The following is a 56,824-nucleotide window of genomic DNA, read 5'->3' as shown; positions in this document are numbered from 1 at the left end:
AAGCTGGAGCGTGGCGAAATCCTCGCTTTTCTTGGCGAGAATGGTGCAGGCAAGACCACGCTGATGAATATCCTGTTCGGCCATTATGTGCCGGATGAAGGGCGCGTCTTCGTGAAAGGTGTTGAGATCCCGCAAGGCAAGCCGCGTGCAGCCATCGATGCGGGCGTCGGCATGGTGCACCAGCATTTCACCCTCGCGCCGAACCTCACGGTTCTGGAAAACATCATCACCGGCACCGAAAGCCTCTGGAAGCTCAAATCCGCGCATGGTGCTGCGCGCGCCAAGATCGCGCAGATTGCCGAGCGTTTCGGCCTCAAGGTCGATCCGGATGTGCGGCTTGGCGATCTTTCAGTCGGCGAACAGCAGCGCGTGGAAATTCTCAAAGCACTTTATAACGACGCGGATGTGTTGATCCTTGATGAACCGACCGCCGTTCTGACGACGCAGGAAGCGGAAGGCCTGTTTGCAACGCTGAAAGAAATGGCGCGGCAAGGCCTGTCCCTGATCTTCATTTCGCACAAGCTGCATGAGGTTATGTCGGCTGCCGACCGGGTGATCGTGCTACGCGGTGGCAAGCTTGTCGCCGAACGCAAGGGCTCCGAGACGTCCAAGGAAGAACTGGCAGAGCTGATGGTGGGGCGGCGCGTCTCGCGCCCTGCCCGCGCGGCTGCGACGCCCGGTGAGACACTGCTGGAAGCAAGCAATGTTACGGTTGTGGAAGACGGAATCGCGCGCCTTTCGGAACTGAATTTTCAGGTTCGTGCCGGTGAAACGCTCGGCATTATCGGTGTGTCCGGCAATGGGCAAGGAGCGCTAGGACGGCTCGTTTCCGGTCTGAGCCAGCCTGCAAGCGGCGCGCTTGTCATGTTCGGCCAGACCGTGACCAAATTCGATCCCCGCCGCTTTGTAGCGGAAGGCGTCGGGCGCATCCCGGAGGACCGGAATGCTGAAGGCGCGATTGGCGACCTGACCTTGTGGGAAAATGCCATTCTGGAACGCGTGCGCGATCCAAAATTCTCGAGCGGCCTTCTCGTCAATCGCACAGCGGCACGCGAATTCACTGATCGCATCATCAAGGATTTCGATGTGCGCGGCGGCACGCCGGACAGTCGTATTCGCCTGCTTTCCGGCGGCAATATGCAGAAGCTCATTCTGGGTCGTAATCTGGAGACTGCCCCGCGCATTCTCATCGCCGCGCAGCCGACACGCGGGCTGGATGAAGGTGCGGTTGCGGCAATCCACACCCGCATTCTGGAAGCGCGCGCCAAGGGTGCAGCAGTTCTCTTGATTTCCGAAGATCTCGATGAAATCATTGGCTTGGCGGATCGTGTTCAAGCGATTGTTAAAGGTCGCCTCTCCCCACCCATCGATGCAGAAGAAGCCAATGCGCAGAGACTTGGCCTTATGATGGCTGGCGAATGGCAGACACATACCACGAAGGGGCTGAACTGATGCGTATTGAACGACGCGAAACCCGGCCCATGGCATTGGTCGCGACCGCTCCGGTCGTCGCGGTTCTGGCCGCATTCGTGCTGGCAGGCCTGTTGATTGCCGCTGCCGGTGCACCGGTTCTGGAATCCTTTCGCCAGATCGCCATCGGCGCTTTCGGCAACAAGCTTTCGATCAGTGAAACGCTGACGCGCGCCACGCCGCTGATGCTGACCGGCCTTGCCGCTGCCGTCGCCTTCCGCTCCAAACTCTGGAACATCGGCGCTGAAGGGCAGTTCTATATGGGCGCACTGGCGGTTGTGGCCATGGGCACGCAATTGCAACTGCCCACTCCTCTCCTCATTCCGCTGCTGCTGATTGTCGGCGCGATTGCGGGCATGATCTTCCTGCTTATTCCGCTCGGGCTTCGCTTGCGCTTCGGCGTCGACGAAGTGGTGACGACCCTGCTTCTCAATTTCGTTGCAGTGCTGTTCGTTTCCATGATGATCGAAGGTCCGATGAAAGACCCGCTCGCCTTTGGCTGGCCGCAGTCTGAACCGGTGCCGGATGCCGCTGTGCTGCCGAAAATCATGACCGGTATGCGGCTGCATATCGGCATCCTGATTGCCATCGCGCTGGCGCTGATCATCGCCTATGTGCAAAAGCGCACCGTGTTCGGCCTTGAAACCAAGGCCGCCGGTATCAATCCGGGTGCAGCTCGCTTTGCAGGTGTTCCGCTCGGTCGCACGCTCATCAAGGTTGCCTGCATCTCCGGCGGACTGGCAGGCCTTGCGGGCGCTATTCAGGTCATGGGCGTGAAAGGCTACGTCACGACCGACCTTTCGCCCGGCTTCGGCTATTCAGGCATCATCGTTGCCATGTTGGCCAATCTGAACCCGATCGGCGCGATCTTCTCAGCGCTGTTTGCCGCCGCCATGTTCGTTGGCGCAGACGGCATGAGCCGCGCCATCGGCATTCCGAGCTTCATTGCCGATGTGACTGTGGCGCTGTCGCTCCTGACGATGCTCGTCGCCTTGTTCTTCACCCAATACAGGATCGCCCGATGAACGAGTTGATGGATATCCTGCTCTCCGCTGGCCTCTGGGTCTCGGTCCTGCGTATTGCAACACCGCTGATCTTCGGCACGCTCGGTGCGCTTTATTGCGAACGCGCAGGCGTGCTTAACCTCGGCATCGAAGGCATCATGACCTTTGGCGCGATGATCGGCTGGCTGACCGTCTTTAACGGCGCGGACCTTTGGGTGGGCGTTCTTGCGGCTGCCGCTTCCGGCGCATTGTTCGGCCTGCTGCACGCGGCGCTCACCGTCCCGCTCGGCCTGTCGCAGCACGTGGTCGGCCTCGGCATCACGCTGTTTGCTTCCAGCCTCAGCTATTTCCTGTTTCGTCTGCTGGTGCCGCTTTCTTCAACGCCGCCGACAATCACGCCGTTCCAACCAGTGAACCCGTCGTTCCTTGCCGATGTGCCTTTCCTCGGGCAGGTACTGGGCACACAGACAGCACTGACGTGGCTCGCCATCCCGTTGGCGCTGCTGCTTGGTTATGTGCTCTTCCGCACACCGCTTGGCCTTGCCATCCGCATGACGGGTGAGAACCCCCATGCTGCGGAAGCGCAGGGTATCAACCCGATCCGGGTGCGCATTTTCACCATTATGTTCGGCAGCGCATTGATGGCGGTTGGCGGAGCGTTTCTCACGCTTTCGGCGTTCAACTCTTTCTTCCCGACCATGATGCAGGGACGCGGCTGGGTCTGTATCGCGCTTGTCGTCTTCGCGTCGTGGAAGCCCGCCCGCGCATTGCTGGGCGCATTGCTGTTCGCGCTGTTCGATGCGTTTCAGCTTCGCCTGCAAACGGTTTATGGCAAGGCTGTGCCCTACCAGCTTTTCCTGATGATCCCTTACATCATGTCGATTATCGCGCTGATCGTCATGGCGCGACGCTCACGTGTCCCGCAAGCGCTGATGCAGCCTTATCGTCGCGGAGAGCGTTGACAACATAATCGGCAGCAAGGCAGGCGATAGCGAATACCGCCAGCCCGCCGAGAAAGTCGCTCAAATGGTGTCCGCCATGCAAAAGCAATGCGGGCACCATCAGCATGTTGAGCAGCAGTACGGGCAAGCGCAGCCACACGATCTGCCATGTGAAGAACACAGACATGACCGCCATTACGGTATGGAATGATGGAAAGCCGATGAGGCCGAGCACATTGGCTGGTGACAGATAGTCGACACCTTGTATCGAAAGACGAACAAGTTCTGCGGCGTAGGTAGGGCCAACGGGAAGACCAAGCTTCGCCTCGACGTTCGCGGGCAGTGTCGAGACGGCGGATGCCCCGAATGACGGGAAAAACGCCCATATCGCCATGCAGGCTAGCGCGCCAATCATCCCGGTGATGAGAAAATGCGCAAGCTTGCGGGATTGTCCGGTAAAACCGAGCAGAAGCACCACGATGACCAGTTGCGGCAGAGATGTGAAATAAACGATCTTCAGAAGCGCCGAGAAGCCGGGCCGTTCGGAAAAGAACAGGACCAGACTTGGCCAGTGATAACCGATCAGCTGATCAACACTCACCCAGAAATCGTCAATTCGCGGGAAATGGATTGGCAGCAACATATAGTTGAAGACCGAGCCAACCAGAGTGAACAATATAAAACCCGCAGTCAGAATTAGCGTTTCCGAAATACGCGCATCGCGTCTGACATGCCGATAGAACAGGCCAAGCATCATTGTGCCAAGACCGATCATGCTGAGCATCCCGTAACCTGCCCAGTCTACGCGAATACCCTTTGCTGCAATGAGTATGAGGTCGATTGCGCCCAAAACAGCAACGACCGTCAGAACAAAACGCTCATAACGCGAGAATATCATCAGCGCCCCCAATCAAACCACATGATCGGCGAAAGAGCTGAAATTCACGTTAAACGTGCAAACAAAAACGGCGCCCGAAGGCGCCGTTTTCAATTTAATATCGAAAGCAATCAGGCAACGCTTGCCTTGCCGCTTTTTTCAAAGCGCTTGCGCTCATTCGGGTCGAGATAGAGCTTGCGAAGACGGATCGACTTCGGCGTCACTTCGACCAGCTCGTCGTCCTGAATCCACGACAGAGCGCGTTCCAGCGTCATCTTGATCGGCGGGGTGAGCTTCACAGCTTCATCCTTGCCAGCGGCGCGGATGTTGGTGAGCTTCTTGCCCTTGAGAACGTTGACTTCGAGATCGTTGTCACGGCTATGGATGCCGATCAGCATGCCCTGATAAACCTTGACGCCAGCGTCGATGATCATCGGGCCGCGATCTTCCAGGTTAAACAGCGCGTAAGCAACTGCTTCACCCTGGTCGTTGGAAATCAGAACGCCGTTGTTACGGCCAGAGATTTCGCCCTTGTATGGCTGATAGTCGTGGAACAGACGGTTCATGATCGCCGTGCCGCGCGTATCAGTCAGCAGTTCCGACTGGTAGCCGATCAGGCCACGGGTCGGAGCGTAGAACACCATACGAACGCGGTTGCCGCCCGAAGGACGCAGCTCGACCATTTCGGCCTTACGTTCAGACATTTTCTGAACAACGGTGCCCGAATATTCTTCATCGACGTCGATGACGACTTCTTCAACCGGCTCAAGCTTTTCGCCGTTTTCGCCGTCTTTCATGACGACGCGCGGACGCGAAACGCCAAGCTCAAAACCTTCACGACGCATGTTTTCGATCAGAACTGCGAGCTGCAATTCACCACGACCGGAAACGAAGAACGAATCTTTTTCGTTCGATTCTTCGATCTTGAGCGCAACGTTACCTTCAGCTTCCTTGAGCAGACGGTCACGAATAACACGGCTCGTCACCTTGTCGCCTTCGGTGCCCGCATATGGGCTGTCGTTGACGATGAAGGACATGGTCACAGTCGGCGGATCGATTGGCTGAGCAGCCAGAGGCTCGCTGACCGAAGGATCGCAGAACGTGTCAGCAACAGTGCCCTTGGAGAGACCGGCAATAGCAACGATGTCGCCTGCATGTGCTTCATCAATGGCCTGACGCTCGATACCGCGGAATGCGAGGATCTTGGAGATACGTCCGGTTTCGAGCAGCGAGCCGTCCTGACCCAGAACCTTGACGGCCTGGTTCGACTTGATCGAGCCGGAATGAATACGACCGGTGATGATACGGCCAAGGAACGGATCGGCTTCGAGGATCGTACCGATCATGCGGAACGGGCCTTCAGCAACCTTCGGCGCCGGAACGTGCTTGAGCACGAGATCGAACAGCGGAGCCAGACCTTCGTCCTTCGGGCCTTCCGGGTTCAGCGCCATCCAGCCGTTACGGCCAGAGCCGTACAGGATCGGGAAGTCAAGCTGTTCGTCGGTCGCGTCGAGATTGGCGAAAAGGTCGAAGACTTCGTTGATGACTTCTTCATGGCGGCCATCCGGACGGTCGATCTTGTTGATCGCTACGATCGGACGCAGACCAACCTTCAGCGCCTTGCCCACGACGAACTTCGTCTGTGGCATCGGGCCTTCAGCGGCGTCAACGAGAACGATAGCGCCGTCCACCATCGAAAGGATACGCTCAACTTCACCGCCGAAGTCGGCGTGGCCCGGCGTGTCGACGATGTTGATACGGGTATTCTTCCAGACAACCGAGGTCGCCTTGGCGAGAATGGTGATCCCGCGTTCCTTTTCGATGTCGTTGGAATCCATCATGCGTTCTGCGACGCGCTGGTTTTCGCGGAACGAGCCAGACTGCTTCAGGAGTTCATCGACCAGTGTTGTTTTGCCATGATCGACGTGTGCGATAATAGCGATATTACGCAATTCCATATGGAGATCACTTCTATATGAGTTGGGAGCCGCGCCAACAGACCCGCGCGGAAAATCAATGCGGCGCTCTTACAGGTTTTTTTGCGTTTTAGAAAGGGGCAGCGCGACACTGCCCCTTATTTCTCGCGAAAAACCGTTGTTTAGCGGCGTTTTTACACCGTCATTCTGTCAGTTTTTTGTCAGTATCAGCGCCATGTCGGTGCTGGGCGTCACAACAAAGTGCCGGAAAGAATGACGATGGCGACACTGAAATAAATGACCAGACCCGTTACATCGACCAATGTCGCCACGAATGGCGCCGACGCGCTGGCCGGATCGAATCCAAGCCGTTTTAGCGCAAAGGGCAGCATTGAACCGGTCAAGGAACCGAACATCACGATACAGACAAGCGCCATGCCAACCGTCAGAGCGACCAGAATCCAGTGCTCGCCATAGTCATAGATGCCGATCATCTGCCAGACGGCGATGCGGACAATGCCGATGAAGCCGAGGAAACTGCCGAGAGCAAGCCCCGTAGGCAGTTCACGCAGCGCGACGCGCCACCAATCCTTGAGTTTCACTTCCTGCAACGCAAGCGCACGGATGATCAACGATGTAGCCTGCGATCCGGAATTGCCACCCGACGACATGATGAGGGGTATGAACAGCGTCAGAACGAGCGCCTTTTCCAGTTCCATTTCGAAATGCTGCATGGCGCTTGCCGTCAGCATTTCGCCCAGAAACAGAACACCCAGCCAGCCAGCGCGTTTCTTCAGCATTTCGCCAAAGCCGATGCGCATATAAGGCTTATCCAGCGCCTCCATACCACCAAAGCGATAAGCGTCTTCGCTGGCATCTTCGGTGATCGCGTCGAGCACGTCGTCAACAGTCACGATGCCGATGATATGGCGGCTTTCATCCACCACAGGCACGGCCAGAAGGTCGTGTTTGCGGAACAGACGCGCGACATCTTCACGGCTGGTGAGCGGGGAAATGGTGATCGGCTCTTCGTCGCGGACGATTGATAGAATCGGTTCTTCCGGCTGACGGATAATCAGGCGGCGCAAGCTGACCACGCCTTCCAAAGCGCGCGTTTTCGGATCGACAACATAGATCGCGTAAACGGTTTCGCGCGTGCGTTCGACCTTGCGAATGTGATCGAGCGTCTCGGCCACATTCCAGTTTGACGGCACCGCGATGAATTCGGTCGTCATGAGCGAACCGGCCGTATTTGGCGGGTAACCCATGAGCTTTTTCAGATTGGCCTTGGTTTCCGGGGCCAAAATGGCGAACAGTCGCGCACGGTCACTCTCGTCGAGTTCCTGAAACACATCCGTCGAGCGGTCGGCTGACATGCCATCCAAAAGGAGGCTCGCAAGCCCCGGCGCAAGCGCCGCTACAATTTCGGCAGTACGATGCAGTTCCGGCTGATCAAGCAGGCGGATGGCATCTTCATGGGTGAGTTGTCCGAAGACGGAGATTGCGTCATCATCTTCGAGCTCGTTCAATAGCTCAACGGCATCGCCCGTATGCATATCGGCGATACGTGCAGCAATTGCAGCCGCCGGGAGGTCGGCGACATCGAGCACTTCCGGAGAGAAGTTGTTGTCGGTCATAAGCTTGCCTTTCCGTCGATCCGCCGTCAAAGGCAGATCGTGCAAGCTGACCTCAAGCGATCAGTACACGGCTACCTTGACGGCTGACACAATCGACTGTGACTGTCGCTGGGCATAAGAGAATAAAACTCCGGTTGAAGATTGCTGCCGTAAAGAGATTGCGGACAGCCAGCGTGATGTGCGCTTGGTCGCCCCTAAAGTCAAGCCCCACACAGACGAAGTCGAAAGGTTTTTGCAGGCAAAGCGACAAACGTTGTCATCTCCCGCCTGAACCGTAAAAGCCGGTCGAACACCCTTGCCCGCCCGGCAGCGAGACCTTAAGTCTGGATGATCGAATTCATTTTGATCCGGAGTTACATGATGTCCGACAAGCCCACCTATAATCACGCGCTCACAGACTGGAACGGACCGCTGGGCCTGCCGGATTTCACCGCCTTCAAAGACGAAGATTTCGCGCCTGCTTTCGATGCGACGCTTGCTTCCGACCTTGCCGAAGTGGAAGCCATCACCCGGACGACTGGCGAAGCGACAATCGAAAACACGCTGAAAGCTTTGCAACTCACAGGCAAGGCGCTCGACCACGTGGCAGCCATTTTCTGGATGCGCGCTGGCGCCCATAGCAACGATGCAATTCAGGCGCTGGAGCGTGAAATCGCGCCGAAAATGTCGCGTCATTATTCGCGCATCATGATGGACCCGGCTTTGTTCGCCCGGATCGACGCGCTTTACGACAATCGCGATATGCTCGATCTCGACACGGAAACCAAACGCGTTCTGGAAAAGACCTGGAAGGGCTTTGTTCGGTCCGGCGCAAAGCTCGATGATGCGGGCAAGGCTGAACTGGCTGGCATCAACGAAAAGCTCGCCGGTCTTGGTGCGCGCTTCGGCCAGAATGTATTGAAAGACGAGTCGAGCTGGGCGCTGTTCATCACCGATGAAGCCGATCTCGCAGGACTGCCGGACTTTCTGAAGAACGCCATGCAGAGCGCCGCAGCTGAACGCGGTAAGCCGGATGCTTATGCGGTCACACTGTCGCGCTCCATCGTCGAGCCATTCCTCACCTTCTCGCAGAACCGCGCCTTGCGCGAACAGGCTTTTAACGCATGGGCCAAGCGCGGCGAGAACGGCAATGAGTCCGATAATCGTGAGATCGTGCGCGAGATGGTCGAGTTGCGCGAGCGCAAGGCCCATCTGCTCGGCTATGCGAATTTTGCTGCCTATAAGCTGGATGATACCATGGCCAAAACGCCAAAGGCCGTCATGGACCTGCTGGAACCGGTTTGGGACAAGGCGCGCGCAAAGGCTGCCGAAGAACAGGCCGAACTTGAGCGCCTGATCGCCGCCGATGGCAGCAATCACAAGGTCGCGCCGTGGGACTGGCGTTTCTACGCAGAAAAGCTGCGTGCCGAACGCTTTGCCTTCGATGAGGCCGAGCTGAAGCCTTATCTGCAACTGGAAAAGATCATTGAAGCAAGCTTCGATGTCGCCACCCGCCTCTTTGGCGTTCGTTTCGAAGAAAAGAAGGGCATTGCCGCATGGCATCCCGACGTGCGCGTGTTTCAGGTTTTCAACCCGGATGGCAGCGAACGCGGTCTGTTCCTTGGCGATTATTTCGCCCGGACATCGAAGCGCTCCGGCGCATGGATGAGCGCGCTGCAATCCAGCCACAAGCTCGACAACGGCCAAAAGCCAATCATCTACAATGTGATGAATTTCGCCAAGCCCAAGGCCGGTGAGCCTGCCCTGCTGTCGCTTGATGACGCCCGCACGCTGTTCCATGAATTCGGCCATGCGCTACACGGACTTCTGTCGGATGTGACATGGCCTGCCGTTTCCGGCACTGCCGTATCGCGCGACTTCGTGGAACTACCGTCCCAGCTTTACGAACACTGGCTGACCGTGCCTGCCGTTCTGGAAAAATATGCCGTGCATTACCGCACTGGTGAAGCAATGCCCAAGGCGCTTCTCGACAAGGTTCTGGCTGCGCGTTCGTTCAATGCCGGCTTCAACACAGTTGAATTCACCGCGTCCGCTCTGGTGGATATGGCGTTCCATACCGGCAATGAGAAAATCGCCGACCCGCTGTCCTTCGAGGCAAAGACGCTCGAAAAGCTTTCCATGCCCGATGCGATCATCATGCGCCACCGCACGCCGCATTTCACGCATGTGTTCTCCGGCGATGGCTATTCCGCCGGTTACTATTCCTACATGTGGTCGGAAGTGCTGGATGCGGATGCGTTCTCGGCCTTTGAAGAAACCGGCGACGCTTTCAACCCGGAACTCGCGGCCAAGCTGAAGCAGCATATTTACGCCGCTGGCGGGAGCCGCGACCCGGAAGATCTGTACAAGGCATTCCGCGGCAAGATGCCGACACCGGATGCAATGATTGAAAAGCGCGGATTGAACTAAAGAAAAAGGCCGGGAAACCGGCCTTTTAAATTACTTATGGGTAAGGATGTTGACCAGTCGCCCATAGGGATCGCGAACGAAGAAACGGCGCACGCCCCATTCCTCGTCAGCTGGACCGTATTCGATGGCAAACCCGGCTGCGACGCACCGCTCCAGCGTCGCATCCACGTCGTCCACCTCGATGGAGAGATCGGGCACCGGCGTGCCCGAGCCGCCTTCTGTCGCGAATGCGATCTGTACGCGCGCCTGCGCATCGGCTGCATAAGTAACAATCCAGCCGTGATCCATCACCACATCGAGGCCCAGAACATCACCATAGAAGCGCTTGGCGGCGGCCACGTCATCTGTGGCGATATTGGTGACGATGCGGCGGACAGCCATCAGTATTCGCCGAGCTTGATATCCGGCGTATAGTCAACGCCGTCGACTTCCTTCACGACCGGCTGGCCGCACTGCATCACGCCGGTTGCCGCGTTGAAAGCATAGGTCGGCGAGCCATAAAGCTGCCAGCCCTTGTTGAGCGCCGCCGTAACGCGGTGACAGAATGCGGAATCATCCGGTCCGGTGATGAAACGATAGAGCTTCATGGTCAGTCTTCCTTTTTAAATTAGTTCTTTGTTCTTTAGCATTTCCGAACGCAAAACCGTTTCACGCTTTTGCTGGAATTGCTTTCGCGAGCAACCTTTCGGCCATTTCCAGATGCAGGCGTTCGATCATCTGACCATCAAGTGACACAACGCCCTTATCAGCGTTTTCCGGTTGTGCGAACAGCTCTACGACGGCCCGCGCATGCGCCACTTCCTCATCCGTTGGCGAGAAGGCGCGATTGGCGGGCTCAATCTGGCCCGGATGAATCAGCGTCTTGCCGTCGAAGCCCATCGCGGCTCCCTGCAAACATTCCGCTTCAAAACCAACCTGATCGCGAAAATCGTTGAAGACGCCATCAAGAACGGTAAACCCGCCAGCGCGCGCTGCGAGAATGATCTGCATTAGCCATGGCACAAGATAAGGACGTCCGGCTTGCGGGCGAACACCGGTTTCCCGCGCAATATCATTCGGGCCAACAACGAAACAGGCGAGCCGCACTGCCGAGCGATGGCCCAGCATGGCAATCTCATCCGCGTTGAGAATGCCGCGTGGGGTTTCGATCATTGCCCAAACGCCGACAGATGGATCGGCATCCTTGCGATCAAGCCGGTTGGCGGCATCGATAATATCCTGCGGGCGCTCGACTTTCGGCAGGAGAATGGCGTCAGCCCCCATGTCGGCAGCAGCGGCTACATCATCCTTGCCCCAAGGAGTCTCGCCGGAATTGACGCGGATGATCCGCTCGAACGTTGGTTTCGGATGGGCAGCAAAATGCGCAGCCAACGCCTCGCGCGCCGATTGCTTTGCCTCTGGCGCAACGGAATCTTCCAGATCGTAGATCACGCAATCGGCTTCAAGCGTCAGCGATTTTTCCAGAGCGCGCGGATTGGCAGCCGGGACAAACAGGACGGAACGGCGAGGACGAGCGATTGTTTTCATAGCCGATTTGTGCACGGAACTGCGGCACGGTGCAACCCTCGGACACGGGTTAAACACCCCGCAAAAGCAGGGGCTTGAAATCCGGGCCCTGCCCGCCTATTTTCCAGCCTTCGGTTGAATGCGCCAGCCGCCCGCAGGTTTCAAGCCACGGTAAAGCATTCGGAGTAAACGTTCCTGTCCCGTGACGGCAGAAACGGCAATGCGGGCACCCGTTCATGAAAACGCCGCTCACAATCAGGAGCGAAAACAATGACCACAGCTATGACCGCTGGACACACCACTATTGACTTCAAGCATCAGGCTCGCCGTTTGCGGCAGGCTTTGAGCGAGGAAGGTATTACCATCAGCCACGGCAAGGCGCTCGATCTCGTGGCCCGTCAGTCGGGCACCCGTGACTGGAACACGCTTTCCGCCACTGGCAGCAAGGCCGAAGCCATGCCGGTCGCCGTTCAGGACGACACTGCGCCCTATCGTGTCGGCCAGCGCACCTCCGGCATGTTTCACACCACGCCCTTCGACGCGCGTATCATCGGCGTTGAGGAAACCATCAAGCCCGATCTGTGGCGGATTACATTGCAGTTCGAACCGGCGATTGATGTCGCTGTTTCTCCGAACATGTCGATGCGCCGCAGACGCTTTACGATTGTTGTCGGCAGCGACGGAAAATCCCGCCGCCTGACCGGCAGCGAGAGTGGCGGCGTGGTGTTGAATGTCCAATAATTGCGGATGTGGCATTTGCAGCGCATGATTCAGAAAGGTTGACGCGCTTTTCCGACAGGATTATGCGCATCATTCGACAGTCGAACCGTCCGGATCGCCTCAAAACGGTCTGGATGGTTCGATAAATCCGCCGCAGGTTGCGACCTATTGGGCAGTTTTGGCCTGAAACGTTGACTCTCGGCAATGCTGATGTAAACCAGTTCGCAACATAGCTAATACCCAACCGACAGGTTCAGGACATGGATAAGTTCACCAAGCTCACCGGCGTCGCCGCTCCCCTGCCGATCGTCAACATCGACACGGATATGATCATTCCGAAGGATTACCTGAAGACGATCAAGCGCACGGGCTTGAGCACGGGTCTGTTTGCGGAAATGCGCTTTAACGAAGACGGTTCCGAAAACCCTGATTTCGTTCTGAACAAACCGGGCTATCGCAACGCCCAGATCCTGGTCGCGGGCGATAATTTCGGCTGCGGTTCCTCGCGCGAGCATGCCCCTTGGGCTCTGCTCGATTTCGGTATCCGCTGTGTGATTTCGACCTCGTTTGCCGACATCTTCTATAATAACTGCTTCAAGAACGGCATTCTGCCGATCAAGGTCAGTCAGGAAGATCTCGACAAGCTGATGGACGACGCGTCGCGCGGCGCCAATGCCACCCTCACCGTTGATCTCGAAGCAAAGGAAATCCATGGCCCTGACGGCGGCACGATTTCCTTCGACGTCGACGACTTCAAGCGCCACTGCCTGCTCAACGGTCTGGACGATATCGGCCTGACCATGGAAAAGGCGAAGAGCATCGACACGTTCGAAGCCAAGCGCGCCGAACTGCGTCCCTGGGCCTGATGACACACAATGCGTTATACGCGGCCCGCAAGCCCGGTGGCCTGAGCAATTGAATAGGACACGATTGGCTGGAATGGCCCGAGAAGATCAAAGCGGCGACTGGGCGGGACGTTTCTCGCCCTCGCTGGACGAAGTTGAATCCATCGCGATTGAAGCTCTTGCGCATCTGCCGCAGGAGTTCCGCGCGTTGTGCGGCGACATTGTCATCCAGATCGCCGATTTTCCTGAAGACCAGATCATCGAAGATATGGGGCTGGATACGCCGTTCGACCTGCTCGGGCTTTTTGAAGGTCGAGGCATTGGCGAGCGTTTCAGCCTGCAGACGGGTGAAGGTCCGAACCGCATCACGCTCTATCGGCGCGCCATTCTCGATTACTGGTCTGAAAACGAGGAAACGCTGGGCGATATCATCACCCATGTGCTGATTCACGAGATTGGCCATCACTTCGGCCTGTCAGACGATGACATGGAAGCCATCGAAGCTCAGGCGGAATAACGCTTGTTGGATATCGATTGAAAAAGGCGCCCTCATCGGGCGCCTTTTTATTTGGGTCAGGCGACGCTCAGGCGCACGTCGATATTACCGCGCGTGGCATGCGAATATGGGCAAACGATGTGAGCGGCCTGCACCAGCTCTTCCGCTTTTGCCTTTTCGACACCCGGAAGCGCCACTTCCAGCGCAACATCGAGACCGAAGCCAGTACCGTCCTCGCGCGGACCGATACCAACAGTAGCCGTGACCGTGCTGTCGGCTGCAATGGCAACCTTTTCCTTCGAAGCCACGAACTTCAACGCGCCAAGGAAGCATGCTGCATAGCCCGATGCGAAAAGCTGCTCGGGATTGGTGCCCTCGCCGCCCTGACCGCCAAGCTCCTTTGGCGTGTCGAGCACGACGCTCAGGCGACCATCTGCGGTCTTGGCGCTGCCGGTGCGTCCGCCGGTTGCTGTCGACTGGGTGGTGTACAGAATAGGCATAGGGTTTCTCCTTCGGTTGAATTCATCTCCACACACAAGCTATCGATTATTAAATTGCGCGCAATCTAATTTTGCAAAATGATTTCTCACAATTATGTGATGCACAATGCAATTGCGCATCATTTATGCTATCAAAGCAAAGCGCGAAAATGCGTTTGAAGGGATTGGCGCATGACACAGGACTCATTTCTCAAACTTTCGAACATGGTCTGCTTTGCGATCTATTCGACCGCGAACGCTTTGACGCGCGCCTACCAGCCGATCCTGAGCAAGCTGGACCTGACCTATCCGCAGTTTCTGGTGATGCTGGTGCTGTGGGAGAAGGACGACCAGACCGTTTCCGAAATTGGCACGAAGCTCAATCTCGACTCCGGCACACTGACGCCACTCTTGAAACGGCTGGAAACGGCAGGCCGCATCACGCGCCGCCGCGACCCACAGGACGAACGGCAAGTGCGTATCACGCTTACCGACGAAGGCTTTAAATTACGGGAAGCGGCTGAGTCTGTACCGGACCAGATATTCTGCGCACTCGGCCAGCCAGTCGATGACCTGAAGGAGCTACGCACCCGCCTGCTCGACATTCGCAGCAATCTGGCCGGCAGCGTGGAACGCTAACAAAACACCTTAAAAGAAAAGCGCCGGTTTCCCGGCGCCTTTTGCATTTCACAAGATAGCAGGCCTATCAGGCTGCAAGTGCCTTCGGCTTGATCAGGCCGCGAGCCACCAGCAGTTCTGCAATCTGGATCGTGTTGAGCGCTGCACCCTTGCGCAGATTGTCTGAGACAATCCACATGGCCAGACCGTTTTCGACCGTAATGTCTTCACGGATACGGCTGATATAGGTTGCGTCTTCGCCAGCGGATTCATATGGCGTGATGTAGCCGCCGTCTTCGCGCTTATCGATAACCTGGCAACCCGGCGCTTCGCGCAGGATTTCACGAGCTTCTTCCGGCGAAAGCGGGTTTTCGAACTCGATATTCACAGATTCAGAATGACCAATGAAGACCGGAACGCGCACTGCCGTTGCCGTCAGCTTGATCTTCGGATCAAGCATCTTCTTGGTTTCGGCCACCATCTTCCATTCTTCCTTGGTGTAGCCGTCTTCCATGAAAACATCGATATGCGGGATCACGTTGAACGCGATACGCTTCGTGAACTTCTTTGCCGTGACAGGATCAGCCACGAAAACAGCGCGCGACTGTTCGAACAGCTCGTCCATACCTTCCTTGCCCGCACCGGAAACCGACTGGTAGGTCGAAACAACGACGCGCTTGATCTTGGCAGCGTCATGCAGCGGCTTCAGAGCCACAACGAGCTGAGCAGTCGAGCAGTTCGGGTTGGCAATGATGTTCTTCTTGGTGAAGCCATCGATAGCGTCCGGGTTAACTTCCGGCACGATCAGCGGCACTTCCATATCGTAACGCCAGGCCGACGAGTTATCGATGACGACGCAGCCCTGCTTGCCGATCTTCGGCGACCATTCCTTCGAAATATTGCCGCCAGCAGACATCAGGCAGATGTCCGTATCGGAGAAATCATAAGTGTCGAGCGCGCGAACCTTCAGCGTCTTGTCGCCGTAAGATACTTCGGTGCCCTGGCTGCGGCGCGATGCGAGCGCAACAACTTCATCAGCCGGGAAACCGCGTTCTTCGAGAATATTGAGCATTTCGCGCCCGACATTACCGGTGGCGCCGACAACTGCTACCTTGAAACCCATTTTTCGTCTCCTGTCCCTCTCCGCTTCCAGATCCGGAACCCCGCAGGCCACGCGGGTTATCCGTCCCCGGGCCAGACCCGGGGAGAGGGCGAGCAGGCCAAGGGAATCAGACCGTTTTCGTGGTCGTTTTAGTGATGGCCGTGAGTTTTTTGGTAATCGAAGGCATGCGTGCTGCCCCGGCAATAATGCCGGCAGCTCCATACGAAACTGACGCTACGGTAACGCGATCCACGCGATTTCTCCTTCGTTCGGGATTGCTTTTACGCGCTTTATAAATGGAGTCAATTCTCCACCGCTCCCGCCCTGTATTTTTTTACGCCACAAGTAACCACGAGCCGGCGTCAAGCTGTCGTTTTTGTCTCATACTAAAGACTACTGCCCGAATCTCCTTTTTAGGTTCATCATAATTTTGTGAGGAGTGCGCTCTCTTGTTGGGAGACAAGTTGGCGTATCGGACTGGCTTACATTTGTACGGCGAATGAAGCGCAGTCTTGCATTGCCCATAAGGGGCTCTGTTTGGGAGGACAGATTAATGGCAGTCTCGTCAAGTGCCGACGTCGGCACGCAAAAAATGACGGGCGAAGAACGCAAAGTCATCTTCGCATCGTCGCTTGGTACCGTCTTTGAATGGTACGATTTTTATCTTTACGGAACGCTCGCTTCCTTTATCGGCGCAGCCTTTTTCAACGAATATCCAGAAGCAACACGCAATATCTTCGTCCTGCTGGCTTTTGCTGCGGGCTTTCTGGTGCGTCCATTCGGTGCGCTCGTCTTCGGCCGCCTTGGCGATCTCGTCGGACGTAAATATACCTTCCTCGTGACCATCGTCATCATGGGCGCATCGACCTTTCTGGTCGGTCTTCTGCCCGGCTCGTCGACACTTGGCATTCTGGCTCCGATCATCCTGATCGCGCTGCGTATGCTGCAGGGTCTCGCGCTCGGCGGTGAATATGGTGGTGCGGCGACTTATGTCGCAGAACACGCGCCGAATAACCGTCGCGGCTTCTTCACCTCATGGATTCAGACCACTGCAACGCTCGGTCTGTTCCTGTCGCTGCTCGTGATCCTCGGCATCCAGACGGTTATGAGCAAGGAAGCCTTCGCAGCCTGGGGCTGGCGTATTCCATTCCTCGTCTCGATCCTTTTGCTCGGCATTTCCGTCTGGATTCGCATGCAGATGAGCGAGTCGCCTGCATTCAAGCGCATGAAGGAGGAAGGCAAGACCTCGAAGGCGCCGCTTTCCGAAGCTTTCGGTCAGTGGAAGAATGCCAAGATCGCGCTTATCGCACTGTTCGGCCTCACCGCCGGTCAGGCCGTGGTCTGGTATTGCGGCCAGTTCTATGCGCTGTTCTTCCTTCAGAACGTTCTGAAGGTGGAAAACCAGTCAGCCAATATCATGGTGGCCATCGCCCTTCTGCTCGGCACCGGTGGTTTCGTCTTCTTCGGCTGGCTGTCGGACAAGATCGGTCGCAAGCCGATCATTATGGCCGGTCTGCTTTTGGCGGCTGTGACCTACTTCCCGCTGTTCAAGGCGCTGACCAATGCCGCCAATCCGGCACTGGCTCAGGCTGAACAGACCATCAAGGCAACGGTCACCGCGGCACCTGGCGATTGTAACTTCCAGTTCAACGCCACAGGCACGTCGAAGTTCACCAGCTCCTGCGATGTCGCGACCAGCTTCCTCGCCAAGAGTTCGGTGCCTTATGAGGTCGTACAGACCGCTGCGGCTGGCACGCCTGCAACCGTCACCATCGGCGATGCAACGATCACGTCCTATGACGCTGTTCAGGCAGGTGCAGGTGCTGCCGCCAAGCAGGCTGAACTCGCCCATGGCCTGAATCTGGCTCTCCAGAAGGCAGGGTTCCCGCTGGTGCGTGATCCCGCAAAGGTGCCGGATAGCAAGCTTGATGCTTTCCTTGCTGCCAATCCGGAACTCCAGCTCAATGCTGATGCTGTCCGCGGTGGCGATAAGGCGATGGTTCCTGCTGCTGATCTGGTCAAGCAGAAGCTCCTGACCCAGACTGAAGCCGAAGGTCTCGGCGTCAGCGCCGATCAGGCCGTCTACACCATCCCGAATGCAGGCGCATTCAAGATGGTGGCAGACCCGGCCAAGGTGAACTGGGTCATGACGATTGCGATCCTGACCATCCTCGTCATCTATGTGACGATGGTTTACGGCCCAATCGCTGCAATCCTGGTGGAAATGTTCCCGACCCGCATCCGCTACACCGGGATGTCGCTGCCTTATCATATCGGCAACGGCTGGTTCGGCGGTCTGCTTCCGGCTGGAGTGTTCGCACTCAGCGCGGCCAAGGGCGACATCTACTATGGCCTCTGGTATCCGATTGTCATCGCTTCCATCACCTTCGTGATCGGCATGATCTTCGTGAAGGAAACCAAAGGCGTCGACCTGCACAAGCTCGACTAATCCTGTATCAACGATAATGCGAAACGCCGCCTTTAAGGGGCGGCGTTTTTGCGTCTGCGTACGGAATTTCAGCGATATTGCGCTTCGATCTCAATCAGTTTCTGTTTACGCCAGAGACCACCGCCATACCCCGTCAACGACCCATCGGCACCGATTACCCGATGACACGGGATGATAATGGCAATCTGGTTAGCGCCATTGGCCCGCGCAACGGCTCTCACAGCAAGCGGCTTGTCGATGGCTTGCGCCAACTCGCTATAGCTGCGCGTTTCCCCTGCCCCAATCGTCTGAAGTTCACGCCACACGGATTGCGTGAAGGCGCTGCCATGCAAGACCATCGGCAGATTGAAGGTCGGCGACCTGCCCTCAAAGAACGCGTTCAACTGCCGCTCGACCAGATCATGCGTGCCGAAGCGGCCAATGCCGATATCGCCGCGACAGGTTGCATAAAGTTTCTTCAACTCGGCGGAGAGCGCCTTGCGGTCGGCGAATTCCAGCAGATGCAGATTCTTCGCATCGCAAATGGCAATCATCGTACCGAGCGGCGACTTGATCCAATCGGCGCGCAACAGGCCGTCGCCACGCAGTTTTGCCGGTGGAAGACCGAGAATGCGGGCAAAGGCGCTGCGAAACGCTTCGGGCGATTCAAAACCCGCATCAATCTGCGCGTCGATGACCCGGCCCCCGTCAGCCAAGGCCTGAAAGCCATGGCGCAAACGCTCCTGTCGCGCCATTTCCAGAAATGTCATGCCGAAATGTCGCCGGAAACTGCGCCGCACCGTGGAGAGATCAAGCCCCATCCGCGCGACATCGTCTTCGCTCCAGCGCCGTTCGGGATCAGCCTCCAAAGCGTCGAGCAATCGCTTGATGAAAGGCTCCGCTTCTGCAGCGGGCTGCAACGGATGACACCTTTTGCAGGCGCGAAAACCATCTGCCATGCATTCGGCAACCGAAGCGAAAAAGCGGCAGTTTTCCCGGCGCGGTTTCCGCGCGGGGCAAGTCAGGCGGCAAAAAATGCCGGTCGAGACGACACCGACATAGGCCCTGCCCTCATAAGAGGCATCGCGGGCCAACAACGCGTCATAAAGTTTGTCTTGGTTTGGGAGCGTGAACAACATGACACGCATTCTTATCCGTCTATCCGGAAATTACAGCCTCAAATCGGGCATCTATTCTCGAAAAGAAAAGCCCGCTGGTATTATCCAGCGGGCTTTCCAAATTCGCAATTCTTCAGCTTGTGATTAAGCCGAAAGCGCCTTGAACTTGGCGAGGATTGCATCACCCATTTCGGTGGTGCCAACCTTGGTCGTGCCTTCCGACCAGATATCCGCCGTGCGGATGCCGTCGTCGAGAACACCGGCAATCGCAGCTTCCAGGCGATCAGCTTCGGCAACCAGATTGAACGAATAACGCAGGCACATGGCAAGCGAAGCGATCATGGCGATCGGGTTTGCAATGCCCTTGCCAGCGATATCCGGTGCCGAGCCATGTACCGGCTCGTAAAGCGCCTTGCGCTTACCGGTCTTGGCGTCGACTGCGCCAAGCGATGCCGACGGCAACATGCCGAGCGAACCGGTCAGCATCGCCGCGACGTCCGACAGCATGTCGCCGAACAGGTTGTCGGTCACAATAACGTCGAACTGCTTCGGCCAGCGAACGAGCTGCATGCCGCCAGCATCCGCCAGCATATGCTCCAGTTCCACGTCGGAATGCTTTTCCTTGTGACGCGCGGTGACGACCTGATTCCAGAGCACGCCCGACTTCATCACATTGCGCTTTTCCATCGAGGTGACCTTGTTGCGGCGCGTGCGTGCCAGCTCGAAAGCCACATCGGTGATGCGTTCGATCTCGTAGGTGTCATAAACCTGCGTGTCGATGCCGCGCTTCTGGCCGTTGCCGAGATCGATGATTTCCTTCGGCTCGCCGAAGTAAACACCGCCCGTCAATTCGCGCAGAATCAGAATGTCGAGGCCTTCGATCACTTCCGGCTTCAGCGAAGAGGAATGGGCGAGCGCGGGATAGCAGATAGCCGGGCGCAAGTTTGCGTAAAGCTGCATGTCCTTGCGCAGACGCAGAAGACCAGCTTCCGGGCGCACTTCATAAGGCACGCTATCCCACTTCGGGCCGCCAACAGCGCCGAACAGCGTGGCGTCGGCAGCCAGCGCCTTCTCCATATCGGCATCCGAAATCGCCTGACCATGCGCGTCATAAGCGCAACCGCCAACAAGGCCTTCCTCGGTTTCAAAGCCGAGCTTGAGGTCCGAATTGAGGTAAGCGATGATCTTGCGGACTTCCGCCATGGCCTCGGGACCGATGCCATCGCCGGGCAGGAGAAGAAGTTTTCTGGTTGCCATAATGCCAAGCCTCTGTTTTTCAATGCACAATCACGAAAAACCGGGCGTCTTCCGAAATTGTTTTTCAAAGTTCCGGGAGGGTTATAGAGCCCTGTTGCGTGGCAGGCAACAATCAGCAGGCATGAAACTTATGAAAAAGATCGAGGCCTGTGCAGAAATTAAATAACCGATGGAACGGTCAGTCCACCAGTGTGCGTGCTTCAGATGGCAGCATGATCGGAATGCCGCCGCGCACCGGATAGGCAAGCTTTGCCTTGCGCGAAATCAGCTCGCTATGCTCTGCGTCATATTCCAGCGGACCCTTGGTCAGCGGGCAGACAAGCAGCTCAAGAAGGCGCACATCAATGCTGCCCGTATCGGTCGTTTCATTCACCATTTCATATCCTCCGGATCATTGCAGGCGCGATCCGTAATCGTCGTCTTTCACTCTCGCCAGCACCATTTCCGTAATGGCGATCAACGTCGCGGCGCGTGTCTTGAGGTCTGGCGCCTCCAGCAAGGCCTGTTTTTCCGCAGGACCAAATGGCGACATGATCGACAGCGCATTGACGAGCGTTTCGTTTCCGGCGCGGGCGATGCTCTCCCAGTCGGCTTCCAGATTATGCGCCTCGAGATAATCCCGGAAGGCGCGCAGCAACGCTTCGCGGTCAATATCCGCCGTATCGCGCACTTCTTCCAGATCGGTCAGAAACGGCATGATGCGGCATTGGCGATAAGGCTGGCGGCAATTGACCTCTTCCTTCACGCGGAAGCGGCAAATGCCCTGAAGCGTGATCAGCAATCGACCGTCGCCGGTCTCCGCATAGGTCGTTATGCGGCCGAGGCAGCCAATACTGCTCAGCGGCGGGCGCAGGCTTTCATCGAGTTCATTGACGATCTCGTCGTCATCTTCCTCGTCGTCGATTTGCGGCTGGATCATACCGATGATCCGCTTGCCAGCGAGCGCGCTTTCAATCATCGCCAGATAACGCGGCTCGAATATGTTCAACGGAAGCTGGCCGCCGGGCAAAAGCAGTGCACCTTTCAGCGGAAATACCGGAACCAGATCCGGTATGTCGGAACCCGTTCTGTAACGGGCATTACCCACTTGCATTGCAACCTCCTTTGGAATGCTCCGCGCAGTTGTTGCGCGCAGCATCCCGGTAGTCCTGTTTCACGCTGCTCTGTTCGCTTATGAAAACAGCAACGAAGACAATTTCCGGCGTGCCGAAAGCGTCGCCGGGTCCGTATTGCCCCATGCTTCGAAGAACTGGAGCAGTTGCATACGCGCGCCGTCTTCGTTCCAGCTGCGATCGGCCTTCATGATGGTCAGCAGTTCATTGGCAGCATCTTCGCGACGGCCCTGCGCGTTGCGCACCTGCGCCAGATCGAAACGCGCCTGATAATCCTGTGGATCGGCCTGAAGGCGCTTTTCCAGTTCAACCGGATCACCAATCAGCTTGACCTGATCGGCAAGGGCCAGCTTGGCTTCAAGCGCGCGCACCGAGGCTGCATTCTGCTTGTCGGCCGGAATGGTGGCGAGAATTTCGCGCGCCTGTTCCGCATCGCCCGATTCCAGAACGCAGGATGCCAGACCGACAATCGCATCGACATTGTCGGGCGCGGCCTGAAGGATGGAATTGAAAATGTCGCCAGCCTGCACATAGTCGCCGGACTCAAGCAGTTCCTGCGCGGCAGTAATCGCCTCGGCAATGGCGTTTTCCTGATCGCTCGGGCCGCCGATCTTGGCGATGAATTCCTTCACCTTCGATTCCGGCAATGCGCCCATGAAACCGTCAACCGGCTGACCATTGACGAAGGCGATAACAGCCGGAATGGACTGAATGCCGAGCTGGCCCGGAATGGACGGATGATCGTCGATGTTCATCTTGACCAGCTTGACCGCACCGCCCGCTTCCTTGACCACCTTTTCGATGACCGGCGTCAGTTGCTTGCAGGGTCCGCACCAGGGGGCCCAGAAATCGACCAGAACCGGCTGCTGGCGCGATTCGGCCAGAACGTCGGTCTGGAATGCCGCAGTTGTCGTATCCTTGATCAGATCCGATCCGCCCGCTGGCGCCGGTGTCGAACCGAAAGAAACATTTGCCGTCATCTGGCCGCCCGCATTGGCGTAAGGATTGTTCTGGCTGGTCATGGAATATTCCTCATATCTTCCGGCCCGTTCATGCACCCCGCATCACAGCCGGTGTCGATCTTTCAGTTCGTGCCAATCAATTTGTATCTGTTCCGGCGGATTTCAAGACGCGTAGTCTATACCGTTGCGTCTGCCTTCGCACCTTCTGATACTGCAAGGATACGCGGTTCATGACCGGTCGATTTCAGGAAGGTGATCAGGTCTTCGCGCTGGATCGATGTGGTCGCTTCATTGGTCAGCGGATGCCCGTTGATGACATCATATTTCATCAGATCGGCATCGATAATAACCTGAACATTGTGGTCACGGTCATTGATCGCGCCAAAGACGGTCACTGATCCGGGAATGACACCCAGATATTCCAGGAGCTTCTCCGGTTTGCCGAACGAAACGCGGCTTGCCGCACCAATCACCTGATGGATCGACTTCAGATCGACCACGGCATCTTCTTCCACGGTCACGAGGAAGAAATTGTCCTTCTTGTCTTTCAGGAACAGGTTTTTCGTGTGCCCGCCGGGAATTTCACCGCGTAACCCTTGAGAATCCGCAACCGTGAACAAAGGCGGATGTTCAACGGTTGTCACCTCGATGCCGAGGTTTTGCAGGTGATCGAGAAGCTCCTTCGGCGACAAGGCCATGATTCCACCCATTTCTATTCAATATTCAAATTGTTCCGTTCAGGCTTATAGACCATGGTTTGCACGGCTGTAACCACCCGAACGGAACTTTGGACAATCTCCGAAAAACGACATTTTATTGTAATTTCCCTGTTGCATTCCGAAAAGCCTTAGTCCATATACCGCCTGCCTGACGGAAACGACTTCCTTCGGAAACGTTTTCAGGTCGAAACTGGCGCGAGCGGGTGTAGCTCAGGGGTAGAGCACAACCTTGCCAAGGTTGGGGTCGAGGGTTCGAATCCCTTCGCCCGCTCCAGTTTCCAGCAGGCACTATCAAAATCCCGGCTTTGTCCGGGATTTTTGCTTTTCTGGACCTCTTTTCAAAGCCGAGTTCAACAATTCGCCAGCAAAACTGAGCTTGCGCTCAGTTGCCGACAAATTCGAACTTGTCCACGTCGACCAGACCGCGATCGGTGATCTTCAGATGCGGAATCACCGGCAGCGCGACAAAAGCCAGTTGCAGGAACGGTTCTTCGAGAACAGAGCCCAGCTCTTCGGCTGCATGGCGCAGCTTGCGCAACTCCTCACGCACCACCTCGTAAGGCTGGTCGCTCATAAGCCCGGCAATCGGCAAAGGCAGCTCGGCCAGCACCTTGCCATCCCGCACGACAACGAAGCCCCCTTCGATTTCGCCAAGCCGGTTAGCGGCGACGGCGATATCCTCGTCCGATGCTCCGACGACACAGATATTGTGGCTGTCATGGCTGACGGTCGAAGCAATCGCTCCAGCTTTCAGCCCAAAACCATGCACAAAGCCTGTTGCGATGTTTCCGTTCTTGCCGTGACGCTCGACCACCGCGATTTTCACGACATCCTGTTCAAGATCTGGTTCAACGCCCTTCGGACCGACTTTAAGCTCGAATTCGAGGCTTTCGGTGATGATCTTGCCGGGAATGATGCCGATGGCGCGCGTCTTGCCGCTGTTTGAATGCGAACGGAAATTGGCGGCACCCACGCGCTGCGCCTTCACGCTGTTGCGCCCCACCTCGGCAATTGTCTTGCGCTGGGCAAACAGGTCTTCTGAAACCACACGTCCTGCCGAGAGGACAATCTCGGCATGGCAATCTTCCAGACTGTCGATGACGACGAGATCGGCGCGTTGCCCCGGAGCCACCAGTCCACGGTCGAACAGGCCGAAAGCGCGTGCTGCGGAAACACTGGCCGCGCGATAGATGGCCAAAGGCGACACGCCACCGGCAATAGCGGTGCGGATCAGATAATCGAGATGGCCCTGATCGGCGATATCCAAAGGATTGCGGTCGTCGGTGCAAAGCGCCAGAAACTGCGCATGACGCTCCGTGATGATCGGCATCAGCGCCTTGAGGTCCTTGGAGACCGAACCTTCGCGCACCAGAACATGCATGCCCTTGCGCATCTTCTCCAGCGCTTCTTCCGCGCTTGTCGCCTCGTGCTCGGTGCGAATGCCGACAGAGATGTAACCGTTCAGGTCCTTGCCGCGCAGCAACGGCGCGTGACCATCAACGTGCCGCCCCTGAAAAGCCTGCAGCTTCGCCATACATTCAGGGTCCTTGGCCAGAACGCCCGGAAAATTCATGAACTCGGCAAGGCCGATCACCTTCGGATGATCCGCAAAGGGGAGAAGATCACCGATCAACAGTTCCGCACCCGCCGTTTCCATATGGGTGGCGGGCACACAACTCGACAGCTGAACGCGAATGTCCATCACGGTTTCCAACGCGCTGTCGAGGAAGTATTTGATACCTTCCGCGCCCAGTACATTGGCGATTTCATGCGGGTCGCAGATCACCGTCGTCACACCTTGCGGCAACACGCAGCGATCGAATTCATGCGGCGTGATATGCGAGGATTCGATATGCAGATGCGTATCGATAAAACCCGGAACAACAATGCGTCCCGTAATGTCGATTTCCTGCTTACCGGAATAGGTGCCAAACGTGCCGACAATGCGATCCCCGCAGATCGCAATATCGCTTTCCACGAGTTCGCCGGTGACCAGATCGAAGAAGCGGCCACCCTTCAGCACGATATCGGCAGGTTCGCGGCCTGCACCCTGATCGATCATCCGTTCCAGCATCGCTTACTCCGTTCACACCTGAATCAATTCAAAAGAGGTTATCATAATGCAAGACGCGGCGGTAAGGTCGCCCTTCCGCCGCGTCTTCGCCAAACATCGCCTTGTTTTACCGCTGATATTCCATAATGCGGCTGCGGCTCAAAACCAGTTCGAGACGATTATCATCGAGCTGGTGCAGACAGACGCGCCGTGTCCACGGGCCATCCTGCAACGTAAAAAGCGCGCGTCCTTTGCCAATGTCTTCCAGCGGCATGGCGCGGCGCGTTGGGCCTATACCCGAAATCACATGCCCGTCCTTGATATCGAAACTGGCGCCATAGGCTGATGCCTGCCAGTGGCCATCCAGTTCTCTGCCGGCAGGTGTTACCGACGCCGGTATCAGACGACACGGAGCATAGCCGATTTCGCCTTCCAGCACCTCGCCCGTCCAGCGCAGCTTGATCGGCGACGACGCCGAAAGGGACGAAGACCAGCCATCCCCGACATTGTACAACGTGTCTTCCGCATCAAGACAGTTTGCGACGCCATTACGCATTTCCAGCCATAGCGGGCCGGTCTCAGCGACGTAGAGCCCATCGGGAATAGCGCAGCTGGTGTCGGGCAGTTGTAAGCCGTATAGAGCGGCCATGCAGTCGCGTGCGATTTTATACGTGTTGGCGTCTTCCCGGTTGGAGACGACAACCATGCCGCTTTTTTCCTGCGGGTCGAGCAGAAAATAGCTCTTGTAACCGGGATGCGAACCGCCGTGTCCGACAAATGCCTTGCCGTCGATCCCGTTCCAGCGCAGGCCCAAACCATAGCCTGTGGGACGTCCGTTCGACAGGTTGCGCTCGGCTGACAGATTGGCGAGCAGCCCCCTATAGGCGCCCTCGCCCTCCAGCAGCGCCTGCGCCCATATGGTTAAGGCCATGCCGCTGCCGACGAGGCAGCCCGAAGCCGAGAGGTGCAAGCCAGCGGCACTCAATTGCCATTTGTCACCCGACTGCCAGTAACCCGGCGCTAATCCCCGTATCGGATCGTTCCACACGTCGGGCGTGCTGAGGGATAGTCCGAGCGGTACCGAAACTTCGGATTGTATGAAATCGCGGAAACGGAAGCCCTTGCGTTCGAGCGCGGCTTCCACCAGCCGATAACCGGTATTGGAATAGGAGATTTCGCTGCCTGCTTCGAAATTAAGCCGCGTCAGCGAAGCCAGAAAATCCAGAAGCTGGTTTGCTTCGGTCTGCGTATAGACGGAAAGACCAAGCAGCGTCAGGCATTCGCGCGTATCGGGCAGACCGCCGGTCATGTCCAGTGCGCGGCCCACGGTCACATCGGCCAGTGGGCTTTGCAGCTCCGGCAGATGGTCGCCAAGGCGATCATCAAGGCTGATGACATCACTATGGCTGAGAACCATGGCGCAGAACAAATGCTTGGTGATGGAGGCATAGCGCACGACGGTGTTGGCCGTAAACGGAACACCTGTTGCGAGGCTTTCCAGCCCGCCTGCATAGGCAAATTTGACCCCGTCCAGATCAAAACCGATAATTACACCACCGGGCTCGTCTTTCGCCCAGCTTCTCGAATAGACCTTCGCGGCCTGCGAGGCAGCGTTCCAGTCTGCATGCATTGACATAAAATCTCCGTCAGACAGCTCTTGCATTTCAACGCTCTCTGCGCGCGCATTCCCCCGCCGCCGAGCTGTTCCACGACCCAGGATGCCGAATGCTTGCTTTTTCAAGAAGCATCGGGGGCGGCATTCCGTGTGATTGTGGCCGGATCGCAGATAATGCGGATTCTCTTGTCCACGCAAGACCGCCAGACAGCGTCACATGCGACACATGTTGCAGAAAACTCGTTTGCAATTTGCTTTCTGCGGGTCCACTACCCCCATGAACTGAACGATCAGCGTGAAGGAAAACTCCCAAGATGGCGACAGACCAACTGATTCCGGTATTCGATGGGCACAATGACGTTCTGCTGCGCTTGTGGTCTTCCAACAAGCCTTCACCGGAAAAGCGGTTTCTTGAAGGTGAGGACGTCGGCCATATCGACCTGCCCCGTGCCCGCAAAGGCGGCCTGGGCGGTGGACTATGCGCGGTTTATGTTCCGTCCCCCGCCCGAGAACTGGATGCCGATGGCAATCTGCCGACGCCAAGCCAGCCGGACGCCATGAAGGCGACGCTAGGCATGGCGGCAATCTTGCAAAACATCGAACGCAAGTCGGAAGGACAAGTGCGCATCTGCCGGACGGCTGCAGACATTCGTGATGCATTCGCCAATGGCATTTTCGCTTCCGTCTTTCACATTGAAGGCGTGGAAGCTTTCGATGAGAGCCTCGACGCGCTTTACGTTCTGCATGCTGCGGGCCTGAGAACGCTGGGCCCCGTCTGGAGCCGCCCTAATATTTTTGCGCATGGCATTCCCTTCCGCTTTCCTTCATCGCCGAATATCGGACCGGGCCTGACCGATCACGGCAAGGCGCTCATCCGCGCCTGCAATGAATTGAAGGTCATGGTCGATCTGTCCCATATGAATGAAAAAGGGTTCTGGGATATCGCAGCGCTGTCCGACGCACCGCTGGTTGCATCACATTCCAACGCCCATGCGCTTTGCCAGCAGAGTCGCAATCTGACTGACCGGCAGCTCGACGCTATCCGCGATACTGGCGGTCTTGTCGGCCTGAATTTCGGCGTCGGCTTCCTGCGCGAGGATGGCAGACGCGACCCGAATACCGATCTGAACGAACTCGTGCGCCATGCGGACTATATCGTCAACCGCATCGGCATCGATCATCTCGCCCTTGGTTCGGATTTTGACGGCACAACGATCTCGAACAGCCTGCACAGCGTCGCCGACCTTCAGCGTGTGATCGAGACGTTCCGCAAGCATGGTTATGACGACGCTTCCATCGTCAAGCTTGCCCATAAAAACTGGATCGACGTGCTTGAACGCACCTGGGGGGCGTAAGCCGCCGCACCAGCTTTGTATCTGAATATGGTGTCGAGGAGGCCTTCCAGGGCCTCCTTTCTTTTTCGCGCAAGACAGCGGCGTCAGTCTCCGATACGGTTGACTGACCGCCTCGTCTTCAGTGTCGAGCCCCGAAATAATCCACAGCCCTTCACAATTTTTCGCGTAGCTTTCGATTTTTTTCTTTTTTAGAGCTACTATTTTCGAGTTTACTCTGGCATTGGGAAAATCGAAGGTTGATCCTTCACAAAAAATTGCATTCATATAAGCGCTACATAAAAACAGGGTTGCGCAAAGCGGACACGCCGGGATCGGCTAAGCCTGAATGCAGCCACTCAGCATGAGGAGGAAACATGCTTACCCGTCTGATCACGACTTCCGCGCTCACAGGCGTACTTGCTCTTTCCATCGGTTCGCAGGCATTTGCCCAGACCGAATTGTCCTGGTGGCACGGCATGACGGGCGCCAATAACGAAATGATCAACGAACTCACCAAGGAGTTCAATGAAAGCCAGAGCGATTACAAGATCGTCCCGGTTTACAAGGGCAGCTACCCTGAAACGTTGAATGCAGGCATCGCCGCGTTCCGTTCCAAGCAGCCGCCGGCAATTCTTCAGGTCTTCGACGCTGGCAGCGGCGTGATGATGGGCGCTGAAGGCGCTGTGGTTCCGGCAGCCGAAGTGCTGGAAAAGGGCGGCTTCAAGTTCGACAAGTCGCAGTACCTGCCGGGTATCGTCGCCTATTATTCCAAGCCGGACGGCACGATGCTGTCCTTCCCGTATAATTCCTCGTCGCCGATCCTCTATTACAACAAGGATGCCTTCAAGAAGGCTGGTCTGGATGAAAACAATCCGCCGAAGACCTGGCCTGAAGTGTTTGAAGCGGCCAAGAAAATCAAGACGAGCGGTGCGGCCCCGTGCGGCTTCACCTCGACCTGGCTGACCTGGATCCAGACCGAAAACTTCGCAGCCTGGAACAACGTTCCTTACGGCACCAACGAAAATGGCCTTGGCGGCACCGATGTGAAGCTGGAAATCAATTCCCCGCTTTACATCCAGCATTTCCAGTCGATTGCCGATCTCGCCAAGGATGGCGCATTCCGCTACGGCGGACGCACCTCGGAAGCAAAGCAGCTCTTCACGTCCGGTGAATGCGCGATGCTGACGGAATCGTCCGGCGGTCTCGGCGATGTGGTCAAATCCGGCATCAATTACGGTATCGGCCAGTTGCCTTATTACGAAGGTCACGGCCCGCAGAACACCATCCCCGGCGGTGCGGCGCTTTGGGTTTTCGCTGGTCTCAGCGACGATCAGTACAAGGGTATTGCACAGTTCTTCAACTTCCTGTCGCAGACCAAGATTCAGGTCAAGCTGCATGAGAAGTCTGGCTATCTGCCTGTAACGCTGGCCGCGTACGAAGAAACCAAGAAGTCGGATTTCTATGAAAAGAATCCGGGTCGCGAAACGCCGATCCTTCAGATGATGGGCAAGGAGCCGACCGAAAACTCCAAGGGCGTGCGCCTCGTCAACCTGCCGCAGGTGCGTGATATCCTGAACGAAGAGTTCGAAGCCATGCTCGGCGGCAAGCAGGACGCGAAGACCGCGCTCGAAAACGCCGTCAAGCGCGGAAACGAAGCGATCGCAGCCGCGCAATAAGTTTTAAATCAAGCAATGCCGCCTGCTCATAATCGAGTGGGCGGCTTTGTTTCCTGCAAGGAAATCGCCCGTGCAGAAAGTCACGTTCCCCAACAAGTTTTTACCCTATTTCCTGCTGGCGCCGCAGATTGCATTGACGCTGGTATTCTTCTTCTGGCCCGCCAGTCAGGCCATCTATCAGTCCTTCATGCGTGAAGACGCATTTGGCCTGAAATCCACCTTCGTAGGACTGGCAAATTTCAGCGCGGTTCTTTCGGACCCTAATTATCTGCATTCCTTCAGGGTCACGATTGTTTTCAACGTCCTGACGGCTTTTGTGGCCATGGGCGCTGCCTTGTTGCTGGCGACTGCGGCCGACCGCGTCATACGCGGCAAGACCCTTTATCGCACGTTGTTGATCTGGCCCTATGCCGTGGCGCCTGCCGTCGCCGGTATGCTCTGGCTGTTCATGTTCAACCCGGCCATGGGCACACTTGCCTATATCCTGCGCCGCAACGGCGTCGCTTGGGATCCGCTTCTCGACGGCAATCAGGCCATGGGCCTCGTTGTTTTCGCCGCTGCATGGAAACAGATTTCCTACAATTTCCTGTTTTTTGTCGCGGGCTTGCAGGCAATTCCTAAGTCGTTAATCGAAGCGGCAGCCATTGACGGCGCGCGCGGTGCGCGGCGCTTCTGGACCATTGTGTTTCCGTTGCTGGCCCCCACCTCGTTCTTCCTGCTGGTGGTCAACACGACCTATGCCTTCTTCGACACGTTCGGCATCATCCACGCCGTCACGGGGGGCGGCCCTGCCAAGGCAACGGAAACGCTGGTCTACAAGGTTTACAATGACGGCTTCGTCAATCTGAACCTCGGCTCGTCGTCTGCCCAATCGGTCATCCTGATGGCCATCGTCATCGCCCTGACTGCTTTCCAGTTCCGCTTCGTTGAGAAGCGCGTGCATTATTCTTGAGCGAGGCGGCCATGATCGAAAAACGCCCCATCTCCAATCTGATCGGCCACCTGATCCTGATCATCGGGATCATCATCGTCGCCTTTCCGATTTATTATACCTTCGTCGCCTCGACGATGAGTTCGTCGGAAATCATCCGTCCGCCAATCTCGCTTCTGCCCGGCAATCATCTTGTCGAGAACTACAACGAAGCCATATTCGGCGGTGTGGAGCGCGTTGTCGGCGTCAGCCTTGAAAGGCTGTTGTGGAACTCGTTTGTCGTGGCAATGGCGATTGCCGTCGGCAAGATCATCATCTCGTTCATGTCGGCCTTCGCGATTGTCTTCTTCCGCTTTCCGCTGCGCATGTTCTTCTTCTGGATGATTTTTGTGACGCTGATGCTGCCGGTCGAAGTGCGCATCCTGCCCACCTATAAGGTCATCGTGGATCTCGGGCTGATTGATACCTATGCGGGGCTGACACTGCCCCTGATGGCATCTGCAACCGCGACATTCCTGTTCCGGCAGTTCTTCCTCACCATTCCGGGAGAACTGGTCGAAGCCGCCCGTATCGACAATGCAGGACCGTTCCGCTTCATGCGCGACATCCTCCTGCCCTTGTCGAAGACGAATATCGCGGCGCTCTTCGTCATTCTCTTCATTTACGGATGGACCCAATATCTCTGGCCTCTGCTCGTTACCAATGATGCGAAAATGAACACCATCATCATCGGCCTGCGCCGCATGGTCGATTGGGCCGACGCTTCCACCCCGTGGAACTATGTCATGGTAACGGCAATTCTGGCCATCATCCCGCCGATCCTCGTTGTCGTGCTGATGCAGCGCTGGTTCGTCAAAGGTCTCGTGGAAACGGAAAAATAATGAGCAAGATCGTTCTTGATAATGTCCGCAAGAGCTATGGCGGCGGTATTGAAGTCATCAAAGGCGTTTCACTGGATATTCAGGATGGTGAATTCGTCGTTCTCGTTGGCCCATCGGGCTGCGGAAAATCCACGCTTCTGCGCATGATTGCCGGTCTGGAAAGCATCACCGGCGGTACGATTGCCATTGGCGACCGGGTGGTCAACGATGTCGAGCCAGCAGAGCGCGACATCGCCATGGTGTTTCAGAACTATGCGCTCTATCCGCATATGACGGTGCGCGACAACCTCGCTTATGGCCTGAAAAACCGTAAAACACCGAAAGACGAAATCGAACGCCGTATCGGCAAGGCCGCCAAGGCGCTGGAAATCGAACAATTCCTCGACCGCAAGCCGCGCCAGCTTTCGGGCGGCCAGCGCCAGCGCGTCGCCATGGGTCGCGCTATTGTGCGCGAACCGGCGGCTTTCCTGTTCGATGAACCACTTTCCAATCTTGATGCCAAGCTGCGCGTGCAAATGCGCGTCGAGATCAAGCGCTTGCAGCGTTCGCTCGGCACGACCAGTGTTTATGTGACCCACGACCAGATGGAAGCCATGACCATGGCTGATCGTCTCGTGGTGTTGAATGCCGGAAATATCGAGCAGGTCGGCACGCCTATCGAGCTTTACGAAAAGCCTGCCTCGACCTTTGTTGCGACCTTCATCGGCTCTCCGTCGATGAACCTGCTCGAAGGCGGTGCAAGCACAGTCTGGCAGCCAGGAAGCGCCATCAGCGTCCAGTCGGGCACGTTCACGCTCGGTGTGCGTCCTGAAGACATGCGCATCCTCAATGCCGGAGAACCGGCAGCTGACGGTTTCAATGCCGATGTGCGCATCGATGCGATTGAGCTTGTCGGCGCGGAAAGCTTCATCCATGGCTCTCTGTCGGATGGCAAACCGCTGGTCTTCCGCGTGGCCGGTCGTTCCAGCCACACGATTGATGAAGTTGTGAAGGTCGGTGCTTCTGCGCAGAACGTGCATCTTTTCGACGCGAATGGCCGCCGTATCGGCGATTGATTGAAACAGCCTTGCGCTCTACAACCAGAGCGCAAGGCCACTTATTTTCTGCGGCGCGCGATATTTACACCGCCCTGAATAATCAATTTCCGTTTGAAATTTTATGCGTTACACAGAAACGGAATAATTTTCTCATTTCTGGGAACGCGTACTGAATGACTCATCAACAGATACTATCCTTCTCTGTGATCGTACTTATGATGGGGGCATTTATCTGGGGCAAGTTTCGATACGACGTCGTGGCGCTTTGCGCGCTTTTGCTTGGCATCGCGGTTGGTGTCGTTCCCTTTGATAAAGCGTTTACTGGCTTTAGCGATGACATCGTCATCATTGTGGGCAGCGCATTGGTGGTCAGTGCGGGTGTTGCTCGCTCCGGCTTGATGCAGCTCGCCGTACAGCGGTTCCTGCCGGAAATGAACAGCGTTCGATTACAGTTGGCCGTTCTGGTCGCCATCGTGACGGTGCTCTCCGCCTTCGTAAAAAATGTCGGCGCGCTGGCGATCATGATCCCGGTCGCCTTTCAGTTTGCCCGCCGCTCCAATGTCTCGCCCTCGACATTTCTGATGCCGATGGCCTTTGGCGCGCTGCTCGGCGGATTGATGACGCAGGTTGGCACTTCGCCCAACATCGTCGTTTCACGCATTCGCGGCGAAATGGTCGGCGAACCTTTCACCATGTTCGACTTCACGCCGGTCGGCGCGGTGCTTGCGGCTGTCGGTCTTGTCTATCTCGTTTGCTTCTACTGGCTGGTGCCACAGCGTACCCGTGAAAACGTTTCTCTCAACGAAGCAATCAAGATCAAGAACTACGCTTCCGAAGCCCGCGTTTCAAAATCCTCTCCGCTGGTTGGCAAACAAATATCCGAACTTATCCGCCCTGCCGAAGGCGAAGCCATGGTCACGGCCATTATCCGCAAGGAAGGGCGCATCACGCCTCTGCCCGACACGGTGCTTGCCGAAGACGATATCGTCATGCTGGAAGGCGACCCGAAAGCGCTCGATACAGTCGTCAGCGCCGGAAAGCTGACCCTGTCCGAAAATCGCGACCCAAAAGACACAAGCGGCTCTACCGATATCGAAGTGGTAGAGGCTGTCATCGGCAAGAATTCCCATCTTGTCGATCTGTCAGCGCAGCGGCTGGAGCTTTATGCGCGCTATGACGTCAATCTTCTCGCCGTCAGCCGCCCCGGCGAACGCATTACCGAGCGCTTGAGCGAAGTGCGCCTGCGGTTCGGCGATGTGCTGGTGCTTCAGGGCAGACAGGCCAGCCTATCCACCTTCCTGCCGGAATTCGAGCTTTTGCCTTTGGCGCGGCGCAAGCTGATGCTCGGAAATGTTCGCAAGAGCCTCATACCGCTGGCAATTCTAATTGTTGCCATTGGCGCGACGGCTTTGAGCATCGTACCGGTCGCCGTGGCGTTTTTCGCAGCCGCAGTTGCGATGCTGCTTTTCAAGGTCATCCCGCTCAACGAAGTCTATGACGAGATTGACGGCCCTATTCTGGTGATGCTGGCGGCGCTGATACCGGTGTCGGACGCGCTTAGAACCACAGGCGGCACTGATCTGATAGCCGAAGCGCTCGCCTCCATAGGCCACCAGTTGCCGCCCGCCGGTGCGCTGGCGCTGATCCTCGTCGCCGCAATGATGGTGACGCCGTTTCTCAACAATGCCGCAACGGTTCTGGTCATGGCTCCGATTGCAACCAGCTTCGCCTCCGGCCTTGGTTTCAAGCCGGAAGCTTTCCTGATGGCTGTGGCGATCGGCGCAGGGTGTGATTTCCTCACCCCTATCGGCCACCAGTGCAACACACTGGTCATGGGACCGGGCGGTTACAAATTCAGCGACTATCCACGTCTTGGACTGCCACTCTCCATCATCATCGCCATCGTGACTGTGCCGACATTGATGTTCTTCTGGCCGTTGAAATAAACTCTGTCAGAGCTTCTGAGCGCGGATCCAGGCGAGGCTTTCCGCCACAATCTTCTCAATCGGGTCGGCTACGTCGGCCCGGAAAACAAGCGGCTCGCCCACCGGGCTTTCCAGCGTTGCGATCTGGCTTTCGAGCATGGCGACCGGCATGAAATGGCCTGTACGGTGGCCCATATGCTCGTGGAGAACTTCAAAAGTACCGTCGAGAAAAATGATCATAACCGGCGCTCCGGCAGCGGCGCGCAAACGGTCACGATAGACTGCTTTCAGCGCCGAACAGGAGACGACAATGCCATCATTTGCTGCGGCAAGGTGCTCACCAATCTTGTCCAGCCAAGGCCAGCGATCTTCGTCCTGAAGCGGAATACCCGCCGACATTTTATCGACATTGGCCTTTGGGTGCAGCGAATCCCCTTCCAGAAAGGGCAACTGCAATTCGGCAGCAATCTTCTCGCCGACAGTGGACTTTCCGGACCCCGAAACGCCCATAACAATCATACGCAGCATCAATATCCTCACAGGCTCGCCGACGCGCTGGCATCGGCATGCGAAGTCAAACAATCTTCGCAAAAACTAAACGGATCACGCAACACGAGCGATGTGCGGCGTAACCCGTCGACCTGTCAAGCTTCAGTTAAAATAATGTGGCTCAATTGAGGGGGATGGCGTTGCCATCCTTCTGGGACTGATAGGCGCCGGACATCGCATCATATTTGGCGCGAATGGCATCAAGGCGCTTTTCAAGCCGCGAACGATCCGGTTCCGGCAAAGCTGCGACCAGCTTGGGCAAAGAATGGCTATGCCAGAAGGCATTGTCGCGATTATAGCCGCCCGGCTCCAGCGTGAAGACTTCTTTGAGAATTTTCAGATCGTGCGGGATGGAAAACGCATCGCGCGAATCTTCATGGCTGAACAGATAATAGAAATTGTCGAAGCCGCTCCAGGTGATGGCCGAAAGGCACATCGAGCATGGCTCATGGGTGGAAAAGAACACCATATCCTTGGTGTTTGGTCTGCCCTTTTCCGGCATTTCGTAAAAGCGCTTCAGCGTGTGCACTTCTCCGTGCCAAAGCGGGTTTTCCGTCTCATTATTGGTTTCGGCCAGGACGAGCGAGAGATCGGATTTTTGCAAAAGTGCTGCGCCGAAAATCTTGTTGCCAGCGGCAACGCCCTTTTCCGTCAACGGGATGATATCATTCTCAAGGACTTCAATCAGTCGTTCCAGAAGCTTCAGATCGTTCGACTGCAAAGGCTCTCTCCTCATCTAACATCGGAAAATACGCCGGGCGCGAACGCCCGGCGTTACAAGACTATTCTGCGAAGAATGCGAAGCGGATCACGAACAGGGCTGCGACCAGCCAGGTTGCGAGGTGAACCTCGCGTGCCTTGCCCGTGAAGGCTTTGAGCACGACGTAGCTGATGAAGCCGAAGGCAAGACCGTTAGCAATCGAATAGGTCAGCGGAATGGCCAGTGCGGTAAGCGCCGCAGGCGTTGCTTCCGTAATGTCGTGCCAATCGATTTCAGTCAGTTCGCGCATCATGAGGCAAGCCACATAGATCAGCGCTGGTGCGGTTGCATAAGCAGGCACCGAACCGGCTAGCGGCGAAATGAACAGGGCAGCAAGGAATAACACCGCTACGACGAATGCCGTAAGACCGGTGCGACCGCCTGCCTGCACGCCAGAAGCGCTTTCGACATAAGCTGTCGTGGACGAGGTGCCCAGCAGCGAACCGCCGAGAATGGCCGTGCTGTCGGCAAAGAGCGCGCGACCGAGACGGTTCGGCTTGCCCGGTTCGATCAGGCCGCCACGCTTGGCGACGCCGATCAGCGTGCCTGTGGCGTCGAACACTTCAACCAGCACGAAAACCAGGATCACGTGCAGAATGCCGGTATGGAGCGCGCCCATAACGTCGAGCTGCAGAAAGGTCGGTGCAAGGCTTGGCGGCGCGGAGAACACGCCATTGAACTGGCTGATGCCAAGCGCAATCGACGCAATCGTAATAACCAGAATGCCGATCAGGATCGAACCACGAACCTTGAGCGCATCCAGAACCGCGATGATGAAGAAACCGGCAATAGCAAGCAGCGTACCGGCTTTGGTCAGATCGCCAAGGCCGACAAGCGTTGCTTCATTGCCGACCACCACGCCTGCGGTTTTCAGGCCAATGAGCGCCAGAAACATACCGATACCGGCTGCAATCGCACTTCGAAGCGAATGCGGAATGCCTTCCACCAGCCAGCGGCGGATACCCGTTACTGTCAGAAGGAGGAAGATGACGCCGGAAATGAAAACAGCTCCGAGCGCCTGCTGCCAGCTGAAGCCCATGGCTCCAACGACCGTGAACGCGAAGAATGCGTTGAGGCCCATGCCGGGCGCCATGCCGATCGGCCAGTTGGCGACAAGCGCCATGATGATCGAGCCGAGCGCAGCGGCGAGACAGGTCGCCACAAAGACCGCGCTTTTATCCATGCCCGTGGTGGACAGGATATCCGGGTTGACGAAGATGATGTAGGACATCGTCAGGAAGGTCGTCACGCCAGCGATGATTTCAGTCCGCGCGTTTGTGCCGTGTTCCTGTAACTTGAACAGCTTTTCGAGCATCGTTCCTCCGAGGCAAGTAGGCCCGTTTCTCGGGTGCCCACGCCAATTCCGCCACGGACAGATCTGCTGTGCCGCCACGGAATGCAGAATGGAGCAACCCTATGGGATTGCCAAAATGTTAGACGCCGCCGCATTTTGCGCGGACGGACTGGTTCCCCTTACACCTCATTGCAGACAAAGCACAGTTCCCTACCGCGATCTGTACACAATTCTGCCTTGAGAATGCCTATTTATTGACTTGATGGAGTGTGGACTGACTTGCCCGCCGACGCCAGTTCCCCATTTGCGGGGAAATATTTGAAAGAGCTTCAAAAAAAGCGCCCACCCGAAGGGCGGGCGTATCTATCAACATACTGATTAGAAAACGCTTTTCAGCAACAGCCCAGTCGCATACATGCCGAGCGCGAAAAACGTGTGCGCCACTAGGTTCATAATACGGACATGTCGCGCATTCGGCAAACGAGATGCTGCCCAACCGATTCCCAGTCCCGGCTGCAACAGAAACCAACCGGCCGCGACGGTTAGTATGCCAAAGATCCAGACGGGAAGAAAGACGGGATTCTCAAACCACGCCGCACCGCCGTAAAATGCGAAAATCACGCCGTAGAGAATACCGACAACATAGTGCCCGATCCAGCCAAGCGCGACCTCGTGTCGGTAGGGCGCAGCGTTGCCGATGTCATCATGGAAAATCTGGCCTTCACGCAGATACCAGAACCAGCGGCCAACCCTGCCCCAGTTTGGAAGCGACTGTCCCGGCATGGCAGCCAGCACAATTGCCCAAATGTCCATCACGATTGTTGCGCCGATCCCGATCAGGATACCGCGCCATAAAAGATCTATCATCTTGCGAGCCCTATCGTCCTGCGAGCTTAAATGTCATCGGGCGATCAGTTAGCAATCTGATCGCCCGATGCGCAAGGATGCCAGTCTCAGTATAGTTATTTTCTCACAATATTACGGCAAAGCCGCTGTAACAATCGCTTGAATAGTCATAGCTCTGAAAAGAGAGCGACGATGAAGAAACACTCAAAGCCTGAACATCTTGACTGTGATATGCTCTTCGTCATCAGCCCCCGCGAGATTGAGTATATGAAGGACTGCGCAGGAAACAATTCATAGTTGTCTCAAAACGGGATCAGAATTGTCCCAAATGCAAATGAATCTCGAAAAAATCGGCGAAAATAGATCAGCTCGTATAATGAAATGACGCCCGCGCGACATGTCTGTGCCCGTATGAGAATGCTAATATTTCAATAGAAGGGTGGAAAAGATTGCCAGCGAGAAAGCGCTGAACGTAACTGAAAATGCTAAAATACTATTTTCGGCATAGCTAAAAAAGCAAAAGCGCCGGGACTGGAGACCGACGCTTTGTCACTTTATTTCGATTTTACTTACGGGGCGATCCTTCGAAAGACGCTCCATACGCACTTATCGACCGAATACGGCGCTCTGGATCTGCGAACGCGAAACACCGATGTCGGCAAGAAGATGGTCGTCCATTGCACCGAGTTCACGAACTGCACGGCGACGGGATACATACTGTTGGAATTTCTGACGAATGTTCATTTGCTCTCTCCTCGTTTGGATGATGCTCAAATAGGCGTTTGTCTAAATTTCCACCACGGATATGATTGCAAATGAGGCATGCGTTTTCGTGAGAGCTCAAAGCCTTGAAAAAGGCGAAATCGCACCTCTCAATTTATACTGGCGCGACGTCGATTTTTACTAAAATGTCTTTTGCCAACGCGCCTCCAATCGATTAGATCGGGAAAGAGCCTCCTCCCCTCTCTTTCGGCCTCCACGCTTTCGGACCCGTCTTTACGGACATTGCCATGCTTTACGGAATTTTCCTCGCGTTTGCTTCCTATGCCGCATTCGCCATCAGCGATGCCTGCGTCAAGTTTATTGACGGCTCGCTGTCTCCTTATGAAACAGCCTTTTTTGGCGCTGTACTTGGTTTGCTTGCTGTACCATTCACCAAGAAAGCCAGCGACACCTGGCTCGATATGTTTCGAACCACAAATGTGAAAATGTGGCTCCTGCGCACGGTCACGGCCACCATGGGTGTGGTGGGCAGCGTGACGGCCTTTACGCATCTTTCCATGGCCGAAGCCTTTGCGCTGATTTTCCTGCTGCCTGCATTCGTCACCATATTGTCCGTCGTTTTCCTCAAGGAACAGGTCGGCTGGCGGCGCTGGCTGGCAGTTGCCATCGGCTTTGCAGGCGTTCTGGTGGTGCTCCGCCCCGGTTTCCGTGAATTATCCATCGGTCATCTCGGCGCACTTGCTGGCGGCATGGGCGGCGCGGTTGGCATCATCATTTTCCGTGTGATGGGTAAAAACGAAAAGCGCATCTCGCTTTATACGAGTGGGCTTGTCGGCCCCATCGTGATTTGCGGCGCGCTGATGGTGCCGACCTATCAGGCTCCCGATACGATGCAGTGGGTCTATCTCGCCGGATATGGCCTGCTCGCAGCACTTGCCAATATCCTGCTCATGCTGGCTGCCAATCATGCCCCCGCCAGCGCGATTGCCTCGCCGCAGTATAGCCAGATGATCTGGGCGATCCTGTTTGGATACTTCGTTTTCCACGATCATATCGACACGGCGATGCTGATCGGTATCGTGTTGATCGTCATCTCCGGCATGTTCACATTCATTCGCGAACGCCAGCGTGGCGTGGAAGGTCCGCCAGCCGTCGCGACGTCGGACCCCACTGCTGCACTGGTCGAAGAAAACCCCGTGCAATAGCCGCTTCGCGACCGCTGCGGTCAGTTCCCATCATGGCAGGTTTGAATATCGGCTTGCCATGATGTAAAAACATGATAATCATCCTCATATTAAACGGGGATATGCCTGACTGTGGGATATCCTTCCGATCTCCCCGAAAGGACGGCTCCGGCATTGAGCTTCTGGCATTCCATGACCTGGCACGCAGAAGGCATTCGGGTGGTCGCCCCGGTCAAATGGCGTGTGTTCGACGGTCTGGTCAGCGCGTTTTGGGAAGCAGAAAGCCAGACCGGCGCGACAGGTTATTTCCTGTCTGACGATCCGCGCATCATGATCTTTTTCAACGATGTGTCGTCGAACATCAGCATATCCAACACGCAAAGCGCGCTGAAACAGCATTTTCGCCCGATGATGCGTGCGATCTATTTGCCTGCCGGGTTGCCGCTTTGGACGCAGACTGTTTCGATGCACCGTTTCTCGCATCTGAACCTGCATTTTCATAAAGACCGGCTACTCAAGTTCCTGACACCGGCTGTCGGCACTTCCGCTGCAATGGCGGCGTTGCGAAGTCCTGCGGAAATTCAGGATATCGGGGCCGTTGAGACGTTGGCCAGACTGCTGGTGGATGAAACGTCAAACCCATCGAAACATGCGCTTTTCGCAGAAAGCCTTGTCGGCAGCATTCTGGCCGGTCTTCTCGACATTGGGGGTGACGAGAACAGCCAGGGCTACGGTCGTCTGACCCAAGCGCAGATGAACAAGCTTCATGCCCGTTTTAATGCCTGCAGCGACGGACGGCTCAGCGTTGCAGAAATGGCCTCAACTGTAGGCCTCTCCGAAAGCTGGTTTTCCAACGTCTTCAAGCAGACAACCGGAAAGACGCCGCTGCAATGGCAGCTCGGCAAACGCATCGATCTGGCGCAGGATTTATTGACCGGCAATGGAGATGTAACGGTTGCAGGCGTTGCTGCGCAACTTGGCTTTACCGATCAGGCGCATCTCACCAAGGCGTTCCGGCAGATTGTCGGCGAAACGCCTGCCGCATGGCGTCGTTTGCAGCAGCGCCGGTCTGACTGATATCGGATCAGCGCGCTATGAAGCCCCACCCGAATATTATCGGATGGGGCCAGATTTTTACCAGGTCTGACGAAGCGTTGCTGTGATCTCGCGGCCCGGATTGTAGAAATACGCACCGGAACCGCCATTGGCGACATGCTTTTCATCGAACAGATTGCTCGCATTCACCTGAAGCGTGGTGTTTTCCTTGATATTGTAGCTGAACGACGCATCAACCACGACGCTGGACTCACCCATGCCGATTTTTGGTGTCGGGTTGTTCGCATTGCCCAGATAATACGAGCTGATGTAACGCGCGCCCACACCGAAGGTCATGTCGCCCCGCGGCCCGTTGCCTTCCAGCGTATAGGTGCCCCAGATGGACGCCATGTGCTCTGGAACCATGGCAAGGCGATTGCCGTCGTAAATACCGCCCGGCTCTTCGATCTTAGAGTCGATATAGCTATAGGCCGCGATCACGTTGATGTTGCGCGCGACTTCCGCCTTCGCTTCAAGTTCAACGCCGCGATGCCGCACTTTCTCGACACTCGAAGGCAGATAGGTCACGCTGTCATAGACGGTGAAGTTTTCCTTGGTCAGATCGTAGATCGCCGCGCTGAACAATGCAGGGAAAGCATCCGGCTGATATTTGACGCCGATTTCATACTGCTTGCCAGTTGTGGGTTCGACGCCAACATCGGCAGGCGCAACGGACTCCGCATAGCTGGCATAGGTCGCGACCTCATCGGTTATGCGATATGTCAGACCGAAGCGCTTGCTGAAATCGCTGTGATCACCTTTATCGGTAACACTTGTGAGCCGGTTTTCTTCGGTGAGGTCGAGCCAGTCATTGCGCAGTCCCACAGAGAAGATCAGCTTGTCGTACAAGACGACATCCTGCTGAAGATACAGCCCCGTGGTCTTCTGCTTGTCCCGCGTGCTCGTATAGGGCGCGGTTGAAAGCGGGCCGCCGGTATAAACTGGGTTAGTCCAGTCGATGCCGGGTGCCGCCCCCCACGAGGTGGCGTTGCTCGACTTGTAATTATTGTACTCAAGGCCAACCAATGTGCGGCTTTCGACATTGTCGAAATTGGCCTCATAGAGAAAATGCGAGTCGATGATGAACTGCTCGTTGGAGCTTTCGTTACCGAAGAAATAGCGATCCGCGATCGTCGAACCGTCGGTCGGTGTACCGCCGATATAGGCATAGCCGAAATCGCTGTCCGTCTTGCTGTAGCGTGCATTCGAGCTGAAGCTCAGACCATTGCCGAAGTCATGGTCGAACATGGCGCTCAGCGCGTTTCGCTTCGTGCCGCGGAAATTATAGTCCGGTTCGCCAAAAAAGCGACTCCGGCTGAAATCCGTACCAATGGGTTGTCCGCCGCTGCCGGGGGTGCCGTTCTTGTACAGATGATCGTAAATCACGGTCAGGCTGGTTGCAGCATCAGGCCGCCAGGTCAGACCGCCCATGACGAATTTATCGTCATTGCGCGAATAGTCATACTCGGCATTGGCGTCCTGCAACTTGCCCGTGAAGCGATAGGAAAGCGTGTCATCCTTGGTGATGTTGTCGCCAAAATCAAGGCCGACTTCCTTGTGCTCATACGAACCGCCGGTGATATAGGCTTCCCCGAAACGTTCGCTTTTCGGGCGCTTGGTCACATAGTTCACCGCACCACCGGGCTGCGCAACGCCAAAGCCGGACGAGTTCGATCCTTTCAGAACTTCCACACGTTCATAGGCGAAAGGTTCCTCGCGGATACCGCCGAATGGCGAGCCGACAACCAGTCCATCGCGATAGGTGTAAGCGTCGAAACCTCGGATCTTGAAATAGTCGAAGCGATCGTCAGAACCGTAGAAGTCGGTGTTGACGCCAGACGTATATTGCAAGACCTGCTCAACGGTCTGTGCGTTGCGGTCCTGAATTTCCTTCGCCGTGATCACGGAAACCGAAGCTGGCGTATCGAGAATTTCAGCCGGGATCTTGCCGGCGATTGTCGTTTTGCGTGCAACGATGGACTTGGAATCGTCGTCGCTTCCACCCGTGCCGTCGACGGTAATGGTCTGGAGAACAGTCGCAGAGCCCGATGTCTCGGCTGCATCCTGAGCGGAGGCCATGCCCGGCATGATGAGCGCCAGCGCAGTACAGCCCAACAAGGCGGCGTTGCGGTAAAGGATTCTGGTTTGCCTGCTGTTATCAAGTGTCTTTGCGATGTCCATGCTCACGTTCCAGAATCCGGTTATGCGATAATCGTCGGCCACCAGGGCCATCAGCGTTGCTTAGATTTTGGGATGTTGTCAGAAGCTCTGCCTGGCTGAACCGTTGAAAACGTCCCCATTCAGCCGACCGGGAATCTGAACCTCAATACCCTCAAATCCGCATTAACTTGAGAGCAGTTGTCCAGTATTGTAGAAATCTGCTTTTTTGTAAAAAGCCACGGATATTTCATACAGCTCCGGCCAAGCCCCCAGCATCGCACTTGACTGCGTATATTTAACCTGAGAGTGAAAGGCCACTTTTAAAGCACCTGAAAGCAAGGAGAATGCGCCTCATGTCGTGGTTCATTCGTTCGCCGCTGATGTTCGTCGCATCGATGTTGTTTGCAATGGGCGTGGCATTAGCCGCGACCGGTTCGGCCTCCGCCGACGATAGCCAGGCCTACCCCATTGTGATCAAACATGCTTTCGGCACAACGACCATTACCGAAAAGCCGAAGCGGATAGCGAGCGTCGCCTGGGCGAACCATGAAGTGCCGCTGGCTCTGGGCGTGGTGCCGGTTGGTTTCGCCGCCGCAAATTTTGGCGATGACAATGGCGATGGCCTGTTACCATGGGTTGAAGAACGACTGAAAGAACTGGGCGCGGAAAAGCCAGTCCTGTTCGATGAAGGTGACGGCATCGACTTTGAAGCCGTGGCGGAAACCAAACCTGATGTCATCCTCGCTTCCTATTCCGGTTTGAGCCAGTCGGATTACGATACGCTGAGCCAGATCGCTCCGGTCGTGGCCTATCCCGAAGCGCCATGGTCCACAGACTGGCGCGACATGATCCGCCTCAACAGCGCAGGCATGGGCATGGCTGCCGAAGGCGAGGCGCTGATCAAGAAAATCGACGGTGAAATTGCCGATGCCGTAGCCACCTACCCACATCTGAAGGGCAAGTCGGCGATGTTCGTCACCCATCTCGATGCAACGAACCTCAGCACGATCAATTTCTATACGACGAACGATACGCGGGTGCGGTTCTTCAACGATCTCGGGTTGAAATCCCCCAAGAGCGTTGTCGATGCATCCAAGCCCGGCCAGTTTTCCGGCTCGATCAGCGCCGAACATATCGATGCATTCGACGATGTGGACATCGTCGTCACCTATGGCAGCCAGGAGCTGTACGACGCCATGAAGAGCAATCCGCTGATGGCTAAAATGCCGGTGGTTACCCATAATGCCATCGTCATGCTGGGCAGAAACCCGCTTGGCACGGCTGCAAACCCTACCCCGCTCTCCATATCATGGGTGCTGAAGGACTATGTCGCCTTGCTTGCACAGGCGGCTCACAAGACGAAATGACAGCCGACAGCAGCCAGACTGCCCCTTACACACCGCAATTCGGCAGGTCACATCGCACAAGAGCGCTGTGGCTGGCAGTCGTCATCGCCTGTCTTGCACTGCTTTGCTTCCTGTCGGTCTCGCTCGGAACCCGCGACGTTAGCTGGGCCGACATTCTTGCGGCGCTTGGCGGTCAGGTTGATTCAATCGGTCAGGCGGCAGTTTCGCTGCGCATTCCGCGCACCTTTCTTGCATTGGTAGCTGGCGCAGCGCTTGGGCTTGCCGGGGCCGTCATGCAGGGCGTGACACGCAATCCGCTCGCCGATCCGGGCATATTGGGCGTCAATATGGGCGCTTCCCTTGCCGTGGTCATTGGCGTCGCATGGTTTAACATCGCTTCGTCGCAGGCCTTTATCTGGGCGGCCGTTCTCGGTGCGGGATGTGCCGCGGCCTTTGTTTACACCATCGGCTCGCTCGGTCGCGGTGGCGCGACACCGCTCAAGCTTGCGCTCGCGGGTGCGGCCACATCCGTCGCATTTTCATCGATGGTGATCGCCGTCGTACTCCCGCGCAACGACATTGCAGGCGGTATCCGCTCCTGGCAGATCGGCGGCGTCGGCGGAGCAACATTCGACCGAATTTCCCATGTGCTACCCTTTCTCGCTGTCGGCTTTCTCATCAGCCTTCTATCGGCGCGCAAGCTGAATTCACTGGCGCTCGGCGACGAACTTGCCGCAGGCCTTGGCGAAAACGTCGCCTTCGCGCGCGCCATGGCGGCGCTCGGCGCCATACTTCTATGCGGCGCGACAACCGCCATTTGCGGCCCCATCGGCTTTGTCGGCCTGATTGTCCCGCATCTTTGTCGTCTGCTTGTCGGCGTCGATCACCGCTGGCTCCTGCCCTTTTCCGCACTGATCGGCGCATGCCTGCTGGTTGGCGCAGATGTGGTTGGTCGCCTTATTGCCCGACCGGCGGAACTCGATGTCGGCATTGTCACGGCTTTTGTCGGCGCACCGTTCTTCATCTGGATCGTGCGGCGTCAGCGGGTGCGGGAGCTGTGACCATGTTATCGCCCACAGCAGCCACCATTGCGCAGAACCGCCGCCTGCGCGCTCGAAAGCGCACCGCCATCATTGCCCTGTTGCTAGTGCTGCTGGCTGCGTTTTTCGCGCTGACTCTGATGCTCGGCCAGTCCTTTACGCCACCATCCGACGTGGTACGCGTATTGCTCGGCGACCACGTTCAGGGTGCAAGCTTCACAGTCGGTCAACTACGCCTGCCCCGCGCCGTGCTGGCGGTTCTGGCCGGGTTGAGCTTCGGGCTGGGTGGCGTTGCCTTTCAGATCATGCTGCGCAATCCGCTGGCAAGCCCTGACATTATCGGGATCAGTTCAGGGGCGAGTGCTGCAGCCGTCTTCGCCATTGTCGTGCTTTCCATGAGCGGCCCGGCCGTTTCCATCTTCGCAGTTGTTGCAGGCTTGGGTGTCGCCTTGCTGGTCTATGGCCTGTCATTTCGAAATGGTGTTGCGGGCACGCGGCTGATCCTTGTCGGCATCGGCGTTTCCGCCATGCTGGAAAGCTTCATCGCCTATATCCTCTCCAGCGCCCCGGCGTGGAACCTTCAGGAAGCGATGCGCTGGCTGACGGGCAGCGTCAACGGTGCCCGTCTGGACCAGACACTGCCGCTGCTTGTGGCCCTTTGCGTTTTCGGCGGGCTATTAATGAGCCGCAGCCGCGATCTGGAGGCGCTCCGGCTTGGCGACGATACTGCCGCAGCACTTGGCACGCATGTCGCCACAACCCGCATCATCGTCATCATCGCAGCCGTTGGCATGATTTCCTTCGCGACGGCGGTAACGGGACCGATTTCATTCGTCGCTTTTTTGTCCGGACCAATTGCTGCGCGCATCATCGGCAATAAAGGCTCGCTGCTGATCCCCTCTGCACTTATTGGGGCTGCACTCGTGTTGGTCGGAGACTATTGCGGACAATTCCTGCTGCCCAGCCGATATCCGGTGGGTGTCGTCACTGGCGCGCTCGGCGCTCCTTATCTGATATTCCTCATCATACGCGTCAACCGGACCGGAGGTTCGCTATGACCACACACACTCTCACCGTAAACCAGCTGTCGTCGGGCTATGACGATACGCTCATTCTGGATGGTCTCGACCTCGAAGTCCCATCCGGCAAGATCACGGTGATCGTCGGCGCGAATGCCTGTGGCAAGTCCACATTGTTGCGCACCATGTCGCGACTGCTTGCACCGCGAAAGGGACAGGTGCTTCTGGACGGAAAATCCATTCACAAAATCCCGTCTCGCGAACTGGCGCAAACCCTGGGCCTGCTCCCGCAATCGCCTATTGCGCCAGAGGGCATCACCGTTGCCGACCTTGTCAGTCGTGGCCGTAATCCGCATCAGAAAATGTTTGCGCGCTGGACGCGTGAAGACGATGAGGCCGTCGCCGCAGCGCTGAACGCGACCCAAACCGCATCGCTCGCCGAACGACCCGTTGATGAGCTTTCCGGCGGCCAGCGCCAGCGCGTCTGGATTGCGATGGCCTTGGCGCAACAGACGGAAGTTCTGTTGCTTGACGAACCGACGACCTTTCTCGATATCGCCCATCAGGTCGAGGTTCTTGATCTTCTGACCGACCTGAACCGGGAACGTGGAACGACCATCGTCATGGTGCTGCACGATCTCAATCTCGCTGCCCGTTATGCTGATTTTCTGGTTGCGATGAACGACGGTCGCCTGCATGTCTCTGGCGCGCCGCACGATGTGCTAACCGAAAAGACGGTTTCAGATGTATTTGGACTGGAAAGTCGCATCATCACCGATCCCACTTCCGGGCGACCGATGATGCTGCCGATTGGCCGCAATCGCATGAAAGCCGATATCGGAAATGAAACGGCCATCGCCTGACCGCGATAGCCATCACATGCGCTTGCTGCATGGCAGGCATGCAAGGAATTCTATTCAAAACGCGCTGTTCCATCGCCATTTAACAATCACGGACGAAGAAACTGTCCGTAATGGAGATGAAAATGTTTGCCCGTTTTAACAATCGTTTCGGTCGTGCATTCGCGCAATTCGGTAGCGCAGTCCGCGCTTCTGCTGCTATGCGGGTCGGTCATCAGCCTGCTGCGAAAGACCTTGAGACGCTTGGCATCAATGCAAAGCAGTTCCGCGAAATCCACGGATAATATTCGCGTAAAGAGTAGTTAGTATCCGCGTTATGGACAGCCCCGGCAAAACCGGGGCTGTTTTGTTTTCATCAGTCTTCGTCGGTTGCCATTTGTGCCAGAAGAGCACCCTTGCCGCGCTGGCGCATAATCATCGGAACCACGACCGCGGCGATTGCGAGCGCGATCAGCACAATCGACACCCACGAATGGACAAGCGCCATTGGATTGCCCTGGCTGATCTGCAACGCCTGACGCAAGCTCTTTTCTGCCATCGGTCCGAGGATCAGGCCAACGACCACCGGCGCAATCGGATAGGAAAAGCGTCGCAGCACATAGCCGAGAAGGCCGAATGCCAGCAACAGGCCCAGTTCGAACGAGACTGGCAGCCCGAACAACATCGACGTAGAGGCATTGGCGCCAATCGTGCCGAGTGTCGCGAACACCAGAATGCCGGCATAGAGCCAATGACGCGGAATGGTGAGCATCTTCACCCAAAGGCCGATCAGCGGCAGGTTCAAGATAAGCAGCATCAGATTGGCGACGAGCAAGCTTGCCACCAGTCCCCAGACCAGTGAGGCATTGGTCACGAAGAGAAGCGGTCCCGGCTGCAAGCCGAACTGCTGGAAACCCGCCAGCATGATCGCTGCTGTCGCGGTGGTCGGCAGACCGAGCGTCAGAAGCGGCACAAGCGTACCGGCAGCTGACGCGTTGTTGGCGGCTTCTGGCCCGGCAACGCCTTCAATTGCACCCTTGCCGAACTCTTCCGGATGTTTGGAGAACTGCCGCTCCGCCGAATAGGACAGGAAGCTCGACACATCGGCGCCGCCCGCGGGCATGGCGCCAATCGGAAAACCGATGGCCGTGCCGCGCAACCACGGCATCCATGAGCGTTTCCAGTCGTTTTTGGTCATCCAGACCGAGCCCTTGACCGCTATGACTTCATCATCGGGACCGAGCTTCTTCGATACCACTGCCAGCGTTTCACCGATGGCAAACAGCGCCACGGCAAGTGTCGTGACATTGATGCCGTCGAGCAGGTTCGGCGTGCCCATGACAAGGCGAGCCTGCCCGGTCAGCTGATCAATACCGATCAGGCCAAGCGCAAGGCCGATGAACAGCGATGTGAGGCCGCGAAGGGTTGAATCACCGAAGGCCGCCGAAACGGTCATGAAGGCCAGCAGCATCAGCGCGAAATATTCAGAGGGACCGAAAGACAGCGCGAATTTCACCACCCATGGGGCAACGAAGGCGAGCGCCAGTGTGGCGATGAGACCGGCAACGAAAGAGCCTATGGCCGCTGTGGCCAAGGCGGGACCGCCGCGCCCGGCTCTTGCCATTTTGTTGCCTTCGAGCGCCGTGACGATGGAGGCGCTTTCACCTGGCGTATTCAGAAGAATGGACGTGGTCGATCCGCCGTACATGCCGCCGTAATAAATACCGGCGAACATGATGAGCGAGCCCGAAGGGTCCAGCTTGTAGGTCACCGGTAAGAGAAGCGCCACGGTGAGAGCCGGTCCGATACCCGGCAGAACGCCGACCGCTGTACCAAGCGTAACGCCGATCAGCGCATAAAGAAGGTTCGACGGTTCCAGCGCCACCATCAAACCGCTGGCGAGAAGTGCTACAGTATCCATGATATGCCCTGGCCGTTACAGCACATCCCGAAAAGTGTGAAACGGTTTTCGGATAAGATGTGCGTTGAAACAAATAGTTAGAGCGCCGATCTGATCCAATCAGATCGAAACGCGCTCTAGACGAAACGTTCAAGCCAGCCGGACGGCAGCGACAACTGAAGACCACGCGCGAAAATGAACCAGATCACGAAGGCAAAGACGATGCCTGCGGGAACGCTGATCCAGAACTTGCGATAGCCAAAGCCGCGCGCGGTTGCTGCGAACAGCAATCCGGTGGCGAGCGAAAACCCGGCTGTCTTCATCGTCAGCATCTGGATAGCCAGACCGCCGATGATCCATGCCATGGGGGCAATTTCCTGGTGCTCTCTTTTGGGGAAATCGCCGCGTAGCGCTTCGATGACCGTCCAGATCGCGAGGCCGAACAATCCGGCTGCAACAACATAGGGAACAGTCTTCGGGCCGACCGGCGAGTAACTCATCACATCGTTGCCGTAGGCTGTGGACCACGCGATGGCAATGGCGACGGCGCCGAGAATGAAAGCGATGACAAGAGCGGCGAAATCCGGCGTCGCCCCTTCAGGGCGACGCTCTTCCTGCTGTTGAGATCCTGTCATTTGACGAGGCCGATTTCCTTGAGGATGGTTTCGGTGGCTGCAACATCCTTGGCGAGTTGCTCCTTGAAGGCCGGGCCGGCGAGATAGGTATCCGCCCAGCCTTTGTCCTTCAGCGCCTTTTGCCAGGATTCAGATTTCACCAGCTTCTCGACATCGGCATTGATTGCTGCTTCCTGCTCGGCGGTGATGTCCGGAGCGGCAGCAACCATACGCCAGTTCTGGATGGAGACGTCCACGCCGCCTTCCTTGAAGGTCGGCGCATTGATGCCGTCAATACGGTGGTCACTCGAAATGCCGATGATGCGCAGCGTACCGGCCTTGATTTGCGAGTCGAATTCGCCGTAACCGGAAATGCCGACCGTTACCTGATTGCCGAGAATTGCCGCGAGAGCTTCACCGCCACCCGAAAATGCGATGTAGTTCACCTTGGTCGGATCGACACCAGCCGCCTTTGCGAAAAGGCCTGCCGTGATGTGATCAGTGCCACCTGCCGAGCCGCCGCCCCAGGATACGGAACCCGGATCAGCCTTCAGCTTGGCGACGAGATCGCCGAGGTTCTGGATATCGGATGCGGCGGGAACAACAATGGCCTCATATTCGCCCGTGAGGCGCGCAATCGGCGTCACCTGTTCCAGCGTGACCGGCGACTTGTTGGTCAGGATTGCGCCGACCATCACATAGCCGCCGACGATCAGCTGGCTGGCGTCGCCCTTGTTCTGATTGACGAACTGCGCCAGACCGATGGTGCCGCCTGCACCCGGTACGTTGATGACCTGCACGCTGCTGGAAATCTTTTCGTCTTGTAGCACGCTCTGCATGGTGCGTGCTGTCTGGTCCCAACCGCCGCCCGGCGCAGCAGGCGCTAGCAGCTTGTAGTCCTCCGCCGAAGCCGAGCCAGCGAGCGCCAACGCAGCGACCGACGTAACGGCCAGAATAAACCTACGCATATATCCTCCCAAATAGACACAAAGCCGCCTTGCGACGGACCTCCCCAATTGCCCGCTTCCTCTAGCGGGCATAAACTACATGGATATCGCAAAAAACAATTTCAATAGACCATAGCGCGGCAATATTTGCTTTTGTGTGTGACAGGTCGAGACTCGCTCATCCCAATGGCAATCTGTACATTTGCTTCGGAACATCCGATTCTTCTTGTAATCTTTGCTCTCCCCCACATTTTCGCCACGCTTGATGCTGGCAACCGGCAAGGAAATAGCCAATGGCCGCCGCTGAAACTGCAACACATGCCGCCGAGGCTGCCCATCACGGCGGTTTTGATCTTGTTCCCATTGTCGTGCTTCTAGGCGCAGCCGTTATTGCAGTTCCCCTGTTCAAACGGCTCGGCCTCGGCTCGGTGCTCGGCTATCTTGCAGCCGGACTGGTCATCGGTCCATTCGGGCTTGGATTGTTTTCCGATCCGCAGGCCATTCTGCACGTCGCCGAACTTGGCGTCGTCATGTTCCTGTTCATCATCGGTTTGGAAATGCAGCCCTCGCGCCTGTGGTCAATGCGTGGTGAAATCTTCGGGCTCGGTCTGGCGCAGGTTGCACTCTGCATCGGCCTACTGACCTTTGTCGGCCTCGCGCTTGGCTATCCGGTCGCGCAGAGTTTCGTTGCAGGCACCGGCTTCGTGCTGACGTCAACCGCCATTGTCATGCAGATGCTGGAAGAACGACGTGCCATGGGCCTTCCAAAAGGACGCCGCATCGTGGCGATACTGCTGCTCGAAGACCTTGCCATCGTGCCGCTTCTGGCGCTCGTTGCCTTTCTGGCACCCGGCGGCGAAGAAACAACACTGGCCGATCGTCTGACCGGCGTTGCCATTGGCCTCGCATCCATCGCCGGTCTGGTTCTGGCCGGTCGCTATCTGCTCGATCCGCTGTTCCGCATTCTCGGCAAAGCCAGAGCCCGCGAGGTCATGACGGCGGCAGCACTTTTCGTCGTGTTGGGCGCCGCGCTGGCCATGCAGCTCGGCGGACTGTCGATGGCGATGGGCGCATTTCTGGCTGGCGTGCTTCTGTCGGAATCCTCATTCCGGCACCAGCTTGAAGCGGATGTGGAGCCGTTTCGCGGCGTGCTTCTCGGTCTGTTCTTTCTCGGCGTCGGCATGTCGCTTGACCTTGCAGTGATCGCGGCCAGCTGGCAGCTCATCATTGTCGCTGTGATCGCCTATATGCTGTTGAAAATGATCGGTATTTACGCGGTTGCCCGTCTGTTTCGCGCCAGCAATCGCGAAGCTGTCGAGCGTGCCGTGCTGATGGCTCAGGGCGGCGAATTCGCCTTTGTCCTTTATGCTGCCGCGACCTCGGTCAACATCATCGATGCCGAGGCCAATGCAATCCTGACAGCAACGATCATCGTCTCCATGGCTCTCACACCGATCATGATCATTCTGCATGACCGGCTTATGCCAAAACCTGCGCCTTCGATGGAAGGTGTCGAGACAGCGGACAATTTGTCGGCCAGTGTTTTGCTGATCGGTTTTGGACGTTTCGGGCAGATTGTTAGCCAGCCGCTCCTCGGGAACAGCTGTTCGATTTCCATTATCGAAACCAGTACCGACGCTATCCGCAATGCGCGCGATTTCGGCTTCAAGATTTACTTCGGCGATGGTTCCCGCCTCGACATTCTGCATGCTGCAGGTGCAAATCGTGCAAGACTGATCATCATCGGCGTTGACGACCGCGAAGCGAGCCTGAAGATAGCCGAACTGGTGAAAGCGGAGTTTCCGCTCGTTCCCGTATTGGCGCGCTCTTTCGACCGTGAACATGCCATCGAACTGATCCATGCGGGTGTGGAATATCAAATCCGCGAAACCTTTGAATCGGCGCTGGCTCTTGGCGAAAAGGCGCTGGAAATGCTCGACGTCGATGAAGAGGAACGTGAGCGTGTCATGGAAGATGTTCGTCGTCGCGACGGCGACCGCCTTACAATCGAAGTCACCGGCGGCATTTATGCGGGGCGCGAACTCATTCACGGCAATGCACCACTCAAGGACAAAAAAGGCGGGCCGGACAGCGCCGAAGGATAACTCGCAAAAAATTGCAGCTGGTTTGGTCTGGCAAACTCTGTAGCTCTTCCTAGTTTATAGGTGGTAGAATGTTATCATTCGTCCAACCAAGGAGAAGCCTTATGACAAAGCCTTTGAAGAAGCCTGTGTCGTGGCATGCACCGAAGTTCATCGAAGTTAGCTGCGGCATGGAAATCAATCGCTATGCACCGGCAGACGGCGACGAACCAGTCCTGTTCTGACACGCCTCCCAAGACGCGTGAACAGTTTCATGACCGAGTTCCGCGCAATTGTGATCGGGGCCGCCGCTGGCGGCGGTCTCCCTCAATGGAATTGCGGCTGCGAAAACTGCCGTCTGGCCCGATCGGGCTTGCCGGACGGGATTGCGCCGCAGACCCAATCCTCGCTGGCAGTCACATCGGATAGTGAAAACTGGGCGTTGCTCAATGCATCACCCGATATACGCCAGCAGCTGATCAACACAGCCGCGCTGCATCCGCGTGCGCTGCGCGATAACCCGATCAAGACCGTTCTGCTGACCAATGGCGATATCGACCACATTGCCGGTCTTCTGACCTTGCGGGAAAAGCAGTCTTTTCGACTGGTGATGACTGCCGCTATTCGCGATATCCTCGCTGCCAACCCTATTTTCACCGCGCTTGATCCCGCATTCGTCACACGGGAAATCGTGGCACTGAATGAACCCTTCATGCTGGTTCCGGGTATTGAAGCGCGGTTATTTCCAGTTCCGGGAAAAGTGCCGCTCTTCATGGAAGGCGAAAACCCCGACACCACCCTTGAGGGCGAACAGACCGTTGGGGTCGAACTCGTCACGGCAAAGCACCGGGTCTATTACATTCCGGGCTGCGCCGTGGTGCGCGACGACCTCAAGACACGGATCAGTGGCGCCGATGTTCTTTATTTCGACGGCACGCTTTTCACCGATGACGAGATGATCAAGTCGGGCACCGGCATCAAGACCGGCCGTCGCATGGGGCACATTTCGATGTCCGGCGGCGATGGCAGCCTGAAAGCGCTCGCCGATGTCGCTGTGGATCGCAAAATATACGTCCATATCAATAATACGAACCCGGTCTGGCGTGATGGTCCCGAACGAAAGCTGGTTGAGCACAGCGGGTTTGAAATCGCCTTTGACGGCAAGGAGATCGCTCTATGAAAGACGCTGCCGATAAGGAGACATTCCACGCCCGCCTTCTGGCCATCGGTCACGAGCGCTATCACGACAAGCATCCGTTCCATATCCGGCTGCATGGTGGCGAATGCACCATCACCCAGGTGCGCGCCTGGGTGATCAATCGCTATTGCTATCAAAGCAGCATTCCCATGAAGGATGCGGCCTTTCTTTCGCGCTGCGAGGATATCGATATGCGCCGCGCCTGGCGCTCGCGGATCGAAGACCACGACGGCGGTATCCATGAAGGCGGCGGCATCCGGCGCTGGCTCAAGCTGGCCGAAGCCGTCGGCCTTGATCCCGACTATGTGGCGTCCGGCAAGGGCATTCTGGCGGGAACGCGCTTTGCGGTCGGTGCTTATGTGCACTATGTCCGTGACAAGCCGCTTCTGGATGCAGTCGCGTCGTCGCTGACCGAACTCTTCGCACCCAAAATCCACAAGGACCGCATTGCTGGCCTGTTGAAGCACTATGCCTTCGCCGACGAACAGGCCCTGTCCTATTTCCGCCAGCGGCTCAATGAAGCGCCGGTGGACGTTGAATATGGTCTTGCCTATGTGCTGGAACACGCCGACACTCTGGAAAAGCAGGATGCTGTCGCCGCGGCGCTGACCTTCAAGACCGATGTTCTATGGGCGCAGCTTGATGCGCTTTATGGGGCTTATGTGGCCCCCGGCATGATCCCACCCGGCGCATGGGACGGCAAGCAAGGCGTGGATGCCGGATGGGACAAAGCTCTGGCAGAAAAGAAGGTTTCCGCATGAGCGAGACAACCAGCGTCACCATCAAACCGTCAGACATCGTCAAACTTGCGCGCGGCGTGAGACTGCGTGTCGATGAGGTGCGCGGACAAACCGTGCTTCTCGCGCCTGAGCGCGCCATGGCGCTCGACGATATTGCGATCCTGATCGTCAATGCGCTTGATGGCGTCCGCAGCGTCGATGCGATTTGCGATGATTTTGCCACCGAGTTTAACGCACCACGCGAACAGGTCGGAAGCGATGTGCTGGCCTTTGTTCAGGAACTCGCCAACCGCCGTATGATCGAGGTTCTGGGATGAATCTGGCAATTCAGGAAGCAAAGCTGAAGCGGCTGGCACCGCCGCCAATGGCTTTGCTTGCCGAATTGACGCATCGCTGCCCGCTTGCCTGTCCTTATTGCTCCAACCCGCTGGAACTGATTGGCGCAAAGCAGGAGCTTTCGACTGAAGAGTGGATCGGCGTCTTTCGTCAGGCAACGAAAATGGGCGTCCTGCACCTGCACCTGTCCGGTGGAGAACCGGCAGCACGGCGGGACCTTCTAGAACTGACGAAAGCTGCCGTTGAACTTGGCCTTTACACCAATCTGATCACATCAGGCGTCGGCCTTACGGAGGCGCGTGTAGAAGCGCTTGGGCAGGCAGGTCTCGATCATGTGCAGCTTTCCATACAAGGCACCGATGCTGCATCAGCTGATCGGATCGGCGGATATAAAGGCGGGTTCGAGCGCAAGATGGCGGTGGCCCATTGGGTCACGACTGCGGGCATTCCGCTGACCGTCAATGCAGTCTGCCACAAGCAGAATATGGAACAGCTCGACGCGATGCTGGAGCTTGCTTTGACGCTTGGTGCGCGCCGCATCGAAATTGCGACCGTGCAATTTCATGGCTGGGCGGAGAAGAACAAGGCAGCACTCTTGCCGACGCGCGAACAGGTTGCCCAAGCCAATCAGACAGTCGCAGCAGCGCGCAAGCGCCTCGAAGGCAGGCTGGTGATCGACTATGTTCCGGCTGACTATTATTCGTCCTATCCGAAAGCCTGCATGGGCGGCTGGGGCCGCGTCGGTCTGAATGTGACGCCGGACGGGCGCGTATTGCCCTGTCATGCGGCAGAAACCATCCCCTCCCTTCATTTCGACAATGTTCGCGACAAAGGGTTGGCCGATATCTGGTATGATGGCGAGGCCTTCAACGCCTATCGCGGCGATGACTGGATGCCCGATCTTTGCCGGAGCTGTGAGCGCAAGGACATCGACTTTGGCGGCTGCCGCTGTCAGGCGATGGCGCTTGCCGGCGATGCGAGCGCAACCGATCCGGTCTGCATGCGCTCACCGCTTCGCGATATGGTCACGACAATGGCGCAGGAAAACGCTTCCGCTCCAATTCCAGACGGTTTCGTCTATCGCA

Annotated in this window: 53 protein-coding genes and 1 tRNA gene (2 of these 54 running past the window's edge); 29 read left to right on the top strand and 25 right to left on the bottom strand. The window is 56.8% G+C overall.

Annotated features, from left to right (window positions below):
* The 3 genes in view from FHW03_RS06545 to FHW03_RS06535 are tightly spaced (each overlapping or abutting the next) and all read left to right on the top strand, a layout consistent with a single transcriptional unit that may run on beyond the window.
* Nucleotides 1-1,452, top strand: partial view of an ABC transporter ATP-binding protein gene (locus FHW03_RS06545; protein ID WP_182519881.1) — the 3' portion only. 81 nt of this gene lie to the left of the window's left edge; 1,452 of the gene's 1,533 nt are visible here — the last part of the coding sequence; its start codon lies beyond the left edge, outside the window; the stop codon is at nt 1,450-1,452.
* Nucleotides 1,452-2,495, top strand: a complete 1,044-nt coding sequence (locus FHW03_RS06540) for an ABC transporter permease (protein WP_182519880.1) — start codon at nt 1,452-1,454, stop codon at nt 2,493-2,495. The genes FHW03_RS06545 and FHW03_RS06540 overlap by 1 nt, the downstream gene beginning before the upstream one ends.
* Nucleotides 2,492-3,436, top strand: a complete 945-nt coding sequence (locus tag FHW03_RS06535; protein ID WP_182519879.1) for an ABC transporter permease — start codon at nt 2,492-2,494, stop codon at nt 3,434-3,436. Before FHW03_RS06540 ends, FHW03_RS06535 begins: the two co-directional genes overlap by 4 nt.
* On the opposite strand, the gene FHW03_RS06530 is transcribed toward FHW03_RS06535, so the two are convergent.
* The 3 genes from FHW03_RS06530 to mgtE form a co-directional block, all read right to left on the bottom strand.
* On the bottom strand, nt 3,372-4,313 hold the full coding sequence (locus FHW03_RS06530; protein WP_182519878.1) for a phosphatase PAP2 family protein: 942 nt from the start codon (nt 4,311-4,313) through the stop codon (nt 3,372-3,374). The two genes, FHW03_RS06535 and FHW03_RS06530, sit on opposite strands and share 65 nt — an antisense overlap.
* A 110-nt stretch (nt 4,314-4,423) precedes the next feature.
* A complete protein-coding gene (gene typA, locus FHW03_RS06525) occupies nt 4,424-6,250 on the bottom strand; it encodes a translational GTPase TypA (protein WP_182519877.1) in 1,827 nt (608 codons plus the stop codon).
* Between the two features lie 209 nt (nt 6,251-6,459).
* Nucleotides 6,460-7,845, bottom strand: coding sequence for a magnesium transporter (mgtE, locus tag FHW03_RS06520; protein WP_182519876.1), 1,386 nt, complete (start codon nt 7,843-7,845; stop codon nt 6,460-6,462).
* A 360-nt stretch (nt 7,846-8,205) separates the two neighbouring features.
* Between mgtE and FHW03_RS06515 the strand changes: the two genes are divergently transcribed.
* Nucleotides 8,206-10,254, top strand: coding sequence for a M3 family metallopeptidase (locus FHW03_RS06515; protein WP_182520068.1), 2,049 nt, complete (start codon nt 8,206-8,208; stop codon nt 10,252-10,254).
* A gap of 30 nt (nt 10,255-10,284) precedes the next feature.
* On the opposite strand, the gene FHW03_RS06510 is transcribed toward FHW03_RS06515, so the two are convergent.
* From FHW03_RS06510 to FHW03_RS06500, 3 genes are all read right to left on the bottom strand, one after another.
* Nucleotides 10,285-10,635 carry a VOC family protein gene (locus FHW03_RS06510; RefSeq protein ID WP_182519875.1) on the bottom strand — a complete coding sequence of 117 codons (351 nt, stop codon included), beginning with the start codon at nt 10,633-10,635 and terminating at the stop codon, nt 10,285-10,287.
* Nucleotides 10,635-10,841: a DUF1737 domain-containing protein gene (locus FHW03_RS06505; protein WP_078336905.1), complete on the bottom strand. Its 207-nt coding sequence runs from the start codon at nt 10,839-10,841 to the stop codon at nt 10,635-10,637. Before FHW03_RS06505 ends, FHW03_RS06510 begins: the two co-directional genes overlap by 1 nt.
* 61 nt (nt 10,842-10,902) lie before the next feature.
* On the bottom strand, nt 10,903-11,781 hold the full coding sequence (locus tag FHW03_RS06500; protein WP_182519874.1) for a CoA ester lyase: 879 nt from the start codon (nt 11,779-11,781) through the stop codon (nt 10,903-10,905).
* A 249-nt stretch (nt 11,782-12,030) separates the two neighbouring features.
* Between FHW03_RS06500 and FHW03_RS06495 the strand changes: the two genes are divergently transcribed.
* The 3 genes from FHW03_RS06495 to FHW03_RS06485 all read left to right on the top strand — a co-directional run bounded on the left by FHW03_RS06495 (nt 12,031) and on the right by FHW03_RS06485 (nt 13,842).
* Nucleotides 12,031-12,501: a glyoxalase superfamily protein gene (locus tag FHW03_RS06495; RefSeq protein ID WP_182519873.1), complete on the top strand. Its 471-nt coding sequence runs from the start codon at nt 12,031-12,033 to the stop codon at nt 12,499-12,501.
* A 239-nt stretch (nt 12,502-12,740) separates the two neighbouring features.
* Nucleotides 12,741-13,346, top strand: coding sequence for a 3-isopropylmalate dehydratase small subunit (gene leuD / locus FHW03_RS06490; RefSeq protein ID WP_182519872.1), 606 nt, complete (start codon nt 12,741-12,743; stop codon nt 13,344-13,346).
* 73 nt (nt 13,347-13,419) lie between these two features.
* Nucleotides 13,420-13,842: a metallopeptidase family protein gene (locus FHW03_RS06485; RefSeq protein ID WP_078336901.1), complete on the top strand. Its 423-nt coding sequence runs from the start codon at nt 13,420-13,422 to the stop codon at nt 13,840-13,842.
* A gap of 56 nt (nt 13,843-13,898) precedes the next feature.
* Here the strand turns inward: FHW03_RS06485 and FHW03_RS06480 are convergent, their stop codons facing one another.
* Nucleotides 13,899-14,321 carry an organic hydroperoxide resistance protein gene (locus FHW03_RS06480; protein WP_078336900.1) on the bottom strand — a complete coding sequence of 141 codons (423 nt, stop codon included), beginning with the start codon at nt 14,319-14,321 and terminating at the stop codon, nt 13,899-13,901.
* 171 nt (nt 14,322-14,492) lie between these two features.
* Between FHW03_RS06480 and FHW03_RS06475 the strand changes: the two genes are divergently transcribed.
* Nucleotides 14,493-14,939: a MarR family transcriptional regulator gene (locus FHW03_RS06475; RefSeq protein WP_182519871.1), complete on the top strand. Its 447-nt coding sequence runs from the start codon at nt 14,493-14,495 to the stop codon at nt 14,937-14,939.
* 67 nt (nt 14,940-15,006) lie between these two features.
* Here the strand turns inward: FHW03_RS06475 and FHW03_RS06470 are convergent, their stop codons facing one another.
* Complete coding sequence (locus FHW03_RS06470; RefSeq protein ID WP_182519870.1) at nt 15,007-16,041, bottom strand: aspartate-semialdehyde dehydrogenase; 1,035 nt, start codon at nt 16,039-16,041, stop codon at nt 15,007-15,009.
* Nucleotides 16,042-16,573: 532 nt separating this feature from the next.
* Between FHW03_RS06470 and FHW03_RS06465 the strand changes: the two genes are divergently transcribed.
* Nucleotides 16,574-18,469 carry an MFS transporter gene (locus FHW03_RS06465; protein WP_182519869.1) on the top strand — a complete coding sequence of 632 codons (1,896 nt, stop codon included), beginning with the start codon at nt 16,574-16,576 and terminating at the stop codon, nt 18,467-18,469.
* Between the two features lie 68 nt (nt 18,470-18,537).
* Here FHW03_RS06465 and FHW03_RS06460 read toward each other — a convergent pair whose 3' ends face one another.
* From FHW03_RS06460 to FHW03_RS06435, 6 genes are all read right to left on the bottom strand, one after another.
* A complete protein-coding gene (locus FHW03_RS06460) occupies nt 18,538-19,587 on the bottom strand; it encodes a trifunctional transcriptional activator/DNA repair protein Ada/methylated-DNA--[protein]-cysteine S-methyltransferase (RefSeq protein ID WP_182519868.1) in 1,050 nt (349 codons plus the stop codon).
* A 123-nt stretch (nt 19,588-19,710) separates the two neighbouring features.
* Complete coding sequence (gene leuB / locus FHW03_RS06455; protein WP_078336896.1) at nt 19,711-20,823, bottom strand: 3-isopropylmalate dehydrogenase; 1,113 nt, start codon at nt 20,821-20,823, stop codon at nt 19,711-19,713.
* A gap of 178 nt (nt 20,824-21,001) precedes the next feature.
* Nucleotides 21,002-21,199, bottom strand: coding sequence for a Trm112 family protein (locus tag FHW03_RS06450; protein WP_210276438.1), 198 nt, complete (start codon nt 21,197-21,199; stop codon nt 21,002-21,004).
* Between the two features lie 15 nt (nt 21,200-21,214).
* On the bottom strand, nt 21,215-21,916 hold the full coding sequence (locus tag FHW03_RS06445; RefSeq protein ID WP_182519867.1) for an LON peptidase substrate-binding domain-containing protein: 702 nt from the start codon (nt 21,914-21,916) through the stop codon (nt 21,215-21,217).
* 78 nt (nt 21,917-21,994) lie between these two features.
* Nucleotides 21,995-22,957, bottom strand: coding sequence for a thioredoxin (gene trxA / locus FHW03_RS06440; RefSeq protein ID WP_182519866.1), 963 nt, complete (start codon nt 22,955-22,957; stop codon nt 21,995-21,997).
* 116 nt (nt 22,958-23,073) lie between these two features.
* Nucleotides 23,074-23,595, bottom strand: coding sequence for a prolyl-tRNA synthetase associated domain-containing protein (locus FHW03_RS06435; RefSeq protein WP_151590556.1), 522 nt, complete (start codon nt 23,593-23,595; stop codon nt 23,074-23,076).
* A 220-nt stretch (nt 23,596-23,815) separates the two neighbouring features.
* Between FHW03_RS06435 and FHW03_RS06430 the strand changes: the two genes are divergently transcribed.
* Nucleotides 23,816-23,890: transfer RNA gene (locus FHW03_RS06430), tRNA-Gly, on the top strand.
* Nucleotides 23,891-23,998: 108 nt separating this feature from the next.
* On the opposite strand, the gene ade is transcribed toward FHW03_RS06430, so the two are convergent.
* Both ade and FHW03_RS06420 read right to left on the bottom strand, forming a co-directional pair.
* The gene (gene ade / locus FHW03_RS06425; protein ID WP_182519865.1) at nt 23,999-25,690 is read right to left on the bottom strand and encodes an adenine deaminase; all 1,692 of its coding nucleotides are present in this window, start codon (nt 25,688-25,690) and stop codon (nt 23,999-24,001) included.
* A gap of 106 nt (nt 25,691-25,796) precedes the next feature.
* Nucleotides 25,797-27,305 carry a serine hydrolase domain-containing protein gene (locus FHW03_RS06420; RefSeq protein ID WP_182519864.1) on the bottom strand — a complete coding sequence of 503 codons (1,509 nt, stop codon included), beginning with the start codon at nt 27,303-27,305 and terminating at the stop codon, nt 25,797-25,799.
* A 293-nt stretch (nt 27,306-27,598) separates the two neighbouring features.
* Here FHW03_RS06420 and FHW03_RS06415 point away from each other — a divergent pair, with 293 nt between their 5' ends.
* From FHW03_RS06415 to FHW03_RS06390, 6 genes are all read left to right on the top strand, one after another.
* Complete coding sequence (locus tag FHW03_RS06415) at nt 27,599-28,639, top strand: dipeptidase (protein WP_182519863.1); 1,041 nt, start codon at nt 27,599-27,601, stop codon at nt 28,637-28,639.
* A gap of 353 nt (nt 28,640-28,992) precedes the next feature.
* Nucleotides 28,993-30,294 (top strand): sn-glycerol-3-phosphate ABC transporter substrate-binding protein UgpB, encoded by a 1,302-nt coding sequence (ugpB, locus tag FHW03_RS06410; RefSeq protein WP_078336891.1) that lies wholly within the window; start codon nt 28,993-28,995, stop codon nt 30,292-30,294.
* A 70-nt stretch (nt 30,295-30,364) separates the two neighbouring features.
* Nucleotides 30,365-31,246 carry a sn-glycerol-3-phosphate ABC transporter permease UgpA gene (ugpA, locus tag FHW03_RS06405; RefSeq protein ID WP_182519862.1) on the top strand — a complete coding sequence of 294 codons (882 nt, stop codon included), beginning with the start codon at nt 30,365-30,367 and terminating at the stop codon, nt 31,244-31,246.
* Between the two features lie 11 nt (nt 31,247-31,257).
* Nucleotides 31,258-32,106 (top strand): sn-glycerol-3-phosphate ABC transporter permease UgpE, encoded by an 849-nt coding sequence (gene ugpE / locus FHW03_RS06400; protein WP_182519861.1) that lies wholly within the window; start codon nt 31,258-31,260, stop codon nt 32,104-32,106.
* Nucleotides 32,106-33,161: a sn-glycerol-3-phosphate import ATP-binding protein UgpC gene (locus tag FHW03_RS06395; RefSeq protein ID WP_182519860.1), complete on the top strand. Its 1,056-nt coding sequence runs from the start codon at nt 32,106-32,108 to the stop codon at nt 33,159-33,161. The genes ugpE and FHW03_RS06395 overlap by 1 nt, the downstream gene beginning before the upstream one ends.
* 155 nt (nt 33,162-33,316) lie before the next feature.
* Nucleotides 33,317-35,089 carry an SLC13 family permease gene (locus FHW03_RS06390; RefSeq protein WP_182519859.1) on the top strand — a complete coding sequence of 591 codons (1,773 nt, stop codon included), beginning with the start codon at nt 33,317-33,319 and terminating at the stop codon, nt 35,087-35,089.
* Nucleotides 35,090-35,095: 6 nt separating this feature from the next.
* Here FHW03_RS06390 and FHW03_RS06385 read toward each other — a convergent pair whose 3' ends face one another.
* The 5 genes from FHW03_RS06385 to FHW03_RS06365 all read right to left on the bottom strand — a co-directional run bounded on the left by FHW03_RS06385 (nt 35,096) and on the right by FHW03_RS06365 (nt 39,261).
* Nucleotides 35,096-35,596: a gluconokinase gene (locus FHW03_RS06385; protein WP_182519858.1), complete on the bottom strand. Its 501-nt coding sequence runs from the start codon at nt 35,594-35,596 to the stop codon at nt 35,096-35,098.
* Nucleotides 35,597-35,738: 142 nt separating this feature from the next.
* Complete coding sequence (locus tag FHW03_RS06380; protein WP_377514264.1) at nt 35,739-36,353, bottom strand: deaminase; 615 nt, start codon at nt 36,351-36,353, stop codon at nt 35,739-35,741.
* Between the two features lie 46 nt (nt 36,354-36,399).
* Nucleotides 36,400-37,692 carry an NCS2 family permease gene (locus tag FHW03_RS06375; RefSeq protein WP_182519856.1) on the bottom strand — a complete coding sequence of 431 codons (1,293 nt, stop codon included), beginning with the start codon at nt 37,690-37,692 and terminating at the stop codon, nt 36,400-36,402.
* A gap of 357 nt (nt 37,693-38,049) precedes the next feature.
* Nucleotides 38,050-38,538 carry a DUF2938 domain-containing protein gene (locus FHW03_RS06370; RefSeq protein ID WP_182519855.1) on the bottom strand — a complete coding sequence of 163 codons (489 nt, stop codon included), beginning with the start codon at nt 38,536-38,538 and terminating at the stop codon, nt 38,050-38,052.
* Between the two features lie 585 nt (nt 38,539-39,123).
* The gene (locus FHW03_RS06365; protein WP_078336882.1) at nt 39,124-39,261 is read right to left on the bottom strand and encodes a DUF1127 domain-containing protein; all 138 of its coding nucleotides are present in this window, start codon (nt 39,259-39,261) and stop codon (nt 39,124-39,126) included.
* A 266-nt stretch (nt 39,262-39,527) separates the two neighbouring features.
* Between FHW03_RS06365 and FHW03_RS06360 the strand changes: the two genes are divergently transcribed.
* Nucleotides 39,528-40,445: a DMT family transporter gene (locus tag FHW03_RS06360; RefSeq protein WP_182519854.1), complete on the top strand. Its 918-nt coding sequence runs from the start codon at nt 39,528-39,530 to the stop codon at nt 40,443-40,445.
* Between the two features lie 153 nt (nt 40,446-40,598).
* The gene (locus FHW03_RS06355) at nt 40,599-41,501 is read left to right on the top strand and encodes an AraC family transcriptional regulator (RefSeq protein ID WP_210277201.1); all 903 of its coding nucleotides are present in this window, start codon (nt 40,599-40,601) and stop codon (nt 41,499-41,501) included.
* Nucleotides 41,502-41,558: 57 nt separating this feature from the next.
* Here the strand turns inward: FHW03_RS06355 and FHW03_RS06350 are convergent, their stop codons facing one another.
* Entirely contained in the window at nt 41,559-43,700 is a 2,142-nt protein-coding gene (locus FHW03_RS06350; RefSeq protein WP_182519852.1) for a TonB-dependent siderophore receptor, read from the bottom strand.
* 386 nt (nt 43,701-44,086) lie between these two features.
* On the opposite strand from FHW03_RS06350, the gene FHW03_RS06345 reads away from it, so the two are divergent.
* The 5 genes from FHW03_RS06345 (at nt 44,087) to FHW03_RS06325 (ending at nt 48,228) form a co-directional block, all read left to right on the top strand.
* On the top strand, nt 44,087-45,046 hold the full coding sequence (locus FHW03_RS06345) for an iron-siderophore ABC transporter substrate-binding protein (RefSeq protein WP_377514365.1): 960 nt from the start codon (nt 44,087-44,089) through the stop codon (nt 45,044-45,046).
* Nucleotides 45,043-46,086, top strand: coding sequence for an iron ABC transporter permease (locus tag FHW03_RS06340; RefSeq protein ID WP_182519850.1), 1,044 nt, complete (start codon nt 45,043-45,045; stop codon nt 46,084-46,086). The genes FHW03_RS06345 and FHW03_RS06340 overlap by 4 nt, the downstream gene beginning before the upstream one ends.
* 2 nt (nt 46,087-46,088) lie before the next feature.
* Complete coding sequence (locus FHW03_RS06335) at nt 46,089-47,123, top strand: iron ABC transporter permease (protein WP_182519849.1); 1,035 nt, start codon at nt 46,089-46,091, stop codon at nt 47,121-47,123.
* A complete protein-coding gene (locus FHW03_RS06330) occupies nt 47,120-47,947 on the top strand; it encodes an ABC transporter ATP-binding protein (protein ID WP_182519848.1) in 828 nt (275 codons plus the stop codon). The genes FHW03_RS06335 and FHW03_RS06330 overlap by 4 nt, the downstream gene beginning before the upstream one ends.
* A gap of 122 nt (nt 47,948-48,069) precedes the next feature.
* Complete coding sequence (locus FHW03_RS06325) at nt 48,070-48,228, top strand: hypothetical protein (RefSeq protein WP_182519847.1); 159 nt, start codon at nt 48,070-48,072, stop codon at nt 48,226-48,228.
* Nucleotides 48,229-48,299: 71 nt separating this feature from the next.
* Here the strand turns inward: FHW03_RS06325 and FHW03_RS06320 are convergent, their stop codons facing one another.
* From FHW03_RS06320 to FHW03_RS06310, 3 genes are all read right to left on the bottom strand, one after another.
* Entirely contained in the window at nt 48,300-49,844 is a 1,545-nt protein-coding gene (locus tag FHW03_RS06320) for a tripartite tricarboxylate transporter permease (RefSeq protein ID WP_182519846.1), read from the bottom strand.
* A gap of 116 nt (nt 49,845-49,960) precedes the next feature.
* Entirely contained in the window at nt 49,961-50,458 is a 498-nt protein-coding gene (locus FHW03_RS06315) for a tripartite tricarboxylate transporter TctB family protein (RefSeq protein ID WP_078336873.1), read from the bottom strand.
* Nucleotides 50,455-51,405, bottom strand: coding sequence for a tripartite tricarboxylate transporter substrate binding protein (locus FHW03_RS06310; RefSeq protein ID WP_182519845.1), 951 nt, complete (start codon nt 51,403-51,405; stop codon nt 50,455-50,457). Before FHW03_RS06310 ends, FHW03_RS06315 begins: the two co-directional genes overlap by 4 nt.
* Before the next feature lie 272 nt (nt 51,406-51,677).
* Here FHW03_RS06310 and FHW03_RS06305 point away from each other — a divergent pair, with 272 nt between their 5' ends.
* From FHW03_RS06305 to pqqE, 6 genes are all read left to right on the top strand, one after another.
* Nucleotides 51,678-53,489, top strand: a complete 1,812-nt coding sequence (locus tag FHW03_RS06305; protein ID WP_182519844.1) for a monovalent cation:proton antiporter-2 (CPA2) family protein — start codon at nt 51,678-51,680, stop codon at nt 53,487-53,489.
* A gap of 125 nt (nt 53,490-53,614) precedes the next feature.
* Nucleotides 53,615-53,710 (top strand): pyrroloquinoline quinone precursor peptide PqqA, encoded by a 96-nt coding sequence (gene pqqA / locus FHW03_RS06300; protein WP_182520067.1) that lies wholly within the window; start codon nt 53,615-53,617, stop codon nt 53,708-53,710.
* 29 nt (nt 53,711-53,739) lie between these two features.
* Nucleotides 53,740-54,645, top strand: a complete 906-nt coding sequence (gene pqqB, locus FHW03_RS06295) for a pyrroloquinoline quinone biosynthesis protein PqqB (protein WP_182519843.1) — start codon at nt 53,740-53,742, stop codon at nt 54,643-54,645.
* Complete coding sequence (gene pqqC, locus FHW03_RS06290) at nt 54,642-55,424, top strand: pyrroloquinoline-quinone synthase PqqC (RefSeq protein ID WP_182519842.1); 783 nt, start codon at nt 54,642-54,644, stop codon at nt 55,422-55,424. Before pqqB ends, pqqC begins: the two co-directional genes overlap by 4 nt.
* Nucleotides 55,421-55,720: a pyrroloquinoline quinone biosynthesis peptide chaperone PqqD gene (pqqD, locus tag FHW03_RS06285; protein ID WP_182519841.1), complete on the top strand. Its 300-nt coding sequence runs from the start codon at nt 55,421-55,423 to the stop codon at nt 55,718-55,720. Before pqqC ends, pqqD begins: the two co-directional genes overlap by 4 nt.
* Nucleotides 55,717-56,824 carry the 5' portion of a pyrroloquinoline quinone biosynthesis protein PqqE gene (gene pqqE / locus FHW03_RS06280; protein ID WP_182519840.1) on the top strand. The gene runs 8 nt beyond the window's last position, so the window shows 1,108 of its 1,116 coding nt (coding positions 1-1,108); the start codon lies at nt 55,717-55,719; its stop codon lies beyond the right edge, outside the window. The genes pqqD and pqqE overlap by 4 nt, the downstream gene beginning before the upstream one ends.

It is taken from the genome of Ochrobactrum sp. RH2CCR150, from assembly GCA_014138095.1.
Lineage (GTDB): Bacteria > Pseudomonadota > Alphaproteobacteria > Rhizobiales > Rhizobiaceae > Brucella > Brucella gambitense.
Note: the sequence above shows the minus strand (reverse complement) of the source record. Positions and strands in the feature narration are given on the sequence as shown.

Excerpts from the sequence above, each read along its gene's own strand:
- FHW03_RS06325 (WP_182519847.1), top strand. The coding sequence starts at position 48,070 with ATGTTTGCCCGTTTTAACAATCGTTTCGGTCGTGCATTCGCGCAATTC.
- ade (WP_182519865.1), bottom strand. The coding sequence starts at position 25,690 with ATGCTGGAACGGATGATCGATCAGGGTGCAGGCCGCGAACCTGCCGAT.
- FHW03_RS06515 (WP_182520068.1), top strand. The coding sequence starts at position 8,206 with ATGTCCGACAAGCCCACCTATAATCACGCGCTCACAGACTGGAACGGA.
- leuB (WP_078336896.1), bottom strand. The coding sequence starts at position 20,823 with ATGGCAACCAGAAAACTTCTTCTCCTGCCCGGCGATGGCATCGGTCCC.
- FHW03_RS06305 (WP_182519844.1), top strand. The coding sequence starts at position 51,678 with ATGGCCGCCGCTGAAACTGCAACACATGCCGCCGAGGCTGCCCATCAC.
- pqqC (WP_182519842.1), top strand. The coding sequence starts at position 54,642 with ATGAAAGACGCTGCCGATAAGGAGACATTCCACGCCCGCCTTCTGGCC.
- FHW03_RS06465 (WP_182519869.1), top strand. The coding sequence starts at position 16,574 with ATGGCAGTCTCGTCAAGTGCCGACGTCGGCACGCAAAAAATGACGGGC.
- pqqD (WP_182519841.1), top strand. The coding sequence starts at position 55,421 with ATGAGCGAGACAACCAGCGTCACCATCAAACCGTCAGACATCGTCAAA.
- FHW03_RS06340 (WP_182519850.1), top strand. The coding sequence starts at position 45,043 with ATGACAGCCGACAGCAGCCAGACTGCCCCTTACACACCGCAATTCGGC.
- FHW03_RS06500 (WP_182519874.1), bottom strand. The coding sequence starts at position 11,781 with ATGAAAACAATCGCTCGTCCTCGCCGTTCCGTCCTGTTTGTCCCGGCT.
- FHW03_RS06350 (WP_182519852.1), bottom strand. The coding sequence starts at position 43,700 with ATGGACATCGCAAAGACACTTGATAACAGCAGGCAAACCAGAATCCTT.
- FHW03_RS06330 (WP_182519848.1), top strand. The coding sequence starts at position 47,120 with ATGACCACACACACTCTCACCGTAAACCAGCTGTCGTCGGGCTATGAC.
- FHW03_RS06310 (WP_182519845.1), bottom strand. The coding sequence starts at position 51,405 with ATGCGTAGGTTTATTCTGGCCGTTACGTCGGTCGCTGCGTTGGCGCTC.
- pqqB (WP_182519843.1), top strand. The coding sequence starts at position 53,740 with ATGACCGAGTTCCGCGCAATTGTGATCGGGGCCGCCGCTGGCGGCGGT.
- FHW03_RS06535 (WP_182519879.1), top strand. The coding sequence starts at position 2,492 with ATGAACGAGTTGATGGATATCCTGCTCTCCGCTGGCCTCTGGGTCTCG.
- mgtE (WP_182519876.1), bottom strand. The coding sequence starts at position 7,845 with ATGACCGACAACAACTTCTCTCCGGAAGTGCTCGATGTCGCCGACCTC.
- FHW03_RS06475 (WP_182519871.1), top strand. The coding sequence starts at position 14,493 with ATGACACAGGACTCATTTCTCAAACTTTCGAACATGGTCTGCTTTGCG.
- FHW03_RS06360 (WP_182519854.1), top strand. The coding sequence starts at position 39,528 with ATGCTTTACGGAATTTTCCTCGCGTTTGCTTCCTATGCCGCATTCGCC.
- FHW03_RS06435 (WP_151590556.1), bottom strand. The coding sequence starts at position 23,595 with ATGGCCTTGTCGCCGAAGGAGCTTCTCGATCACCTGCAAAACCTCGGC.
- FHW03_RS06495 (WP_182519873.1), top strand. The coding sequence starts at position 12,031 with ATGACCACAGCTATGACCGCTGGACACACCACTATTGACTTCAAGCAT.
- FHW03_RS06320 (WP_182519846.1), bottom strand. The coding sequence starts at position 49,844 with ATGGATACTGTAGCACTTCTCGCCAGCGGTTTGATGGTGGCGCTGGAA.
- trxA (WP_182519866.1), bottom strand. The coding sequence starts at position 22,957 with ATGACCAGCCAGAACAATCCTTACGCCAATGCGGGCGGCCAGATGACG.
- FHW03_RS06470 (WP_182519870.1), bottom strand. The coding sequence starts at position 16,041 with ATGGGTTTCAAGGTAGCAGTTGTCGGCGCCACCGGTAATGTCGGGCGC.
- FHW03_RS06370 (WP_182519855.1), bottom strand. The coding sequence starts at position 38,538 with ATGATAGATCTTTTATGGCGCGGTATCCTGATCGGGATCGGCGCAACA.
- FHW03_RS06385 (WP_182519858.1), bottom strand. The coding sequence starts at position 35,596 with ATGCTGCGTATGATTGTTATGGGCGTTTCGGGGTCCGGAAAGTCCACT.
- FHW03_RS06390 (WP_182519859.1), top strand. The coding sequence starts at position 33,317 with ATGACTCATCAACAGATACTATCCTTCTCTGTGATCGTACTTATGATG.
- FHW03_RS06445 (WP_182519867.1), bottom strand. The coding sequence starts at position 21,916 with ATGCAAGTGGGTAATGCCCGTTACAGAACGGGTTCCGACATACCGGAT.
- FHW03_RS06460 (WP_182519868.1), bottom strand. The coding sequence starts at position 19,587 with ATGTTGTTCACGCTCCCAAACCAAGACAAACTTTATGACGCGTTGTTG.
- FHW03_RS06505 (WP_078336905.1), bottom strand. The coding sequence starts at position 10,841 with ATGAAGCTCTATCGTTTCATCACCGGACCGGATGATTCCGCATTCTGT.
- FHW03_RS06540 (WP_182519880.1), top strand. The coding sequence starts at position 1,452 with ATGCGTATTGAACGACGCGAAACCCGGCCCATGGCATTGGTCGCGACC.
- FHW03_RS06315 (WP_078336873.1), bottom strand. The coding sequence starts at position 50,458 with ATGACAGGATCTCAACAGCAGGAAGAGCGTCGCCCTGAAGGGGCGACG.
- ugpB (WP_078336891.1), top strand. The coding sequence starts at position 28,993 with ATGCTTACCCGTCTGATCACGACTTCCGCGCTCACAGGCGTACTTGCT.
- FHW03_RS06480 (WP_078336900.1), bottom strand. The coding sequence starts at position 14,321 with ATGCCTATTCTGTACACCACCCAGTCGACAGCAACCGGCGGACGCACC.
- FHW03_RS06395 (WP_182519860.1), top strand. The coding sequence starts at position 32,106 with ATGAGCAAGATCGTTCTTGATAATGTCCGCAAGAGCTATGGCGGCGGT.
- FHW03_RS06375 (WP_182519856.1), bottom strand. The coding sequence starts at position 37,692 with ATGCTCGAAAAGCTGTTCAAGTTACAGGAACACGGCACAAACGCGCGG.
- leuD (WP_182519872.1), top strand. The coding sequence starts at position 12,741 with ATGGATAAGTTCACCAAGCTCACCGGCGTCGCCGCTCCCCTGCCGATC.
- FHW03_RS06530 (WP_182519878.1), bottom strand. The coding sequence starts at position 4,313 with ATGATATTCTCGCGTTATGAGCGTTTTGTTCTGACGGTCGTTGCTGTT.
- FHW03_RS06415 (WP_182519863.1), top strand. The coding sequence starts at position 27,599 with ATGGCGACAGACCAACTGATTCCGGTATTCGATGGGCACAATGACGTT.
- FHW03_RS06450 (WP_210276438.1), bottom strand. The coding sequence starts at position 21,199 with ATGGTGAATGAAACGACCGATACGGGCAGCATTGATGTGCGCCTTCTT.
- FHW03_RS06485 (WP_078336901.1), top strand. The coding sequence starts at position 13,420 with ATGGCCCGAGAAGATCAAAGCGGCGACTGGGCGGGACGTTTCTCGCCC.
- FHW03_RS06420 (WP_182519864.1), bottom strand. The coding sequence starts at position 27,305 with ATGTCAATGCATGCAGACTGGAACGCTGCCTCGCAGGCCGCGAAGGTC.
- FHW03_RS06335 (WP_182519849.1), top strand. The coding sequence starts at position 46,089 with ATGTTATCGCCCACAGCAGCCACCATTGCGCAGAACCGCCGCCTGCGC.
- typA (WP_182519877.1), bottom strand. The coding sequence starts at position 6,250 with ATGGAATTGCGTAATATCGCTATTATCGCACACGTCGATCATGGCAAA.
- FHW03_RS06380 (WP_377514264.1), bottom strand. The coding sequence starts at position 36,353 with ATGAGGAGAGAGCCTTTGCAGTCGAACGATCTGAAGCTTCTGGAACGA.
- FHW03_RS06345 (WP_377514365.1), top strand. The coding sequence starts at position 44,087 with ATGGGCGTGGCATTAGCCGCGACCGGTTCGGCCTCCGCCGACGATAGC.
- ugpE (WP_182519861.1), top strand. The coding sequence starts at position 31,258 with ATGATCGAAAAACGCCCCATCTCCAATCTGATCGGCCACCTGATCCTG.
- FHW03_RS06365 (WP_078336882.1), bottom strand. The coding sequence starts at position 39,261 with ATGAACATTCGTCAGAAATTCCAACAGTATGTATCCCGTCGCCGTGCA.
- FHW03_RS06510 (WP_182519875.1), bottom strand. The coding sequence starts at position 10,635 with ATGGCTGTCCGCCGCATCGTCACCAATATCGCCACAGATGACGTGGCC.